Origin of the sequence: Massilia sp. LjRoot122 (genome assembly GCF_964252725.1) — a bacterium.
Classification (GTDB): Bacteria; Pseudomonadota; Gammaproteobacteria; order Burkholderiales; family Burkholderiaceae_D; genus Telluria.
Genome location: NZ_CAXUPB020000001.1, coordinates 1,644,877 through 1,700,655, shown reverse-complemented (window position 1 = coordinate 1,700,655; position 55,779 = coordinate 1,644,877). Strand labels below are relative to the sequence as shown.

Here is a 55,779-nt window from a genome sequence, read left to right as displayed (position 1 = left end):
AGATGCAGTACACCCGCAACGAGATGGACTTCTCGCGCGGCTCCTTCCGCGTGCGCGGCGACACCATCGACATCTTCCCGGCGGAGCACGCCGAGCTCGCGATCCGCGTCGAGATGTTCGACGACGAGATCGAATCGCTGCAGCTGTTCGACCCGCTCACGGGCCGCGTGCGCCAGAAGATCCCGCGCTTCACGGTCTATCCGGGCTCGCACTACGTCACGGCGCGCTCGACCGTCCTGCGCGCGGTGGAATCGATCAAGGCCGAGCTGCGCGACCGCCTCGAATACTTCCGCAACGAGAACAAGCTGATCGAAGAACAACGCCTCGAGCAGCGCACCCGTTTCGACCTCGAGATGCTGGCCGAGATCGGTTTTACGAAGGGCATCGAGAACTACTCGCGCCACCTGTCCGGTTCGATGCCGGGCGAACCGCCGCCGACCCTGATCGACTACCTGCCCAAGGACGCCCTGATGTTCATGGACGAGTCGCACGTGATGATCGGCCAGCTCAATGCGATGTACAACGGCGACCGCTCGCGCAAGGTCAACCTGGTCGACTACGGCTTCCGCCTGCCCTCGGCGCTGGACAACCGGCCGCTGAAGTTCCAGGAGTTCGAAGGCAAGATGCGCCAGACGATCTTCGTCTCGGCCACGCCGGCGGACTACGAAAAGGAAAAGGCCGACAACGTGGTGGAACAGGTGGTGCGCCCCACCGGCCTGGTCGACCCGCTGGTCATCGTCAAGCCGGCGCGCTCGCAGGTCGAAGACCTGATGAGCGAGATCACCGACCGCATCGCCAAGGACGAGCGCGTGCTGGTGACCACGCTGACCAAGCGCATGGCCGAGCAGCTGACCGAATACCTGAGCGACCACGGCATCAAGGTGCGCTACCTGCACAGCGACATCGAGACGGTGGAGCGCGTGGAGATCCTGCGCGACCTGCGCCTGGGCACCTTCGACGTGGTGGTCGGCATCAACCTGCTGCGCGAGGGCCTGGACTTGCCGGAAGTGTCATTGGTGGCGGTGCTGGATGCGGACAAGGAAGGCTTCCTGCGTTCCGAGCGTTCGCTGATCCAGACCATCGGCCGCGCGGCGCGTAACCTGAACGGCGTGGCGATCCTCTATGCCGACCAGATGACCGATTCGATGAAGCGCGCGATCGACGAGACCGAACGCCGCCGCGCCAAGCAGATCGCCTTCAACGAGGCGAACGGCATCACGCCGAAGGGCGTGAACAAGAAGATCAAGGACATGATCGACGGCGTGTACAGCAACGCCGCGCAAAAGGCCATGGTCGAGGGCATCCAGGAAGACGCGGCGACGGCCAAGGTCGAGTCGATGAGCGAGAAGCAGATCAGCAAGGAGATCAAGCGCCTCGAGAAGCTCATGGTGGACCATGCCAAGAACCTCGAGTTCGAGAAGGCGGCCCAGGTGCGAGATCAGCTGCACGTGCTCAAGCAGCAGGCCTTCGGGGCGCCGGGGACGGACAACGTGGTGTCCATCCTGGGCAAGTAAGCTCGGCAAGCCTACGAAACCGGTCCCGCAGTTCCGGGAACGGTTTTTTTTCGCCTTAGTCTTTCTTCGCCGGTGCGAATTCCGGGTAGGTCGCGTCAATGGCCTTGATGATCGCCCTGGACTGGTCTGCATAATTGGCATAGCGCTTGAACAGCTGCTCGGGCGCGATCATCATCTTCACCAGCCGCTTGCCCTTGGGTGAAGTGAACACCCGGAAGTGCTCGTCCAGCTCATCGCCATTCAGCTCGTTGTCCTGGTAGGTACGCAGCTTGTCCTGCCGGTTCAACCAGCCGCCCTCGGAAGAACGAATCTGCGGCAGCGCCATCTGGTACAGATTGAAGATCGTGTCGAGCAGCTGCTGGTCTTCGATGTAAGCCATCTTTCCGCTCGAACGGAAGCCTTCGTAGCGGCTGATGTTTGGCCTGAAATGATAGTTGGCGTCGGACGCCGCCACGACCCTGGCGAAGGTCTTCTCGTCCGGCTTCTGTCCGGCTTCCAGCGCGGCCAGGTAGGTGAAATTGCTGTTGAAGCCGCGGTAGGCCTTGGCGATGTCGTCGACCTGTTCGATGTCGGCGGCCAGGTCGGTCCGCAGTCCGCTCAGGAAGGCGCGCACTTCCTGCTGCTGGTGGTGATGTTCGCTGAGGCCATGCAGCCAGATACTGAGGCTGACGGCAAACACGATCGTGAAGAATTCGATCGCGATTTCGCGCAGCTTGTGGGGAAGTGGGTGCTCCTTGCTGCTCGCCAGGCGAATGATCTTCTGGCCATGCTTGATGACTTCCTGGTCTGCCATCTTCAATACCCTGGTAAATGAGATGGGCGCGACTATAAGCTATTCTTGAGAAAAGAAAAGTGTTTCCAGACGAGTTATGCAGGGCGGTTGAACATGCGGGGATCGAAGCGGTATGACCTCGCAATACTGAGCTTCACATCCGCATACGCAGGATGCTCCGGGTTGATCACCAGGTTGACGCCCTCTCCCACGATGACCGACGGCACCCGCATGTAGAGGTGGTGGCATTTCTGCAGGAAGGCGGTGCCGAATTCGGTCGCGCTGCCGCCATCGTCCAGATCGTCCCAGCCTTCGGGCAGCTCGTCGCGCGCCACGTCCATGCCGAGCTCCGGATCGTCAGGCAGGTCCACCGCGACCAGTACCAGCCCCGGTTCATCGCCCTCGGTATGGACGAATTTCTCGAGCACCGCCAGCTCCACCGTCATGGCCGAATACAGGGCCGCGCAGCCCTCTTCGTGCCAGTGTCCGCCACTCTTGCGCGCGCCCTCGCAGCTGCGGTCGAGGGCCACGTCTTCCTCTGCGATTCTCCAGGTTCTCATGCGGGCTTGTCTCCTGTTGTCCCGGGTCCAGCATACACCGGCTGCGGGCGCGGGCCGCGCACGGATGGGGCAGGAATCAGGCGGCCGGCGCGCGTACTTCGGCCAGGATGCGCAGCAGCTCCGACAGGTCCGCCGGCTTGACCAGGTGGCGGTCGAAGCCGGCCTGGCGCGCGCGTTCGCGGTCTTCGCTCTGGCCGTAGCCGGTGAGCGCGATCAGCATCGCATTCGCGGTATCGGGCGAGGCGCGCAGGCGGCGCGCCAGCTCGTGGCCGTCCATGTCGGGCAGACCGATATCGAGCAGCATGACCTCGGGACGTTCGCGCAGCGCGCGCGCCAGGCCGCCGGTGCCGTCGTATTCGACGCTCACCGCATGGCCGTGGGCTTCCAGCAGCGTGGCCAGCATCTGGGCGGCGTCGGCGTTGTCGTCGACCACCAGCACCCGTACCGGACCGTCGTGTGCCTGCGCCTCGTGCTCCGGTTCCTGCGAGCCTGGCGCGGACTGCAGCAGCGGCAGGCACACCACGAACTCGCTGCCGCGGTTCGGACCTTCGCTGTACGCGGCCACCCGCCCGCCGTGCAGGGCGACGAGACTCTTCACCAGGGCCAGACCGATGCCCAGGCCGCCCTGCGAGCGGTCGGGTGTACGCTCGGCCTGGGTGAACAGGTCGAAGATGTAGGGGAGCACCTGCGGCTCGATGCCCTGCCCGTTGTCGGACACCGCGATCACGGCCTCGCTTTCCTCGCGGGAGACGCGCACCACGATCCTGCCGCCGGCGGGTGTGTACTTGGCCGCGTTGTTCAGGATGTTCGAGATCACCTGCACCAGGCGCGTGCGGTCGCCCGACACATGCAGCGGCTGCGGCGCGTTCTCCAGCTTCAGCTCATGCCGTTTCATGTCCAGCAGCGGCCGCACCTGCTCGACGGCGCCATGGACCACCGCCGCCACATCGACTTCTTCCTTTTCGAGCTCGGCCAGGCCGCGCGTCACGCGCGAGACGTCGAGCAGGTCGTTCACCAGGTTGGTCATGTGTTCGGCCTGGCGCACGATGATCTCGCTGGCGTGGCGCGCGCGCTGCGGGTCGAGCGTGCCGCGCTGCAGCAGCTGGGCGGCGGTGGTAATCGGCGCCAACGGGTTGCGCAGCTCGTGCGCCAGCATCGCCAGGAACTGGTCCTTCTGGCGGTTGGCGGCGCGCAGTTCGTCCTCCACGCGCTTGCGCATGGTGACGTCGCTGCCCTCCACGAAAATGCCGGCCACCTCGCCCTTCGGGCCGCGGATTGGCTGGTACACGAAGTCGACGAAGCGTTCTTCCAGCGGCGCATTGGCGTCGCGCTGGACGCGCACCGGTACCGCGTGGCCGACAAAAGGCTCGCCCGAGTGATACACCTGGTCGAGCAGCTCGAAGAAGCCCTGCCCCGCCACTTCGGGCAGCGCTTCGCGTGCGGGCTTGCCGATCAGCTCGCGGCGTCCGATCAGCTGCAGGTAGGAGTCGTTGGTGATTTCGAAAACATGGTCCGGGCCGCGCAGCACGGCGAGGATGCCGGGCGCCTGTTCGAACAGCGTCATCAGGCGCTGGTTTTCCTCTTCCCGGTAACGCTCGGCCAGCACCTCGCCGGTCATCTCGACGCAGGCGCAATACATGCCCGCCACCGTGCCGTCCTCATCGCGTACCGGCGAATACGAGAAGCGGAACCAGGTGTCCTCGTCGTAGCCGTGGCGGTGCATGCGCAGCGGCATGCGGTCCATGTAGGTGGAATCGCCCTTGAGCGCCCGCACGATCAGCGGATGGAGATCGTCCCAGATCTCGCGCCAGATGTCGTGGAAGCGCCGGCCGAGCGCCATCGGATGCTTCTCGCCCAGCACGGGAACGTAGGAGTCGTTGTACAGGAAGCCGAGTTCCGGCCCCCAGGCCACGAACATCGGGAACTTCGAGTTGAGCATGAGGCCGACCGTGGTGCGCAGGGCCTGCGGCCAGGTACGCGGATGGCCGAGCGGCGAATTCGACCAGTCGTGGGCCCGCATCATGGCCCCCATCTGGCCGCCCCCGCTCAGGAAAGGCAGCCATTCTGACGGGGTCTCGTGTTCCGTTTTCATGCGTTCATGCCTGCGGTCGCGGCCGCCATTATCGTGTTAGCAAAAGTGTGCCAGAAAGGCGACGCTGGCCCCCACACCGCTGCCTTCACAGTGTCTTGACGAATTCACGGATGCCGCCCAGCAGCATCTCGACCGACATGGCGGTCAGGATCAGGCCCATCAGGCGCTCGAAGGCGGTCATGACCTGCGGGCCGAGCTTCTGCTGCAGGCGCTCGGCGCTCAGGAACACGGCCAGCCACACCACGCCGACGGCGGCCAGCGCGGCCACGTGCACCATGGTCTCGGTCAGGCTTCCCGAGCTGAACAGGAGCACCGTTGCCAGGGCCGACGGGCCGGCCAGCGCCGGGATCGCGAGGGGCACGATGAAAGGCTCGCCACCCTCGTTGCGGCCGAGTACGCCGTCGGGATGCGGGAAGATCATGCGGATCGCAATGATGAGCAGGATGACCGCACCGCCGATGCGCAGCGCCACCGGCGACAGGTGCAGCGCCGCCAGGAAGTGCTGGCCGAAGAACATGAAGACGAGAAGCAGAAGGAAGGCGATCGCGCATTCGCGCACCACGATGCGGGCGCGGCGCTGGACCGGCACTTCCTTCAGTGCCGCGACGAACAAGGGGACATTCCCGAACGGGTCGGTGACGAGGATCAGCAGGATGAAAGTCTGGAAGAAGCTCTGGGTCATCGGTTTCTGATTGTTATTGTCGGCAACCGCCGCATCTTAACAGACTGCCATGAAATGGCGACCCCGGCTTTGTATCAGGGCTCCACGGAATGGGTGCGCTTGAGCGTGCGCAGCACGAACGTGGAGCGGCTGTGGCGGATGCCGGGAATCTTGTACAGGCGCTGGCGCAGGAAGCGCTCGTAGCCCTCGGTGCCGGCCACCGCCACCTTGATCAGGTAATCGTAGTCGCCGGTCAGCAGGCTGGCTTCCATTACCTCGGGCAGCTCCGCCAGCGCCTTGCCGAACTGTTCGAAGATCTCGTCGTCGTGGCGCTCGAGCGTGACCTCGATGATGACGGTGTCCGGCAGGCCCAGCGCGCGCTGGGAAAGGATCGCGGCGTATTCCTCGATGAAGCCGGCTTCTTCCAGGGCACGGACCCGGTTCCAGCAAGGCGTGGGCGACAGGTGGACGCTGTCGGCTAGTTTCTGGTTGCTGATGCGGCCGTCCGTGCGCAGGATGCGCAGGATCTTGCGGTCGATTTCGTCGAGTTCGCCATCCTTCATGAAGATTCCCCTATGTTTGACTTAAAACGCAGATGATTCTCCCACAATTTTGGCAAAATAGAAAAACTACAAAAGCACCTTTCGGGACCGCGCCGCTACCATGGAATCACTTTATCGAGACCTTCCCGCGCCGCCCTGAACCTCCGCCACGACCGGAGCTGCATCGCGCGCCGCGGACGCTTCTTCACGAGAGAAGCCGCAGCAAAGCAAAACGGGCAGGAAAGGCTTGCGCCTTCCCTGCCCGTTCGCTCGCCCTTTTCAGGGTCAGCGGATTACTTCTCGAACTTCTTCATCCACGCCGACAGCTGGTGCGGACGCAGGCCGTCGTAGTCCTCGAACGGCTGGTGGATCCACGGGTTGTGCGGCAGGTCTTCCAGGTGGTAGTCCGGCTTGAAGGCCGAGGTGCCCTTGACCCAGATGACGGCCGAACGCACTTCGGTGACTTCCGGATAGTTCGACTGCAGGTGCTCGCGCACCTTCTGCAGGGTCACGCCGGAGTCGGCCAGGTCATCGACCAGCAGGATGCGGCCGGCCAGGGGGCCCTTGGTCATCGTCATGTACTTGGCGATGTCCAGGTTGCCCTGCTTGGTGCCGGCTTCTTCGCGGTAGGAGCTGGTCGACAGGATCGCCAGCGGCACGTCGAAGATGCGCGAGATCACGTCGCCCGGACGCACGCCGCCGCGCGCCAGGCACAGCACCATGTCGAACTTCCAGTTCGATTCATACACTTGCAGCGCGAGGCGCTCGACCAGGCGGTTGTACTCGTCCCAGGAAACCCAGAGGTCCTTGTCGGTCGATGCAGGGGTGTTCATTTCAGGTAATTCCTATTTTTATATGATGTCTTATGCGGCGAACGGGTGACGCAGCACGATGGTTTCTTCGCGGTCCGGACCGGTCGACACCATGTCGATCGGCACGCCAACCAGCTCTTCGATGCGCTTGATGTAGGCGCGGGCGTTGGCCGGCAGCTCTTCCATCGACTTGGCGCCGACGGTCGATTCGGTCCAGCCAGGCATCTCTTCGTAGACCGGCTGGCACAGCGCGGCTTCTTCGGCGCCGACCGGGAAGATGTCGACCTCGCGGCCGTCGATCTTGTAGCCGGTGCACAGCTTGAGCGACTCGATACCGTCCAGCACGTCCAGCTTGGTCAGGCACATGCCCGACACGCCGTTGATCTGCACCGAGCGGCGCAGCAGCGCGGCGTCGAACCAGCCGCAGCGGCGCGCACGGCCGGTCACGGTGCCGAACTCGTGGCCCACGCGCGACAGGTGCTCGCCGACGCCCTGGTCGGTCGGCAGTTCGGCCGGGAACGGGCCCGAACCGACGCGGGTGGTGTAGGCCTTGGTGATGCCCATGATGTAGTGCAGCATGCCCGGGCCGACGCCGGCGCCGGCGGCGGCGTTACCCGCCACGCAGTTCGACGAGGTGACGAACGGGTAGGTGCCGTGGTCGACGTCGAGCAGCGAGCCTTGCGCGCCTTCGAACAGCAGGCTGCCGCCGGCCTTGTGCGCGGCGTACAGGGCCGACGACACGTCGCCGACCATCGGACGCAGGCGCGGTACCAGGGCCATCGCGTCGTCGTAGGTCTGCTGGAAGTCGATCGCTTCGCCGCCCAGGTAGTTCACCAGCACGAAGTTGTGGTACTCGAGGTTCTCTTTGAGCTTCTCGGCGAAACGCTCCGGGTTGAGCATGTCGGCGATGCGGATCGCGCGGCGCGCCACCTTGTCTTCGTAGGCCGGGCCGATGCCCTTGCCGGTGGTGCCGATCTTGTTCTCGCCGCGCTTGGCTTCGCGTGCCTTGTCGATGGCGACGTGGTAAGGCAGGATGACCGGGCAGGCTTCCGAGATCTTCAGGCGCGACACGACTTCGACGCCGGCCGCGGCCAGCTTGTCGATCTCGCGCAGGACGTCCGGCACCGAGACCACGACGCCGTTGCCGATGTAGCAGGCCACGCCTTCGCGCATGATGCCCGACGGGATCAGCTGCAGCGCGGTCTTCTGGCCCTTGATCACGAGCGTGTGGCCCGCGTTATGACCGCCCTGGAAACGGACGACGCCGGCCGCATGGTCGGTCAGCCAGTCGACGATCTTACCCTTGCCTTCATCGCCCCACTGGGTGCCGATGACAACGACGTTCTTTGCCACGTTAGTATTTGACATCACTTAACCTAAGTTTTTGAGAATCCAATTTCCGTTTTCGAGGACGAGCACGCGGTCGCACTCGAACTCGTCCTGAACATTGTCGTGACCCGGCATGCTCTGGATCACGACTTCGCCTGCCTTGCGCAGGTCAGCGATTTTTTCCTTCAGCTCGGGGGCATTGCCCCAGGGCGCGCGGATGGAGTGCTTGCGCTCGGCGGTCGGCAGCAGCCGCGCCAGTTCGCGCAGGTCGAGCGAGAAGCCGGTCGCCGGACGCGCGCGTCCGAAGGCCTCGCCCACATGGTCGTAGCGGCCGCCGCGCGCCACCGCGTTCGGCAGGCCCGGCACGTAGAGCGCGAACATGGCGCCGCTTTCGTACTGGTAGCCGCGCAGGTCGGCCAGGTCGATCGCGACTTCGGCACGGCCAATGGCGCCCGCCGCCAGCGCGGCCAGTTCGGCCAGCGCGCGCGTGACGCCCGGCAGTGCCGGCAACATGTCCTTGGCACGGCCCAGCACCTCGACGTCGCCGTACAGCTGGGTCAGCGCCAGCAGGGCCTTGCGGGTCTCGGGCAGGTAATTGTGCGTGAACTCGTCCAGGCCCGGCGCATCTTTCGCGCGCAGCAGGCAGGTCAGCTGGGCTTCATCGCGCTGCGCGGCCGGGTCCGCGGCCAGCAGGGCGCGCAGGATGCCGACGTGGCACAGGTCGAGGCGGACGTCGGTGAAGCCGGCCAGCGCCACCGAACCGAGGGCCAGCTCCTGGATCTCGGCATCGGCTTCGAGGCCGGCGTGGCCGTAGATCTCGGCGCCGATCTGGATCGGCTCGCGGGTGGCGTGCAGGCCCGAGGGACGGGTATGCAGCACGCTGCCGGCGTAGCACAGGCGGGTGACGGTGTCGCGGTTGAGCAGGTGGGCGTCGATGCGCGCCACCTGGGTGGTCATGTCGGCGCGCAGGCCGAGCAGGCGCCCGGAGATCTGGTCGACCACCTTGAAGGTGCGCAGCTCGGTGTCCTGCCCTGCCCCTGCCAGCAGCGACTCGACGTACTCGAGCAGCGGCGGCATCACCAGTTCGTAACCGTACAGGCGGAAGGTGTCGAGCATCTTGCGGCGCAGATCTTCGATCTTGCGGGCCTCGGACGGCAAGACATCGGCGATATTCTCAGGCAAAAGCCAGTTCGGCATGGGCAGACAGCTAACGGGTTGTTTTTAAGAGCGACAGAAGCGCACAGGCGTGCTGGCGCACGGTGCGAGCGCCGAATCGGTGATTTTACCCGAAAATGGGGAGGCGTAGGCGGGGGATGTTGATCTGACAGCTTCGGCGGCTTGTCAAGGTGCCATGTTGCAACGCTTGTCTATACTGATGAGGCTGGCGGTGTGCAAACAAAATTGGATCCCGGCCTGCGCCGGGATGACGGTTTTTAGGTTAGGTGTGACAGGTAGCGATAACGCATCCCGACCATCAAATTAAAACAACGTCATCCCGGCGAAGGCCGGGATCCAAGTTCGCAGCGCCAAGTTGGCGCCAGCACGAATTACTTGCTGCCCGGCTGCTTGAAGTACTTGAAGAACTCCGAATTCGGATCCACCACCATCACGTCCCCACGGTTCTTGAAGGTCGCGCGGTAGGCTTCCAGCGAACGGTAGAAGCGGGCGAATTCCGGGTTCTTGCCGAAGGCGTCCGCATAGATCGCGGTCGCTTTCGCATCGCCGTCACCCTTGATCTTCTCGGCCTCGCGGAAGGCTTCGGCGATGATCACGGTGCGCTGGCGGTCGGCGTCGGCGCGGATCTGTTCGGATTCGGCGGCGCCGGTCGAACGCAGTTCGTTGGCCACGCGCACGCGCTCGGCCTTCATGCGTTCGTACACCGAGTTGTTGATCTGCTCGATGTAGTCGACGCGCTTCAGGCGCACGTCCACCACGCCGACGCCGATCTCCTTCGCTTCGGCCACGACCTTTTCCTTCACCGCTTCCATCACGCGGCCACGCTCGCCCGAGATCACTTCGCGCACGGTGCGCTTGGTGATTTCGTCGTTCAGGGCCGCCTTGATGATCTGCGACAGGCGGTCGCGCGCACGGCTTTCGTCGCCGCTGAAGCTGACATAGTACAGGCGCGGGTCGGTGATGCGCCACTTCATGAAGGCATCCACCAGGATGTTCTTCTTCTCGGCCGTGATGAAACGGTCGGCGTCGGGCGTGTCGAGGGTCAGGATGCGCTTGTCCAGGTAGATCACGTTCTGGAAGGGCGGCGGCAGCTTGAAGTGCAGGCCCGGTTCGGTGATCACGTCACGCACCTGGCCCAGGGCGAACACGATGGCGAAGCGGCGCTGGTCGACCACGAAGACGGTGGAGGACAGCAGCATCAGGGCAATGAAGCCCGCCACAAATAAAGTTACGAGGCGGTTCATTAACGGCTCTCCCGATCACGTGAGGAATCGCGGCTCCGGCTGTCGCGCTGACGCACCGAATCCATGGCTTGCATGACGTCCGCCGGCGCCGACGACTGCGGTACCGGAATCTGCTGCGGACCCGAACGGCTGCCGACGGCTTCGTTGCCGGCGCCCTGCCCGATCAGCTTGTCCAGTGGCAGGTAGATCATCGGGTTGCCGGTGCGCGAATCGACCATCACCTTGCTGGTGCTGGAGAAGATCTGCTGCATCGTGTCGATGTACATGCGGTCGCGGGTCACGGCCGGGGCCTTCGCATACGCCGCCACCACCTGGTCGAAGCGCGAGGCGTTACCGGTCGCGTTCTCCACCACCATCGAGCGGTAGGCTTCGGCATCCTGCTGGAGGCGGAAGGCCTGGCCGCGCGCCTGCGGGATCACCTGGTTGGCATAGGCTTCGCCTTCGTTCCGGGCGCGGGCACGGTCCTGGCCGGCCTTGACGGCGTCGTCGAAGGCTTCCTGCACCTGCTCCGGCGGCTGCACGCCCTGCATGGTCACATTGGTGACCAGGGCGCCCAGCGCATAGCGGTCGAGGATCTTCTGCATCATCTGGTGCACGTCGACGGCCACCTTCTCGCGGCCCTCGTACAGGACGAAGTCCATCTTGTTGCGGCCGACCACTTCGCGGATCGCGGTCTCGGCGACCTGGCGCACGGTCTCGTCGTTCTCGCGGTTGTTGAACAGCCACTGGACCGGGTCCTTCAGCGTGTACTGGACCGCGAACTGGATGTCGATGATGTTTTCGTCATCGGTCAGCATCAGGGCTTCGGCCGCCTGCTTGTTGCGCACGTTCGCGCGATAGCCGATCTCGGCGGTGCGGATCTGCGAGACGTTGACGGTCTCGTGGGCCTGGATCGGATACGGCCAGCGCCAGTTGAAACCGGCGCCGGTCTTGTGGCTGAGCTTGCCGAAGGTGGTGACGACGCCGACCTGGCCTTCCTGCACGATGAAGGCGCCGCTCGCCAGCCAGATCAGGCCGACGATGACCGCCACCACGCCGGCGGTGACGCTGGCGCCGCGCATGTCGCCGCGGCCGGACGGGCCGTTGCCGCCATCGCCGCTGCCATTGTTGCGGCCGCCGAAAATGCGGTTGAGGCGGGCGTTGAAGTCGCGCCAGAGTTGATCGAGGTCGGGCGGGCCTTCACCCGGCCGGCGGCCCTCCTGGGCCTTGTGGTCACCCTGGGGTTTGTGGCCCCAGCGCGGATCGTTCAGCGACAGTTTGATGCCGCAACGCTTTAGTAAAGAAACGAGCATAGGCTAGTGTGGCCCGAGATGGGTAGAGGTTGTTATATTGTTCTCTGCAGGATTGGCCAGGGAGCCGCCCACCGCCGGTTCTTCCCCATCCCGCCCACTGTCCGCACGCGCCGCCTTGGCCGACTCGACGATGGCTTCGCGCAGCAGGTCCAGACCTGCCCCGCTGTGGGCGCTGATGAAAACGCGGCTGATCTTATCATATTCATCACGCTCGACCCCGGGCTCCAGCCCGGCCGCATCGATCTTGTTCCAGACCAGGATCTGGGGGACGTGATCGGCGCCGATCTCGCGCAGCACCTCGTTGACCTGCTCGATCTGCTCCATGCGCACCGGCGAATTGCCGTCGACCACGTGCAGCAGCAGGTCGGCGTGGATGGTTTCTTCGAGCGTGGCGCGGAAGGCCGCCACCAGCTGGTGCGGCAGTTCGCGCACGAAGCCGACGGTATCGGAAATCACCACGCTGCCCACCTCGTCGCCGAGGTAGAGGCGGCGGCTGGTGGTGTCGAGGGTTGCGAACAGCTGGTTCGCCACATACACCCCGGCCTTGGTGAGCGTGTTGAACAGGGTCGACTTGCCGGCATTGGTATAACCGACGAGCGACACCGAGAAAGTCTGGTTGCGTCCGCGCTGGCGGCGCTGGGTTTCATGCTGCTTGCGCAGCTTGGTCAGCTTGACGCGCAATTGCTTGACGCGCTCGCCGATCAGGCGGCGGTCGGTCTCGAGCTGGGTTTCACCGGGACCGCGCAGGCCGATACCACCCTTCTGGCGCTCCAGGTGGGTCCAGCCGCGGATCAGGCGCGTGGCCAGGTGCTGCAACTGGGCCAGCTCCACCTGCAGCTTGCCCTCGTGGCTCTGGGCGCGCTGGGCGAAGATGTCGAGGATCAGGCTGGTACGGTCGACCACGCGCACCTCGAGGCGGCGCTCCAGGTTGCGCTGCTGCGCCGGAGACAGGGCGTGGTTGAAGATGACGATGTCGATCCGCTCGGCCTTGCAGGCCACGGCGATCTCGTCGGCCTTGCCGCTGCCGACGAAATGGGCGGGATCGGGACTGCTGCGCTTGGCCGTGATCGTGGTGATCGGTTCGGCGCCGGCGGAGCGCGCAAGCAGGGACAGCTCTTCGAGGCTGGCGGTAAAGTCGCCAGCGCCGAAGTCGATGCCGACCAGCGCTGCGCGCATGGAGGTGTTGCCGGGGGCGTCAGCCATCGGCCTTACTCGGCTTCGGAGTCGAGGTTAAGGTTGACGGCGCGAGCCGGGACGACGGTGGAAATGGCATGCTTGTAGACCATCTGGGTCACGGTATTACGAAGCAGGACGACGTACTGGTCGAAAGATTCGATATGGCCTTGCAGCTTGATGCCGTTGACCAGGTAGATGGAGACGGGGACGTGCTCCTTGCGCAATGCGTTCAGGAATGGGTCTTGTAACAGTTGCCCTTTGTTGCTCATAACAGCTCCGTAATGTTGTTGTAGTTTAAAAGTTGTGGCGATTTGCCGATTTTCAAGTGTCTGGGCCACATTCCGCTATGGCGAATGAAAGCCCTGAGCTACTGTAACCTGTTTTGCCACTTTTTGTCGTACTGCTACGGCTAATTCTGCTCCCTGGCAAATGGATTCTTCCCGGACTTGAACTCGATGCGTACCGGGGTACCCACGAGGTTGAAGGTGTCGCGGAAATGCTTCTCCAGATAGCGCTTGTACGGGTCGCTGACGGCTTCCAGCGCATTGCCGTGGATCACGATGATCGGCGGGTTCTGGCCGCCCTGGTGGGCGTAGCGCATCTTCGGACGGGTGCTGCCCTTGCGCTTCGGTTCCTGCTTCTCGATTGCTTCCTGCAGCGCGCGGGTCAGGCGCGGAGTCGACAGGTTGGCGGTAGCCGCGGCGTAGGCGGCGTCCACCGACTTCATCAGCTGGGCAATACCGGTACCTTTCAGCGCCGAGATGAAGTGGGTCTTGGCGAAGGAGAGGAAATCGAGCTTGCGGTCGAGGTCGATCTTGACCTCATCGCGGTCGTCCGACTGCAGGCCGTCCCACTTGTTGACAGCCACCACCAGCGCCCTGCCCGACTCCAGGATGAAGCCGGCGATGTGGGCATCCTGCTCGGAAATGTCTTGCTGGGCATCCAGCAGCAGGACGATCACGTTGGCATCCGAGATCGACTGCATGGTCTTCACGACCGAGAATTTCTCGATGGCCTCGAAGATCTTGCCGCGACGGCGGATACCGGCGGTGTCGATCAGGGTATATTTCTTGCCCTCACGCTCGAACGGCACTTCGATCGAGTCGCGGGTGGTGCCCGGCATGTCGAAGGCGATCACGCGCTGCTCGCCGACCAGGGTATTGATCAGGGTCGACTTGCCCACGTTCGGGCGGCCGACGATGGCGATCTTGATGCCGTGATCGGGGTGTTCCGGCTCGTCTTCCTCGTCGGGACGGTTCTCGAACGCGAAGTCGAGGGCCTCGTTCACCAGGTCGTGCACGCCGTCGCCGTGGGCCGCCGAGATCACATACGGGTCGCCCATGCCGAGTTCATAGAAATCGGCGGTGACCGAGGTGTACTTCATGCCCTCTGACTTGTTGACCACAAGCATGACCTTGCGGCCCGTCTTGCGCAGGTAATCGGTGATGGTCTTGTCGTGCGGGGTCAGGCCCTGGCGGCCGTCGACGATGAACACGACGACGTCGGCTTCCGCCACCGCCTGGCGCGTCTGCAGCGCCATTTCGTGCATGATGCCCTCTTTGGCGACCGGTTCGAAACCGCCGGTGTCGATGACCAGGAAGGGCCGTTCGCCGATCCGGCCTTCGCCATAATGGCGGTCGCGGGTCAGGCCAGGAAGGTCGGCCACCAGCGCGTCCCGCGAGCGGGTCAGGCGGTTGAAGAGGGTCGACTTCCCGACGTTCGGGCGACCAATGAGTGCAATTACCGGCTTCATTGTTTTATTCTATTCGACCGCGATAGCGGTCACAGTTCCATTTTGTGTTTGAAAGATCAGGTGCGAGCCAGCCACCTGTGGGGTGCCGATGATGGCACTGCCGTCCGTAGCGGCACGGGCGAGGAACGAACCGTCCTCGCGCGACAGGAAATGCACGTAGCCCTGGTAGTCGCCCACCGCCACCGTGCGGCCGTAGGAGACCGGGGTCGACAGGCGGCGGAAGGCCAGCTTGTCGTTTTTCCAGGCGTTCGAGCCGGTGTCGCGGTTGAACGCGAACAGCGCGCCCTTGTCGTCCGGTGCGAACACGAAGCGCTGGTCGACGGCGACGCCGACTTCCGACGACAGGTCGCGGGTCCACTTCACCGAACCGGCGGCCGCATCGAAGCAGGCGACCCGGCCCTGGTAGGAGACGGCGCAGACGTCGCCCTCGAACAGTACCGGCGCGCCGCCGATGTCGGTCACGCGCTCGAGTTCGGTGGCGCCGCGCGCGACGCCGACTTCCTGGTCCCAGCGCGGCGCGCCGGTGGCCAGGATGAAGGAGGACAGGCGGCCCGCAGGCTGGGCGATGATGACGTCGTTGCCGTTGATCAGCATGCCCGGCGCGCTGCGCAGGGTCAGTGCCGGCGTCACGCGCTGCACGGTCCACTTGCGTTCGCCGGTCTTGGCGTCCAGGCCGACGATGCGGTTGTCGAGGCTGCGCGCGACGACGATGCCCTGGCCGACCACCGGCGAGGACAGGAGTTCGCTCGACAGCTGCGAGCTCCACAGCTTCTTGCCGTCCATGTCGAAGGCCAGCACGGTGCCCTTGGCGCCGCCGACCACGATCAGATTGCCGTCAGTAGCGACGCCGGCCGACAGTTCGGTGCCGGCCTTGGTGCGCCACAGCTGCTTGCCGGTGGCGGCTTCGACGCGCGCGATGTCGCCCTCGCCGCCGGCCAGCACCACGGTATTGCCGGCCAGCGCAGGCGAGAAGGTATGCGGACCAGCCTTGCCGATGTCGAGCTTCCATGCGGTACGCACGGCCATGGTGGCCTTCAGCTCCACCAGGGGCGCCGGCAGGTCGGTCTTGTCTTTCGAGGCGAAAGGATTGAGCGAGCTGAGTTTATTGACCATGCTGGATGGGCTCATGCTCGAGCAGCCCGTCACCAGGGCCAGTACACCAACACCAACAAGTTTGCTGCTAATACGCATATTCTTTAACCTTGTTTCGGACTGTAAAGGGCGCAAAGCCCGCGCGCACTTTTCACAAGCGCGCGCGGGCCTGTCAATCATGAGTTACGCTGCAGCTGCAGGCGCTTTCGCATCTTTCTTATCCGCCGGCACGCTGCCGCCGATGGCTTCGAGTTTCAGCTGGACCAGCTGGCGGCCCGGGTTATCCTTGTGCATGGCCGCGAACGCGGCCACATAGGCCTGGCGTGCTTCGGCAATCTTGTTCTGCGCCACCAGCACGTCGCCCTTGCGGTCCGACACTTCGGCCGAGAACTGCTCGGGGAACTTGTCGTTCAGCAGCTTGAGCGCGGCGTCGAAGGACTTCTCGTCCAGCAGCACGCCGGCCAGACGCAGCTTCGCGATGGCCTTGTATTCGTCGTTGCCATTGTCCACCACCCATTGCAGCTGGGCCTTGGCGGCCTTCAGGTCATTCGCCTCGAAGGCGGTCTTGGCGGCGCCCAGGGCGGCCATTTGCGCGTAGGTCGTGCCTTCGTACTTCTTCTGGATGTCGCCGGCGATGCGCTGGGCCTTGGCATTGTCGCTCGCGGCGAGCGATGCCTGCAGCTCGTCGTACAGCGCCGAGGCCTCGACGGCCTGGCTGCGCTTGTGCGAATTCCAGAAGTTGTAGGCGGCGTAGGAGCCGAGCGCGATGATCAGCACCGCATAGATGATGTTGCCGTAGCGGGCCCAGAAGGCCTTGAAGTTCGCTATCTGTTCCTGTTCTTCGAGGTCGTATGCCATTGTCTGCTCTGTTGCTCGTTATTGAAATGGGTGGATCGGTACTGTCAGCGCTTACGGACGGTGGTGATGTCCGTGCTCATTGCAATTTTCGTCGTCGCAGTCGTGCTCGCCGCCGCCGACGATCTGGTCGACCACGTAGTCGACCACTTCCTCGAAGCTCACCTTGGCCTGCTGCTGCTCGCCCGCTTCGCCACGCATGGCTTTCACGACGGCCTGGCCGGAGGCGATCTCGTCCTCGCCGATGATCACGGCGAACGAGGCACCGCTGCCGTCGGCCTTCTTCATCTGGCTCTTGAAGCTGCCCGCCCCTGCCGGCGTTGCGCAATGTAACACAACATCCAGGCCGGCATCGCGGAGGCGCTCGCCCAGGATGAAGGCCTGCAGCTGGGCCTCCTCGCCCTGGTGCACCATGTACACGTCGCACTGGCTCGGGGTCTGGGTTTCGCCCAGGCCCTTCATCAGCTCGATGATGCGCTCGATGCCCATCGCGAAGCCGACCGCAGGCGTCGGCTTGCCACCGAACTGCTCGATCAGCGGATCGTAGCGGCCGCCGGCGCAGATGGTGCCCTGCGAACCCAGTTCGTCGGTGACCCACTCGAACACGGTGCGGTTGTAGTAGTCCAGGCCGCGCACCAGGCGCGGGTTGATGGTGTACTGGACCGCATTGCGGTCGAGGATGTTCTTCAGGCCGTTCAGGTGGGCCAGCGACTCTTCGCCCAGGTAGTCGAGCAGCTTGGGCGCGCCGTTGACCATCTCCTGCATGGCCGGGTTCTTGGTGTCCAGGATGCGCAGCGGATTGCTGTGCAGGCGGCGCTTGGCCTCGGCGTCGAGGATGTCCTCGTGCTTCTCGAGATAGGCGATCAGGTCGGCGCGGTGGCGCAGGCGCTCGTCGGCATTGCCGATCGAGTTCAGCTCGAGGCGCACGTTCTGCAGGCCGAGATCGTCCCACAGGCGGCGGCACAGCATGATCAGCTCGGCGTCGATGTCCGGGCCCGAGAAGCCGACGGCTTCGGCGCCGAACTGGAAGAACTGGCGGTAGCGGCCGCGCTGCGGACGCTCGTGGCGGAACATCGGGCCCTTGTACCAGAGGCGTTTCGGGCCGTCGTACACGAGGTTGTGCTCGATGACGGCGCGCACGGCGCCGGCCGTGCCTTCCGGACGCAGGGTCAGCTGGTCGCCGTTCATCGAGTCTTCGAAGGAGTACATCTCCTTCTCGACGATGTCGGTGACGGCGCCGATGGCGCGCGCGAACAGGCTGGTGTCCTCGACGATCGGGGTGACGATCTTCTGGTAGCCGTAGCTTTTCAGGATGGTTTCGGCGGTGTTCTCGAACAGCTCCCACATCGGTGCGTCTTGCGGGAGGATGTCGTTCATGCCTTTGACGGCGACGATTTTTTCTGGTTTGGACATATTGTTACCCTTAAGACCGTCGTACCGGCGAAGGCCGGTACCCAATTTCTGCATGCATCTCGACTGCGCTTGCAAACTTGGGTCCCGGCCTTCGCCGGGACGACGGTGGTGTATTTTATTGTGCCACTGCTTCGCGGCTGTAATTCTTTTTGACGTAATCCAGCACGATGGTCTTGAACTCATCCACGATGCGCTCGCCGCGCAGGGTGGCGAACTTCTGGCCGTCGACGAACACCGGCGCCGCCGGCGATTCGCCCGTACCCGGCAGGCTGATCCCGATGTTGGCATGCTTCGATTCGCCCGGACCGTTCACGATGCAGCCCATCACGGCGACATTCATCGCTTCCACGCCCGGATAGGTCTTCTTCCACTCCGGCATCTGCTCGCGCAGGAAGGTCTGGATATTGTCCGCAAGTTCCTGGAACACGGTCGAGGTGGTGCGGCCGCAGCCCGGGCAGGCGATCACCATCGGGGTGAACTTGCGCAGGCCCATGGTCTGCAGGATCTCCTGGCCGACCACGACTTCACGCGTACGGTCGCCGCCCGGTTCCGGGGTCAGCGAGATGCGGATGGTGTCGCCGATGCCTTCCTGCAGCAGCACCGACAGCGCCGCGGTCGAGGCGACGATGCCCTTGCTGCCCATGCCGGCTTCGGTCAGGCCCAGGTGCAGCGGGTAGTCGCAGCGGCGCGCCAGTTCGCGGTAGACCGCGATCAGGTCCTGCACGCCCGACACCTTGCACGACAGGATGATCTTGTCGCGCGCCAGGCCGACTTCCTCGGCCCGTACGGCGTTCTCGATCGCCGAGGTGATCAGAGCTTCGTACATCACGGCCTGGGCGCTCCATGGGTTCGCACGCGAGGCGTTCTCGTCCATGATGCGGGCCAGCAGCGACTGGTCGAGCGAGCCCCAGTTGACGCCGATGCGCACCGGCTTGTCGTACTTCGCGGCGATCTCGATCATCTGGGCGAACTGGGTGTCGCGCTTGGCGCCCTGCCCCACGTTGCCCGGGTTGATGCGGTACTTCGACAGCGCCTGCGCGCATTCCGGATAGTCGCGCAGCAGCAGGTGGCCGTTGTAGTGGAAGTCGCCGACCAGCGGGGTGTCGATCTCCATGCGGTCGAGCTGCTCGCGGATCGCCGGCACCGCGGCGGCGGCGGCCGGCGTGTCCACGGTGATGCGGACGATCTCGGAACCGGCGCGCGCCAGTTCCTTGACCTGGATCGCAGTGCCGATCACGTCGGCCGTGTCGGTATTCGTCATCGACTGCACCACGACCGGCGCGTCGCCGCCGACCCAGACCTTGCGCTCGCCATGCGAGACCAGGACTTTGCGGCTGGCGCGGCGCGCCAGCGGGCCCGACGGGATCGGTTCGCCAATGCAGGGTTCGTTCACCATCATGTTCCGTTCCATTGCTTACTTCAAAGACACTTGTGCGAATTTCTTGCCCGGCGCCTGCTCCAGGCTGACGGCCGAACCACGCAGGGTGGCCGTCACGCCGCCCGGATTACCGACGGTCAGGGTGACCGGTCCGGCGACGTCGACGGTTTCGGTCGAGCCGGCCTTGACCTCGCGCCAGATCAGAGGCTTGCCGCCGCCGGCCGGACGGACGCCGATCCAGGCGTCTTCACGCACGTTCAGCACCAGCGCATTGGCGCCAGCGGCTGCGGGCGCGGCTGCCGGCGCTGCCGGTACGGCGGTGACGGGCGCTGCCAGCGTCGCCGCCGGTGTAGCCGGTGCAGCAGGCGTCGTGGTCGCCGGTGCGCTGCCCGGCGCGGCGGCTGGCGGGGTCGTTGCCGGCGCAGCCGAACCTTCGCTTGCCGGCGCCGGCACCGAAATCAGCGGCACCGACGGGTTCAGCAGCGGATCCTGGGCGGCCGGTGCGGCGCCATTCGGCGCGGCCGGCGCAAGCACCGGCGTTTCGAGCACCGTGCCGGTATCGGCTTCCTGCGGGCGGCTGCCCGGAATCAGGCCGAAGTGCCAGAGTGCGGCGCCGGCGGCGACCAGGACCAGGGCGCCGGCGATCAGGCCGACCGGCAGCTTGCTGCGCTTGCCGCCGATCGGGAAGCGGCTCTGCGAGAACGAGGTCGGACGCTGTTCGCGGCGCGGAACCGAGGCAGTCGCGCCGGCCAGGGCTTCCGCCGGCATGTTCATCTCGATCTTGGCCACCAGCGGGGCGGGGTCGATCTTCAGCAGCTTGGCGTAGATGCGCACGAAGCCGCGCGTCACGGCCGGGCTCGGGAGCGAGGCATAGTCGCCCGCTTCCAGCGCCACCACCTGGCGCGGCGCCAGCTTCAGCTGGTCGGCCACCTGCTCCACGCTCCAGCCCATCGCCTCGCGCTGGGACTGCAGGGTCTTGCCGGGAAGGCCCGCATCGTTGCCCGGCGTCGCCGGCTGGTCTGCTTGCTCGTTCATTGTGCTGGTCTCACTCTAGATTCACTCATCAAATGCGCCGCGCTCGAACGCCGCGTACTCCGGCGAGCCGGGGAAGCGCCGCCGCAGCTGGGCTGCCAGGCTGGCCTCCTGGCTCCGGTCACCCAGCTTGCGCTGCACGCGCAGCGCCAGCCAGAGCGCGTCGGCCGAGAGCTTGTCGAGTTTCGACGTCTCGATCAGGCGATTGATGAAAAAACCGGCGCGCTGGTAGTCGCGCCGCTCGTAATAGGTCCGCGCCAGGCCCGCATTGCTGGCCTGCAGGTCGGGGTTGTAGCGCACGGCTTCGAGCAGGTAGCGCTCGGCGGCCAGGAAATTCTTGCTGCGGATGCTGCACAGGCCCGCATTCACCAGCGCGCTCACCGGGGTCTGGTAGGCCCGGTTACGCAGCGCCGTATCGAAATAAGGCATGGCCTGGGCCGGCTTGTTCAGCGACTGGCACAGGAAGGAGCCGTAGTTGTTCGACAGGTCCGGGTTGCCCGGGTTCAGGCGCAGCGCGGTCTGGTAATTCTCGTCGGCCAGCGGCAGCTGGCCCATCGCGGTGTAGATCAGGGCGCGCAGGCCATAGGCCTCGGCATTGCCCGGCTCGGCGGCGATCGCCTGCTTGACTTCGTCCAGCGCGATCTCGAGCTTGCCCTGCTGGTAGTAGCCGACCGCCAGCTGCATGCGGATCGAGGCGCGTTTTTCCGCCGCCGTCTGGTCCGACGCAGTCTTCAGTTCGCCGCCGCCATTGCTGGCGCAGCCGGCCAGCAAGGCCAGGGCGAACAGGAGCGCGGCGCCGCCGGCTTGGCTAGCCATCAGGAAGGGATCTCCACGATGCGCCCGAAGTCGGCGCCGAACTTCTTCTGGTACTCGGCCATCTTTTCCATGCGCTGGGCGACCTTGGTGCGGTCCTGCACCTCGCCGGCCAGCTGGCCGCAGGCGGCGTCGATGTCGTCGCCGCGCGTCTTGCGCACGGTGGTGACGATGCCGGCATCCATCAGCACCTGGGCGAAGGCCTTGATGCGCGGGTTCTTCGAGCGCGTCAGGCCCGATTCCGGGAAGGGGTTGAAGGGGATCAGGTTGAACTTGCAGTTCACGCCGACCACCGGGTCGTTCACCAGCGCGATCAGTTCGCGCGCGTGCTCGTCGGAATCGTTGAAGCCGTCGAGCATGCAGTATTCGAAGGTGATGAAGTCGCGCGGGGCGAATTCGAGGTAGCGCTTGCACGCGGCCAGCAGCTCGCGCAGCGGATATTTTTTATTCAGCGGCACCAGGATGTCGCGCAGGGCGTCGTTCGATGCGTGCAGCGACACGGCCAGGGCCACCGGCACGTCCTGCGACAGCTTGTCGATGTTCGGGACCACGCCCGAAGTCGACAGGGTCACGCGGCGGCGCGACAGGCCGTAGGCGTTATCGTCGAGCATCAGTTTGAGCGCGGTCGCGGTCGGCTCGTAGTTGAGCAGCGGCTCGCCCATGCCCATCATGACTACGTTGGTGATCTGGCGCTCGCCCTTCGGGCCCGGCTCGATGCCCTTGGTGCGGCGCAGCTCGAACTCGGCCATCCACAACTGGCCGATGATCTCGGCCACGGTGAGGTTGCGGTTGAAGCCCTGCTTGCCGGTCGAGCAGAAGCGGCAGTTGACGGCGCAGCCGGCCTGGGTGGAGATGCACAGCGTGCCGCGGTTTTCTTCCGGAATGAACACGGTTTCCACGGCATTGCCATTGCCGACGTCGACCAGCCACTTGCGGGTGCCGTCGGACGAGGTATGGTCGCTGATGATGCCCGGCGCACGGATCTCGGCGCGGGTTTTCAGTTTTTCGCGCAGCGATTTCGCCAGGTCGCTCATGCTGTCGAAGTCGGCCGCACCGAACTGGTGGATCCAGCGTTGCAGTTGCTTGGCGCGGAACGGCTTCTCACCCAGCTCGGCGCAGTAGGCGACGAGTTGCGCGGGATCGAAGTCCAGCAGGTTGGTGAGAGTCGTCATGATAAATCCTGTATCTTTCCAAATAACCCCGCTCGCGCCGGCCTTGGGCCGTGGGCGAGCGGTTCTTCATGCAATAAAACCGATTACTTCAGTTCTGGGAAGAAGTAAGCGATTTCAACTTTTGCAGCTTCGACAGCGTCCGAACCGTGCACGGCGTTGGCATCGATCGAATCGGCGAAATCGGCGCGGATGGTGCCTTTCTCTGCCTTCTTCGGATCGGTCGCGCCCATCAGGTCACGGTGCGCCAGGACGGCGTTCTCGCCTTCCAGGGCCTGGATCATGACCGGACCCGACACCATGAAGTTCACCAGGTCGTTGAAGAAGCCGCGCTCCTTGTGAGCAGCGTAGAAGCCTTCAGCCTGTTCGCGGGTCAGCTGGGTCATGCGGGCAGCAACGATCTTCAGGCCGGCGTTTTCGAAACGGGTGTAGATCTGGCCGATCACGTTTTTCGCGACTGCGTCAGGCTTGATGATGCTCAGGGTGCGTTCGATTGCCATGTAAAAACTCCAATAAAAAGAAAGGTTTAAATCGAGAACTTGACTAAAATTCGGGAACTCAATCAACCTTTAATTTTACCATACATCCCTCATATAGCCGATATTGCGGCACTGGCAAGCAAAGTGGTAGAGTTGCAGAGCAAAATCGTCCTGATTTCAGCCCTGCTTAAGGTTTGACTAAGCTTGAACTTGTATGTTTTCAGTGACGCTCATCCACTAACCGGAGGCACAAAATGTTCCCTGATTCGCAACCACGCAGCACGATCGACCTGACCAAAGCCGGTCGGGGCCAGGTTGTGCGCAACAACGTCCTGCGCAACACCTACTGGCTGCTTGCGCTGTCGATGATTCCGACCGTGCTGGGCGCCTTCATCGGCGTGTCGATGGAATTGCCGATGCTCAGCGGCGGCATGGGCTTCATCATCTTCATGGCCATCGCGTTCGGCTTCATGTTCGCGATCGAAAAGACCAAGCACTCGGCGGTCGGCGTGGCCGTACTGCTCGGCTTCACCTTCTTCATGGGCCTGATGCTGACCCCGCTGCTGCGCCACACCCTGGGCTACAGCAACGGCGGCACCCTGATCATGACCGCTTTCGGCGGCACCGCCTGCGTGTTCGCGGTGATGGCCAGCATCGCCACCACCACCAAGCGCGACTTCTCGGGCATGGGCAGCTGGCTGATGGCCGGCGTCATCGTGATCCTGCTGGCCGCGGTGGCCAACATCTTCCTGCAGATGTCGGCGCTGTCGATCGTGATCTCGATGCTGGCAATCGGCATTTTCTCGGCCTTCATCCTGTATGACGTGCAGCGCATCATCAACGGCGGCGAGACCAACTACATCTCGGCGACGCTGGCGATCTACCTGGACGTGTACAACATCTTCACCAGCCTGCTGCACCTGCTGGGCATTGCGGGCGGCGACCGCGACTAAGCGGTTCAAGCTGGAATGAGAAAGCCGACCCTGGAGGTCGGCTTTTTTTCGTCCCTACTCCTGAGCTAACGGGACGCTAAGGAATTGGGTCCCGGCCTTCGCCGGGACGACGGCTCATCGCGCAGTGGCGAGCGCAAACAGTACCACTGCCCTAAAGACCGTCGTTCCGGCGAAGGCCGGAACCCAATTTTGCGTGTTACACCACCTCAGCCGGCACCTCGAACGCCGCCGCCGAAGCCACCGGCTTCTCCCCCAGCTCAAACACCGCAATCGACTCCACGTGCGAGGTATGCGGGAACATATTGCACACCCCCGCCTTCTGGAGCACATAACCCGCCTTGTGCACCAGGATGCCCGCATCGCGTGCCAGCGTCGACGGGCTGCAGGACACGTACACGATCCGCTGCGGCATCAGCTCCTCGTGGGTCTCGCGCAGGTCGGCCAGCGCCAGCGACAGCGCCATCGCGCCGTCGCGCGGCGGGTCGACCAGCATGCGGTCGAATTTGCCGAGCGCGACCAGGTCTTCCTTCGTCACTTCGAACAGGTTGCGGGTCGAGAACGAGGTCTTCGCCGCCAGCCCGTTGGCCTGCGCATTTTCCAGTGCGCGGGTGGTCAGCGCGGTGCTGCCCTCGATACCCACCACTTCGCGCGCCTGGGTCGCCAGCGGCAGGGTGAAGTTGCCCAGGCCGCAGAACAGGTCGGCCACGCGCTCGCCCGGCTGCACCTCGAGCAGGCGCAGCGCCTTCGCCACCAGCACCCGGTTGATCTGGTGGTTCACCTGGGTGAAGTCGGTCGGCTTGAAGGGCATGCGAATGCCGAACTCCGGCAGCGTGTAGTACAGCTCCTTGCCCAGCGGGTAGTAGGGATAGGCGGTGTCCGGGCCCTTCGGCTGCAGCCACCACTGGATGTTCCATTTGTCGGCGAAGGCCTTGGCCAGTTCCTCATCGGCTTTGCTCAAGGGTGCCATGATGCGCAGCACCAGCACCGTGACCTCTTCGCCGATCGCGACTTCGATCTGCGGCAGCTGGTTGTAGATCGACAGCTGGCCGATGAATTCGCGCAGCGGCACGATCAGCTGGGCGACATTGTCGGGCAGGATCTCGCAGTAGGTGATGTCGGCCACGTAGGACGAGGCCCGCTCGTGGAAGCCGACCAGCACCCCGCCCTTCTTGGCCACATGACGCACCGACAGGCGCGCGCGGTAGCGATAGTCCCAGGTCGGGCCGTACAGTGGGCGCATGATGTTCTCGGACTTGACCTTGCCGATGTGCCAGAGGTTGTCCTCGAGGACACGCTGCTTCATCGCCACCTGGGCCGAGGGCTCCAGGTGCTGCATCGAGCAGCCGCCGCAATAGCCGAAGTGCTTGCACTTCGGCTCGACGCGCATCGAGGAGGCGCGCTGCAGCGTGACCATGCGGCCCGACTCCCAGTTCTTCTTCTTGCGCAGGGTTTCAAAGCTGACGCGCTCGCCCGGCAGCGCGCCTTCGACGAAGATCACCTTGCCCTGGCTGCCGTCTTCGTTCTCGAGGTGGCCGACGCCGCGCGCGTCCGCATCCAGGGATTTGATGTCGATGAAAATTTCTTGCATGGTGGCGGAAATAAGAGTGGGCACAGGACTGGCTGTGCGGGGAGTTCGCAAATAAAAAATGGGCGTGCGCGCCCGGCGGGCATGATATCAAGGAAATGGGGTGGGCGCTACAAGGCGCCTGCCGCTCAGCCTACAGCAGCGAATCGCGCACCACGCCGCGCGCCGCCATCGCCCGCTTGAGCTTGACCAGCGCCTCCTGCTGGATCTGGCGCACCCGCTCCCGCGTCACGCCCATCTCTTCGGCCAGGGTCTCCAGCGTGGCCGGATCATCGTTGTCCAGCCCGAAACGCCGCGTCACCACCAGGCGCTGCTTGTCCGGCAGCCGCGCCAGCCAGTCGCGCACCAGGACCGTCATCTCGTGCTGCTCGGCGCGCATGTCGGGGCTGGCTTCGCCGTCGTCGGGCAGCATGTCCATCAGGGTGGAAGTGGGGTCGTTGTCGAGCGGGGCGTCGAGCGAGGCGGCATGTTCGGACAGGGCCAGGATGTCCTGCACCTCTTCCACCGGGCGCCCCACCAGGCTGGCGATGTCCTCGCTCGAGGCTTCCTTGCCGTCGTGTTTCTGGGCTTCGAGGTGGTACTTGGCGCGCAGGACCTGGTTCAGCTCGCGCACCATGTGCACCGGCAAACGCACGGTGCGCGCCTGGTTCATGATGGCCCGTTCGATGCTCTGGCGGATCCACCAGGTGGCGTAGGTGGAAAAGCGGAAACCGCGCTCGGGCTCGAACTTGTCGATCGCGCGCATCAGGCCGATGTTGCCTTCTTCGATCAGGTCGAGCAGCACCACGCCGCGGTTGATGTAGTGCTTGGCGATCGAGACGACCAGGCGCAGGTTATGCTCGATCATCTTCTGGCGCGCCGCGAAGTCGCCCGCCTTGGCCAGCGTGGCGACCTGGACTTCCTCGCCCGCGCTCAGGAGCGGGCGGGTGCCGATCTGGTTGAGGTAGTGCTGGGTGGTATCGGTGGCGAGCTCGGCCTGCAAGACCTTGCGCAGCTCGTCCACCGTCTCGACCAGGGTGTCCGGGCTGCCCGGCAGGGCCTCCGCCGTGTCGACCGCGTCAGCCGCAAGCGCCCCTTCGTGCTCCGGTTCGTCCGGAAACTCGTCTGCGTCCTGCTGATCCAGCGAGTGCGGCGGCTGCGTCATACCATTCCTATGCGTGTGTGAAAATTCGTCCATGGCTGCGTTGCCTCGTCTCGCCGTACTACCGTACTGTCTTCGACTCGGCGCCTTGCCCTGGCCGTTTTTCACACCCGCTATCGACCTTCTAACGACCGGGCAGGAACCTCGACGGGTCGACGGGTTTGCCCTGTTGGCGTATCTCGAAATGCAATTTCACCGAGTCGGCGTCCGAGTCGCCCATTTCCGCGATCATCTGGCCCTTGGCCACGTTGTCGCCTTCCTTGACGACGATCTTGCGGTTGTGCGCGTAAGCCGACAGCAAGCTGTTGTTGTGCTTGACGATGACGAGATTACCATAACCCCGGATGCCACTGCCAGCGTACATCACCTTGCCGGCGCCTGCCGCCACCACCTGCTGACCGGGACGGCCGGCGATGTCGATGCCCTTGTTGCGGCCTTCGTCGAAGGTGGCGACGATACGGCCGTCGGCCGGCCACATCCAGCTCAGCCTGTCGTCGGCGTTCGCGCTCACGGTGCTGCCGGCGGCGATCGCCGGGGCCGGCGCCACAGGCGCAGCTACGGCCGGGCGGACCGGCTCGGTGCGTGCGGGCGCGCTCGGCTGGCTGGCGGCGACGTTGTCGTTGTACGGCTGCTTGTCGGCGCGCGGCTCGGTCTTGCGCGGCGGCGTGGCCGGCGGCGGCACCGGCACCGGCTGGGTCTGCATGTTGGCGGTACGTTCGCCGCGTTCCGGCGCCGACACGCGCAGGGTCTGGCCGACCTTGATGTCGTCCGGGTCGCGCAGGTTGTTCCAGGCGACGAGGTCGCGGTAGTTCTCGCCATGGTCCAGCGCGATGCGCAGCAGGGTGTCGCCGCGGCGCACGGTGTACATGCCTTTCTCGTCCTTCGGTTCTTCGGCGCGGGCGGCCGGAGCCGGACGCGCCTGCGATGCCGTCGGCGTCGCAGTGCGCTCGACGACAGGCGCCTGGCGCGTCAAGGAGTTACAGCCGGCCAGCAGGCCGAGGGCGAGGGTGAGCAGTGCTAATCGGGGTGCTTGGTTCATTGTCTTTCTGTTTTCTGTTCATGTTCTATGGCCGTGCCGGCAAGACCTGGCTCTTCAACGCCGGCCAGGCCGGCGGGGTTGACCCGGCAGTTCGGAACAGGCCGAGCCGACGCGGCGCGCCATGCGGCACGCCGCCGTGACACGCTAGATTGTGCCGGGACGCAGCGGCACGAAGTGGCATGCTTCCAGCGTTTCGCTGGCCCACTCGCTCTTGCCGATACGGGTGATGCGTTGCAGGTGCTGGACCTGGGCGCCAACCGGTGCGACCAGGTGCGCGCCGATGGCCAGTTGTTCGAGCAGGGCTTGCGGTACTTCGAGTCCCGCGGCTGCGAGGATGATGCCATCGAAAGGTGCAACCTGCGGCAAGCCTAACATACCGTCGCCGTATTGCAAACGCAGGTTCGAAATCCTCAGCGGCCGCAGATTGGTCTTGGCCAGCTCGTGCAGCGGCTTGATGCGTTCGATCGAGTAGACCTCGCGCGCGACGAAGGACAGCACCGCGGCCTGGTAGCCGCAGCCGGTGCCGATCTCGAGCACCCTGCCGAGCTGCCCGCCGGAGCGCATTGCCTCAATCATGCGGGCCACGATGTAGGGCTGCGAAATCGTCTGGTTATGCCCGATCGGCAGCGAGGCGTCGATGTACGCCTGTGCCGACAGGGCCGGCTCGATGAACAGGTGGCGCGGCACCGCTTCCATCGCGCCCAGCACGACGCCGTCCTTGACGCCCTGGCGCGCCACGCGCGCCACCATGGCGCGCCGCACCGCTTCCGACGCCATCAGGTCGGAACGCTGCGCGACCGGGGCCGCAGTCTGGTGCGCCTGCGCGTAGCCCGGCGCACGCGGCGACGGCGCCGGGGCCGCGGGCGGCTGGGCGGCGCCCTTGTTCACCGCCGTGTGCGCGGCGTTGCGGGTCGCGGTCTGCGGCGTGGCCACCGTCGCCGTGATGCCCGGCTTGCGCACCGCGCCGCCGGTCACCGACGACAGCGGCAGCGGAAAGGTGCTGCGCTTGTCGCTCATACGATTCCCCGCAGCAGTTCCAGCTGGGCCCGGTGAGTCAGGTCGATCTGCAGCGGCGTGATCGACACGCAGCCCTGCGCGGTGGCATGGAAATCGGTGCCCTCGCCCGCATCGCGGCAGGCGCCCGGCGCGCCGATCCAGAAGATTTCGCGGCCGCGCGGATCCTGCGCGCGCACGACCGGTTCGGCCTGGTGGCGGCGCCCCAGGCGCGAGGGCGTCAGCGGGCCGATCTCTTCGTACGGCAGGTTCGGGATGTTCACGTTGAACAGGAAGGGCAGCTCGAGCTTGTCGAAACGGCGCTCGACGATCTCGCGCGCGACCCTGGCCGCGGCGTCGACGTGGGCCCAGCCCGAATTCACTTGCGAAAAGGCGATCGCGGGGATGCCGAACAAATACGCCTCGGTGGCTGCGGCGACGGTGCCCGAATACAGGGTGTCGTCGCCCATGTTCTGGCCGTTGTTGATGCCGGAGACGACCAGGTCGGGCAGCGCATCCCCCATCGCGGTCAGGGCGATGTGGACGCAGTCGGTCGGCGTGCCATTCACAAAATGGAAACCGTTGGCAGCCTTCTGGACCGACAGCGGACGGTCCAGCGTCAACGAATTCGACGCACCCGAGCGGTTGCTGTCGGGTGCGACCACCACGATGTCCGCGATCGCGGACAAGGCATCGGCCAGCGCGCTGATACCAGGCGCCAGGTAGCCGTCATCGTTACTGATAAGAATTCGCATGTGTGCGATTTTACCTGAAGCAACGCCTCCTTCGTTCGCCGCCGGCGCTATTTTTGTTGCCCGGGAGCGATTTTTTTACGTCATAGACTTGCTATCCTGGCAAGCAGCTTGGTCGCTAAGACAATGCCGGCGGCCGCGCGCCCGCCCTCACCAGCGCCCCCTCCAGGGAGGAAACCAGGTCCTTGTTGAAGGCCAGGGCGGCGTCCTTGTCACCATCCTTCAGGTAGACCTGCTCGATCATCTCGGCCCCGCGCTTGCGTAGCGGAAGTGCCACACTCGGCCATTGCACCGAATGGCGCAGGCTGTCGGCCAGGGCGCGCGCTTCGCGCTTGCTGTCGCTGTCGATCAGGGCTTGTAGCTGCGCCAGCTGGCGCTGCAGGCCGTCGAGGGCGGGATGCCCGTCGGGGTCGCCAAGCCCGTTCGCGTGCAGGTTCCCGATGCCGCGCACGGCCGCCATGTCGCCCTGGGCCGCGAAGATCCCGGCCAGGGCTGCGCGCACCCGCAGCGTCGGCGCGGCCCAGGCGCCGTCATGGCGCTCGCGTGCGCGCAGCACGCCCTCGAACAGCCGCCGTGCATTGCCGAGGTCGCCCATCTCGCCGAGCAGCCGGGCCAGCCGCTCGCCGCAGCGCAGGCTGTCTTCATGTTCGCTGCCCTGCAGCCGGCGGCGGCCGTCGAGCACGCGCTCGAACAGGATCCGTGCGCGGTCGTTCTCGTGCTGCCCGTCCAGGGTAAGGGCCAGCGCTTCGAGGCTGTCGAGCGTGGCCGGATGGGCATTGCCCCACAGGCGCTCGCAGGCGGCGACCACCTGTTCGTGCAGCGCCAGCGCCCGCTCGCCCTCGCCCAGCCGGCCGAGCACGGATGCCAGGGCGGAACGCGCCGCCAGCGTCTCGGGATGGTCGGCGCCCACGCTGCGCGCGCAGGCCTGGGCCAGCAGCTCATAGGCGGGGCGTGCATCCTTCAGGCGGCCGCTGGCAAGCTGCAGGTCGGCCAGGGCCCGCAGGCCGGCGCGCACCGCGGCATGCTCGCCGCCATGCGCGGCGCGGCGCAGTTCCAGGCTTTCGCGCAGCAGCGCGCCGGCTTCATGGAAGCGCCCTTCTTCCTGGCATAGCGCGCCCAATTGCGCCAGCTGTCCGCCCAGGGCTGCAGGGTCCGATTCTTGCGCCCGCGCCTCCGCGAGCCGCATGCGCAGCCGGATCTCGGCCAGCGACTGCCACGGGAACCAGGCCCGCCCGAACCAGGACAGCAGGCAGGCGGCCGGCCGCGCCAGCGCCTGGCGCGCGCTGTCGGGACCGGGAATGGCCACCGCCTCGCACAGCGGCAGCTGGACTTCGTCGAACCAGCTGTCCAGGCGCAGCCAGCCGATGCCATAGGCGCCGCGCAGCAGCGCTTCGAGACGCGGCTGGTAGCCGGCCTGGGCCTGGGCGGCGTCGCCGCGCCGCCAGCGCTGGCCCGGGTCGCTGCGCGCGCCGTCGGCGGCGCAGGCGACCGGATAGACCAGCAAGGGGCGATGCTCGTCCTCATGCGTGCCGCGGTAATCGATGGCGCGCTCCACCACTCCTTCGAGCCCGTCGAGGCTGCCGGGAGCCGGCGTAAACAGGCCCACCAGCCGGTCAGGCAGGAGCGTGGTGCAGGCGCTGACCGCCGCCGAGCGGCCGGCGCCACCGGCCACCAGTACGTGGCCGAAGTGCGCGGCCAGGCGCGCGGCCAGGCGGCGCAGCAGGGCCGGACAGGCATCGAACAGGGCGACCCAGTCGAGGCGCCCGGCGCGCTCGGCATAGCCGTCGTCGAAACGGCCGGCGCGCATCAGGTAGAGCGGGCGGCGCCCATCGGCCAGGCGGATGTAGCGGCGCCAGTCGACGGCGTCGAGGATGGCGTCCGCGATGTCTTCGGCGCCGTCGTCGCGGGCAATGCGGCGGCGCTGCAGTTCCTCGCGCAGCGCGCCCATGTAGTCCACCAGGCCCGGCGGCTCGGGCTCGTCGTCGGGCGGATCGCCCAGGTAGTGGTGGAGCGAAGGCGATGCGAGGTCCCAGTCGATCATCAGCACCGGCACCGCGGACGGGCCGCCGGCCAGTTGCAGCGCCATCGCGGCCAGCAGGCCGTTGCGGGCAGGACCGCCTTCGTAGGAATAAAAGGTGCTCACCTGGCCGGGGCTGTCCAGCGGAAGAAGCATAGAGCTGTGTTCCATACGACTCCTCATTATTTTTTTGGAAAAGTCAGGTTTGGCAGCGCGCGCCATTCTGGTGGGACATCGGGGAGCACGAATTGGTTGCAGTCGTGGCCGGGTGGCGTATGCTTTTTTTGGCACTGGTAGTGCGTGGCGATGCGCTCGACCATCTTGTCGATGTCGGGCAGGAAGTCGGGATTCGACTTGAGGTCGCTAGTCGCCATCGTGAAGTGCGAAAAATCGACGTAGAAAGTGTTCTCGGTAATTTCCGGCGGCAGCGACTCGGGATGCCGCGTCATGATGACCGGAATGATCAGGCGGCTCGGCAAGCTGTACCAGGCGGAGCGCTCGCGCTCGAGCTCGCGCATGGCCGCGTACTCGCGGCGGGTGTAGGCATGCGCCTCGTACTTGGGCGTGTAGATCAGGATCATGCAGACGCTTTCGCACATGGCGCGTGCGATCTTGCGGTCCAGGTCGTCGCCGCCGCCCAGCTGTTCGGTGTCGATAAACAGTTCGTCTTCGTTGTCGAAGTGAGGTTCGAGATAGCAGCGCAGCGCGTCGGCCAGGGCGGTCTTGAACCGTTTCATCAGGTCGTGCCTGCCGTGTGCGTAGCTGAAGAAACAACCGTAACGGATCGCCATGCCACCCCCCATCCTCTCTGGAACCAGTGGTTCACTATTCGACTCTAGCGTCACCGACCCCAGCCATTTTGCGGGCGCACAAGCGGGCTGGCAGACTCGTCTGCATAGTCCGCGAATCGGCATCAGGCATAATTCCGCCGGTCAAATCAAACGCGATCGAAGATGAAGGAGAAAAAATGAAAGCCGTGCGTTGCAAGGATTGGGGCCCGATCGACAGCCTCGTGATCGAGGACCTGCCCGAGCTGGTGCCGGGAGCCGGCGAAGTGCTCGTCGATGTGAAAGCGGCGGGCGTGAATTTTCCTGACGTGTTGACGGTGCAGGGCAAGTACCAGGTGCGGCCCGCCCTGCCCTTCACGCCGGGGAACGAGTTCGCCGGCACGGTGCGCGCCGTGGGTGAAGGCGTCACCGCCTTCGCGCCGGGGCAGCAGGTGATCGGCTTCACCCGCACCGGCGCCTTCGCCGAGCAGGCCCTGGCCCCGGTGGACGCCCTGATGCCGATGCCGACCGGCATGGACTTCGATACCGCCGCCGCGATCACCCTCACCTACGGCACCTCGCACCACGCCGTGGTCGACCGCGCCGCCCTGCAGCCGGGCGAAACCATGCTGGTGCTGGGCGCCGCCGGCGGCGTCGGGCTGGCCGCCATCGAGATCGGCAAGGCGCTCGGCGCGCGCGTCATCGCCGCGGCCTCGAGCGACGAGAAGCTGGCGATCTGCCGCGCACACGGCGCCGATGCGGTGATCAATTACGAGAAGGAAGACCTGCGCGAGGCGATCAAGGCGGCGACCAATGGCCGCGGGCCGGACGTGGTCTACGACCCGGTCGGCGGCCCCTACAGCGAACCGGCACTGCGCTCGATCGCCTGGCGCGGACGGCACCTGGTGGTGGGCTTCGCGGCGGGCGAGATCCCGAAGCTGCCGTGGAACCTGATGCTGCTGAAGGGCGCCTCGGTGGTCGGCGTGTTCTGGGGGGATTTCGTGCGCAAGGAGCCGCAGGCCAACCTGGCGGCGATGCAGCAGATGCTGGGGTGGATGGCGGAAGGGAAGCTCAAGCCGCTGGTGTCGGCGCGGTACAAGCTGGAGGATACGGCCCAGGCTTTGAATGACATGGCGGCGCGGAAGGTCACGGGGAAAGTTGTGATCAACCCCTAATCCGTATCTATGGACTCCACCCATTTTGCAAGAAGAAGATTGAATTACTGCCTTTAGGAAGAGTTTGCTTGTATCTATTCGGCCTGTTTGTGAGCGTGTTCAGTGCTCGGGCCCTGATGTGATACGCGCGTCGGGATCCTCATAGGGTGACGGCCTTGATGGCCACTACGGTTAGCGGATTCACCCGACGCCGGTTCAACCTGTTGGCATCATTTTTTCTTCATCATCGCAAACTTGGCGGTGTTGCTCCTTGCTGCTGCTGAGTTAATCGACAGTATTTTCAAGCCGGCCTGGGCATGTCTTTCGACCAGGCCGGAACATAAGCGCGTCCGTGCGCCATCAATGCCCAGATTACCCTGGCCATCTTGTTGGCCAGTGCAGTTGTGGCTACGTTGAAACTGCGCCGCTCCACCAGTTTTGTCGCCCACTGCAGCAGCTTGTCTGGCTTGCCCTCTGCTGTTCGCAGTGCGCTGCGGGCTCCATGTATGAGCAGGGTGCGCAGGTAGCTGTCGCCTCTGTGGGTAATGCCATATAGACGCTGCTTGCCGCCGCTACTATGCTCGCGTGGCACAAGACCCAGATTCGCCGCAAAATCCCGAGCGCTCTTGTAGTGGTGAGGATCGGCGATGGTTGCCTGCACTGCCGTTGCCGTCAACGGCCCTACACCCGGCACTTCCATCAGCTTCTTCGCCAGCTCCGATTTCGCAGCCTGATTCAGGCGGCGGTCGTATGCCTGGAGCCTCTCATCCTTATCGTCCAGTTGGGACTTAAGCTCCCGAAAGGTCTCTAAGGCCATGCCAGACAAACCATTGTCTGGATCGTTCAGCCATGCTCTCAGTCCGTCACGGAATCTTTCTACACGCTTAGGAAACACCTGGCCGTATTCGCCCGCGAATGCCCGGATCCGGTTAATCGTCGCTACACGTTCCGTCATCAAGGCGCTTCGGGCGCGGTGTAGCATCTGCAAATCTTGCTGCGCAGCCGTATTGATCGGAACATATTTAGTCGCTCCACGCGAGCGTGCCTCGGCAATCGCAGCAGCATCATTCATGTCGTTCTTGTTACCGGTGACATATGCCCTGACGTGCTGGGCCGAAATTAGCCTGGCATCGTGCCCCATCTCGACGAACTTGCGTGCCCAGTAGTGCGAACCGGCGCATGATTCGATACCAATCATCGCAGGTGCCACCTGTGCAATAAATGGAAGAACCTGAGCTCGCGAGAGCTTACGCTTGAATACCGGCTTGCCGTTTCCGTCGAGCCCGACAGCAAAGAACACGTCCTTCGCAATATCCAAACCAACCACTTTTGCGCTAGCATTCATGGTGACTCCCCCTCCTGTTTTAGCTTGCCAGCCCAATCTGGCACGCTTGGCACAATGATGCCGATATCGGGAGGGTGGAGTCCATCACATTAGGGTGGGCGGCTCTGCCGCCCGCGCGTTCAAATCACGTATCCCGGCTTGCTCCGTGGCTTGACACTTTTCGTTGAACGCGCGGGCAGGAAACCTGCCCACCCTACGACAAACCACAACCGTCGAAATCAGGCGTTCAGGTCTGCCGCATCCGCCATCGTCCCCGGCTTGAAGAACTCGATCACCTCGGTCTGCACGCGCGTACGCTTGAACGGCGGCAGGCTTTGCCAGATGCGCCTTCCATACGGCTTGGTGATGATGCGCGGATCGCAGATCATCAGCACGCCGCGGTCGTCCACGTCGCGGATCAGGCGCCCTGCTCCCTGCTTCAGCGTGATGATCGCTTCCGGCAGCTGGTGGTGCATGAAGCCGTTCAGCCCCTGCTTTTCCATCACCTCGATGCGCGCCGCCAGCACCGGGTCGTCCGGCGGGGCGAAGGGCAGCTTGTCGATGATGACCAGCGAGAGCGCGTCGCCGCGTACGTCCACGCCTTCCCAGAAGCTCTGGCTGCCCACCAGCACGGCGTTGCCGGCGTTGCGGAAGGAATCGAGCAGCTCGGTGCGTCCCCGTTCGCCCTGCACGAACAGCGGGAAATCCAGTCCGCGCTCGGCGAACTCGGCGCGCAGGCGCTCGGCCACCTTGTTGACCGCGCGGATCGTCGTGCACAGGAAGAAGGTGCGGCCGCCGGCCGCTTCGATCACCGGCAGCGCGGTGTCGACGCAGGCGTCGGTGAAGTGCATCGAGTTCGGTTCCGGCAGCCCGGTCGGCACGTACAGGATGCCCTGCTCGCCGTAGTTGAAGGGGCTGGGCCAGGTCATGGCCGGCTCGCCGGTCAGGCCCATCTGGTCGGAGAAATGCTTGAAGTCGTTCTTCACCGCCAGCGTCGCCGAGGTAAAGATCCAGCTGCGCGGCGTGCCTTCGCGCTGGCCGGAGAAGATCGGGGCGATCGACAGCGGCGTCTTGTGCAGCTGCAGCGAGGAGTTGAAGGCCTCGACCCACAGCACGGCGGCGTCGTCGCCCTCCACGACCTTGCCCTTTTTGTTATCCGGCTTCCAGGCCTCGAAGGAGGCGCTGAGCTCGTGCGCGCGGACGCGGCAGGCCTCGATCGTCTCGGCGCGCGCGGAATGTTCTTCCAGCACGGTGATCATGCCGGACAGCTCTTCCTTGAGTTTTTCCAGCGCCGGGAAGAAGGCCGATGTCGGCAGGATCTGCGGCAGCGACAGGCGGGTGCCGCCTTCCGGGAAAGTCAGGCGCAGGTCGCGCGCGGCCTTTTCGACAACAGTGACCACCTTGGCCCAGTCCGGGCCACGGGCGTGCGCCAGGCCTTCGGCCAGCACGTCGCGGCACAGCTCCAGCACTTGCGAGGTCGAGACCGACTGGCCGAAGAACAGGGTGGCCGTGTCCGGCAGCTGGTGCGCCTCGTCGAAGATGATGGTGTTGGCCGAGGGCAGCAGTTCGGCGACGCCGGTATCCTTCAGGGCCACGTCGGCGAAGAACAGGTGGTGGTTGACCACCACCACGTCCGCCTGTTGCGCTTCGCGGCGCGCCTTCATGACGAAGCAGTCCTGGTAGTACTGGCACTCGGCGCCCATGCAGGTATCGCGGGTCGAGGTGACCAGGTTCCAGACCGTCGCGGTTTCCGGCACCTTGGCCAGTTCGGCCTTGTCGCCCGAGTTGGTCATCTTGATGAAGCGCGAGATCTCGCGCAGGTGGCCGACGTCGTCGCGCGAGGTCAGGCGCCCGTTGTTCAGGGTGCGTTCCAGGTGGAAGTGGCAGACGTAGTTCGAGCGCCCCTTGAGCAGGGCCACCGACACCGGCGCGCGCAAGGCGGCGCGGATGGTCGGGATGTCGCGCAGGAACAGCTGGTCCTGCAGGTTCTTGGTCCCGGTCGAGATGATGGTCTTGCCGCCCCACAGCAGCGCGGGAACGAGGTAGGCGAAGGTCTTGCCCGTGCCGGTGCCGGCCTCGGCCATCAGCACCTTCTGGTCGGCGATCGCCGCGGCGATGGCCTTGGCCATTTCCGTTTGAGACTGGCGCGGCTTGTAGGTGCCGACATTGGGCGCAAGCGGGCCTCCCGCCCCGAACAGGCGGTCGAGCTCTTCGTCGTATTTACCCAGCGTGCGGGTACTCGCCGGAAGCACGTCGCCCTGCGGCGACGACTCCGCCGGCTCGGCAGTGACGCCTGGAACAGGGAGATGGTCGGTCAAAATACTTATTTCTAAAAAGCCTACGCCGGAATATCGGGCACCAGTTGCATCTTCAGCAGCGTAATATGATCCTTGAGCTGCAGCTTACGCTTTTTCAAACGGCGCAGCTGGAGCTGGTCGGCATGGCCGTCCGCGGCCAGCATCGAAATGACGGCATCGAGGTCGCGATGCTCCACGTCGAGTTCGATGATGCGGCGCTGGATGTCCTGGACGTCGGTCATGGTTGCTGTTCCAAACAGTTCTGTAGAAAGCGTTTGCGGGGCGTGATGCTGGAGACGGCGGCGGGCGCCGCCTGATGGCGGCCGCTTGTGTTCGGCTTGCAACACCACGGCATCTCGGTGCATAGTTTAATCTACGCTGAGGTTGCCGCCAACAAAGATTGGCACAGGCGCTACGGAAATAAAGGTTTATGACAACATACAAGATCGAAGCCGGGACCGGCCAGCACATCGGGAACCGCCCCATGCAGAACGACCGCGTCGCCCTCTTGAGCGGCGCCCGCGCGCCCGGCTACGTGCTGGCGCTGCTGTCGGACGGCATCGCCGGACCCGGCGGGTCGGACCAGGTGCTGCATACGGCGCGCCAGGTCTTCGACGAATTCAAGCCGGGCGACCGCCCCAGCCCCGAGCGGCTCGGCCAGCTGCTGCGGGACATCGTCACCGAGACCCACATGGTCATCAAGATGAACGCCATGATGGCTGGGGCAAGCGAGCAGGCGGAGGTGCATGCGAGCTTCGTCGGGCTGGTCCTCGGCCCGCATGGCGAGGCCGTATGGGGCCACGTGGGCGACTCGCGGCTCTACCACTTCAAGGACGGCAAGTGCCTGGCGCGCACTAACGATGCGGCCTATGTGCAGCACCTCATGTCCAGCGACCGCCTGCCCGAGGAAGCGGCAAAGAACCACCGCAAGTCGAAACTGCTGCTCAATGTGATGGGCAACAGCCGCAAGGAACCGTTCGTGACCATCGGCAGCCATGACGGGCTGGCGCCGGGAGATGTGTTCCTGCTGGCCTCGGACGGCTTGTGGCACTTCTTCACCGACGCCGAACTGGCGGCGGCAACCGCCAGGGCCACCCCGCGCCAGGCCTCGGAGATGCTGATCAACAAGGCAGGAGAACGCTCGCAAGGCAAGGGCGGCAACTGCTCGATGGCGATCGTGAAACTGGTGAAGCCGGCCCAGGACGGCCTGGCGGGGAAGCTGGCGCGGACGGTCTGACCACGCCGAAGGCTGCGTGAGCAGCCTTACTTCGTTACCGCCGGCACCGCCGCCTTCGCCTGCTCTTCCTCCGCCTTGCGCGCCGCCGCTTTCGCCTCACGCTCCGCGACGCGCTGGGCGACCTCTTTCTGCTTCTGCTCCGACCTGCGCTTGCGCGCTTCGAACTCACGCGCGTTCGCGGCCGCCTTCGCCGCCTCTTCCGGCGCGCGGGCGGCTTCTTCCGCGGCCTTGGCATTGCGGCGCGCCATGCGCGAAGCGGCCGGGGACGGCTTCGGCGGCGGCAGGGCCGTGGTCTCGCGCGGGGCCGGCGGCGGTTCGGCCGCCAGGCGGGCTTCCTCGGCCTTGTACTCGGCTTCCGCAGCGGCGATCTCGCGGTCGCGCTCCTCGACCTTCACGCGGCGCTTGAAGCGCTCGGCTTCGATCTCGATGTTGCGCTGGGCGCTCAGGGCCACGCGGCGGCGTTCCTTGGCTTCGTCCAGGCAGTGATTCACGAAGAATTTGTCGTAGCACACTGCTTCGCGCTCGGCATAGCGCGCCTCGATGGCGGCGCGCTCGGCGGCGACCGCCGCCAGCCGGGCATCGGCCTGCGCCACCGAGGTGGTCGGGTCGACCGTCGCCACCGCGGGCCCCGGCTCGACGCTGGCGCAGGCCGACAAGGCTGCCGCAAGCGCGGCTGCCGCAAAGATGCGCACTACTGGATGACTCGTCATGGTGTCCTTTCGATCAGGCGATGGCGTCGGCCGCGCCGCGGCGCTCGGCGAGCATGTACTCGCGCGACTGCATTTCAATGATACGCGAGACGGTCCGGTGGAATTCGTTCGCCAGCATACCCTGGGTGTACAGCTCTTCCGGCTCGACCGCGGCCGACATGATCAGCTTGACCTTGTGGTCGTAGAACACGTCGACCAGCCAGGTGAAGCGGCGCGCTTCCGACGACTGTCCGGCCGACATGGCGGGAATGCCCGACAAAATCACGGTGTGGAAGCGCGACGCCAGTTCCAGGTAGTCGTTCTGCGAACGCGGCCCGCCGCACAGGGTGGCGAAGTCGAACCAGATCACGCCGCCGGCGCGGCGCAAGGCGCGGATCTCGCGGTTCTCGATGTGGACGATCGGGTTCTCGTCGGCGGTGTCGGCCACCTTGGCGTAGGCCTCGCGCAGCTGGTGGTCGGACTTGGCGTCGAGCGGCGTGTAATAGGCCTCGACCTGCTCGAGCGCGCGCTTGCGGTAGTCGTTGCCGGCATCCACGTTGAGGACGTCGAGCTTTTCCTTGAGCAGCGCGATGGTCGGCAGCATGCGGTCGCGGTGCAGGCCGTCCGGGTACAAGGTGGACGGCTCGTAGTTCGAGGTCATCACGAAGCTCACGCCGTTGTCGAACAAGGCCTTGAGCAGGTTGTACAGGATCATCGCGTCGGCGATATCGGAGACGTGGAATTCGTCGAAGCAGATCAGGCGATACTTCCTGGCGATGCGCTTGGCGACTTCGTCGAGCGGGTCGGCGACGCCTTTCAGTTCATCCAATTGGCCGTGCACGGCGCGCATGAATTCGTGGAAGTGCAGGCGCGTCTTGCGCACCACCGGCACCACCGAATAGAAGGAGTCCATCAGGAAGGACTTGCCGCGCCCCACCCCGCCCCACATGTAGACGCCCTTCGGCACGTCCGGGCGGTTGATGAGGCGCTTGAAAGCGGACGACCGCTGGGCCTTGTACTGGACCCAGTCGTCGTACGCCTGCTGCAGGCGGTCGACCGCGGCCTGCTGGGCCGGATCGGACTTGAAGCCGCGCTCGGTCAGCGCGTGCTGGTAATACTCTTGGACGTTCATATTGATGCTCTTACGTGGCACGGGCGAATGTAGCGCCGCGTGCATGAGGCCGTTAACGTAGGGTGGGCGGGTTCCCCGCCCACGCGGTCAACGCACGGTTGCACGCCACGGAGCGGGCCACGACACGTGGTTTGAACGCGTGGGCGGGAGACCCGCCCACCCTACGAATGCGACTCTGTGCTTAGAAGTTCAGCGAACGCTTGTCCACCGCCAGCGCCGCTTCCTTCACGGCTTCCGACAGCGAGGGGTGTGCGTGGCAGATGCGGGCGATGTCTTCCGACGAGGCCTTGAACTCCATCGCCACGACGGCTTCCGAGATCAGCTCCGAGGCGACCGGGCCGACGATGTGCACGCCCAGGATTTCATCGGTGACTGCATCGGCCAGGAACTTGACCATGCCCGAGGTATCGCCCAGCGCGCGCGCACGGCCGTTGGCCATGAACGGGAAGGTGCCGGCCTTGTAGGACACGCCTTCGGCCTTCAGCTGCTGCTCGGTCTTGCCGACCCAGGCGATTTCCGGCGAGGTGTAGATGACCCAGGGGATGGTGTTGAAGTTGACGTGGCCATGCTGGCCGGCGATGCGCTCGGCAACCGCGACGCCCTCTTCTTCCGCCTTGTGCGCCAGCATCGGGCCGCGCACGACGTCGCCCACCGCCCACACGCCCGGCAGGCTGGTGCGGCACTCGTCGTCCACGACCACGAAGCCGCGCTCGTCCAGCTGCAGGCCCACGGTCTCGATGCCGAGGCCGTGGGTGTTCGGCACGCGGCCGATCGAGATGATCAGGCGATCGAAGGTGGCGGTCTGCTCGGCGCCGGTCGAATCCGCGTATTCCACGGTGACGCTGTTGTCGCCCTTGGTGATCTTGCCGATCTTGCAGCCCAGGTTGATCTTCAGGCCCTGCTTGGTGAACAGCTTGTGCGCTTCCTTGGCGATCTGCTCGTCGACCGCGCCCAGGAAGGTCGGCAGACCTTCCAGCACGGTGACGTCGGCACCGACGCGGCGCCACACCGAACCCATTTCCAGGCCGATGACGCCGGCGCCGATCACGCCGAGCTTACCCGGCACGGCCTCGATCGCCAGTGCGCCGGCGTTCGACAGGATCAGCTTCTCGTCGAATTCCGCGCCCGGCAGCTGGCGTGCGTTCGAACCGGTCGCGACGACCACGTTCTTGGCAGTGATGGTGTCGGTGGTCGGACCCGTCACGTTGATGGTGTATCCGCCCTCAGCCTTGCCGGCGAAGGCGCCGCGGCCGTGGAAGAAAGTGACCTTGTTCTTCTTGAACAGGAACAGGATGCCGTCGTTGTTCTGCTTGACGATGGTGTCCTTGCGCTTGAGCATGGTCGGCAGGTCGAGCTCCAGGCCGCCGACCTTGATGCCGTGGTCGGCAAAGGCGTGGCCGGCGTGCTCGAAGTGTTCCGACGACTGCAGCAGGGCCTTCGACGGGATGCAGCCGACGTTGGTGCAGGTGCCGCCCGGGGCCGGCTTGCCGGCCGCGTTGCTCCACTCGTCGATGCAGGCGGTCTTGAAGCCCAGCTGCGCTGCACGGATGGCAGCGATGTAGCCGCCAGGACCGCCGCCGATCACGACGACGTCGAATTGTTTCTCGTTACTCATGAATAGCTTCCTTATTTATTCTTCTGGGACAAAGATCCACATCAGCAGATACACCACGGCGCCGAGGCCCGAGGTCACCACGGTCAGGAGCGCGAAGATCAGGCGCCAGACCCAGGCATCCATGCCGAAGGTGACGCCGAGGCCGGAACAGACGCCGGCCAGCCAGCGGTCGCCGCGCAAACGGCGCAGGCTGCGCAATCTCGTTTCGAAGTCGCTGCCCTGCCGGGTGAAGCCGCCGGTGCCGGCGCCGCTACCGTCCTTCTCCAGATTGATCCGCTCGCCCGCCAGGACCTTCGCCTTGGCCTGCTCGAACTCGGCGTCGCTCAGCGCGCCGGCCTGGTGCAACTCGTGCAAACGTCGGATTTCATCGGAGATCATGGCAGTCCTCACTCGTTTTCGCGGGCATGCCCGCGCTGCTGTGTCAGCGGACATGCCTTGATAGACATGTCCGCACTGCACTACATGCCGCCGATTACAGGTCGAGCAGCAGGCGGGCCGGATCTTCCAGCGCGTCCTTCATGGCCACCAGGCCCAGCACGGCTTCGCGGCCGTCGATGATGCGGTGGTCGTACGACATTGCCAGGTAGTTCATCGGACGGATCACGATCTGGCCGTTTTCCACCACGGCGCGGTCCTTGGTCGCGTGCACGCCCAGGATCGCCGACTGCGGCGGGTTGATGATCGGGGTCGACAGCATCGAACCGAACACGCCGCCGTTCGAGATCGAGAAGGTACCGCCCGACAGGTCTTCCAGGGTCAGCTTGCCGTCCTTGGCTTTCTGGCCGAATTCACCGATCTTCTTCTCGATCTCGGCGATCGACATCTGGTCGGCGTTGCGCAGGATCGGCACCACCAGGCCGCGCGGCGAACCGACGGCGATACCGATGTCGAAGTAGCCGTGGTAGACGATGTCGTTACCGTCGACCGAGGCGTTCAGGATCGGGTACTTCTTCAGTGCGGCGACGGCGGCCTTGACGAAGAAGGACATGAAGCCCAGCTTGACGCCGTGCTCTTTCTCGAACTTGTCCTTGTACTTGTTGCGCAGTTCCATGACCGGCGCCATGTTCACCTCGTTGAAGGTGGTCAGGATGGCGTTGGTCTGCTGCGACTGCAGCAGGCGCTCGGCGATACGGGCGCGCAGGCGGCTCATCGGCACGCGCTCTTCCGGACGGTCGCCCAGGTTGGCGACCGGCGCGGCGATTTGCTGCAGGGCCGGCTTCGCGGCTGCAGGAGCCGGTGCGGCTGCGGCGGCTGGCTTGTTGGCGACTGCGGCCAGGGCGTCGCCCTTGGTCACGCGGCCGTCGCGGCCGGTGCCGGTGGCATCCGCGGCGCTCATGTTGTTGTCAGCCAGGATCTTGGCGGCGGCCGGCATGGCGACGTCGCCCTTCGAGCCGGTGGTGGCTGCAGCTGGTGCGGCTTCGATCGGTGCGTTCGGGGCTGCCGAAGGGACGGCCTTCACTGGGATCGGGCTGGTCTGTGCCGAGGCTTCGGTATCGATGATGGCGATGACTTCGCCTGCCACCACGGTCGCGCCGTCGGCCTTCAGCAGCTGGACGATCACGCCTTGGCTCGGGGCCGGCAGTTCCAGGACCACCTTGTCGGTCTCGATGTCGATCATGTTCTCGTCGCGCGAGACTTGCTCGCCGACTTTCTTGTGCCAGGACAGCAGGGTTGCTTCAGCGACCGATTCCGACAGGACGGGGACCTTGACTTCGATTTGTGCCATTTTGATGTAGCTCCGTTTATGTATTCTGTATGCAAACGCCCCAGGCCGAAGCCCGGGGCAGTGTTTTTCTTATTTGGTGAGGATGAAACCCTTGAGCTTGGAGAACGCGGTTTCCAGCAGTTCCTTCTGCTGCGCCACGTGCTTGTCGGCATAGCCGACCGCCGGGGAAGCAGACGCCGCGCGGCCGGCGTACGCCAGGCGCTGGCCATCTTCCATGCTTTCGAAGATGTTGTGCTGGATCTGGAACCACGGACCCTGGTTCTGCGGCTCGTCCTGCACCCACACCACTTCGGTCGCGTTCGGGAACTTCTTGAGTTCGGCCGCGAACGACTTGTGCGGGAACGGATACATCTGTTCGATACGGATGATCGCGACATCGTTGGCGCCACGGGTCTTGCGGGCGCCGGCCAGGTCGTAGTAGACCTTGCCCGAGCAGACCTGCACACGCTTGACCTTCGATGCGTCGATCTTCTCGTCCACTTCGCCGATGACGGTCTGGAAACCGCCCTTGGCCAGTTCGGTCAGCGCCGAGCCGGCGTCCTTGTTACGCAGCAGCGACTTCGGCGTGAAGATCACCAGCGGCTTGCGGAACTGGCGCACCATCTGGCGGCGCAGCAGGTGGAAGATCTGGGCAGCCGTGGTCGGCTGCACCACTTGCATGTTGTTGTCGGCGCACAGCTGCAGGAAGCGCTCGATACGTGCCGACGAGTGCTCCGGACCCTGGCCTTCATAGCCGTGCGGCAGCATCATGACGAGACCCGAGGCACGGCCCCACTTCACTTCGCCCGAGGCGATGAACTGGTCGATGACGACCTGGGCACCGTTGACGAAGTCGCCGAACTGGGCTTCCCAGATGGTCAGGGTGTTCGGTTCGGCGGTCGAGTAGCCGTACTCGAAGCCGAGCACCGCTTCTTCCGACAGCACCGAGTCGATCACGGTGAAGTTGGCCTGGTTGTCCGAGACATTGGCCAGCGGCAGGTAGATGCCCTGGTCCCAGCGCTCGCGGTTCTGGTCGTGCAGCACGGCGTGGCGGTGCACGAAGGTGCCGCGGCCAGCATCCTGGCCCGACAGGCGGATCGCATAACCCGAGGACAGCAGCGAAGCGAAGGCCAGGTGCTCGCCCATGCCCCAGTCGAGGTTCATCTCGCCGCGGCCCATGGTGGCGCGGTCGTTCAGGACCTTCTCGACCAGCGAGTGCGGCTTGAAGTTTTCCGGCACCTTGGTGATGCGTTCGGCCAGGCGCTTCAGCTCGGTCATCGGCACCGAGGTGTCGCAGGCGTCGGTCCACTTCTTGTTCAGGAACGGCGCCCAGTCGACGGCGTACTTGTTCTTGAAGTTGGTCAGCACCGGGTCGACCGTGTGCTTGCCGGCGTCCATCGCGTTGCGGTACTCGGCAACCAGGGTGTCGCCGCCGTCCGCCGGGATGGTGCCCTGGGCAGCCAGCTTCTCCGCGTACAGCTTGCGGGTGCCCGGGTGCTTGGCGATCTTCTTGTACATCAGCGGCTGGGTGAGCGCAGGGGTGTCCTGCTCGTTGTGGCCCAGCTTGCGGTAGCAGACGATGTCCACGACCACGTCCTTGCCGAACTCGGTGCGGTAGTCCATCGCGATCTGCGAGGCCATCACGACCGCTTCCGGATCATCCGCGTTCACGTGCAGCACCGGTGCTTCGATCATCTTGACGACGTCCGAGCAGTAGATGGTCGAACGGGCGTCGCGCGGGTCCGAGGTGGTGAAGCCGATCTGGTTGTTGATGACGATGTGGACGGTACCGCCGGTGCCGTAGCCGCGGGTCTGGGCCAGGTTCAGGGTTTCCATGACCACGCCCTGGCCGGCGAAAGCGGCGTCGCCGTGCACCAGGATCGGCAGCACTTCCTTGCCCTTGCGGTCGCCGCGGCGTTCCATGCGCGCCTTGACCGAACCTTCGACGACCGGGTTGACGATCTCGAGGTGGGACGGGTTGAAGGCCAGCGACAGGTGGACCGGGCCGCCCGGGGTCGAGATGTCGCTCGAGAAGCCCTGGTGGTATTTGACGTCGCCCGCAGGCAGGTCGTCGGCGTGCTTGCCTTCGAATTCTTCGAACAGGTCGGCCGGGCTCTTGCCCAGGGTGTTGACCAGCACGTTCAGGCGGCCGCGGTGGGCCATGCCGATGACGATTTCCTGCACGCCTTTTTCACCGGCGCGCTGGATGACTTCGTCGATCGAGGCGATGAAGGACTCGCCGCCTTCCAGCGAGAAACGCTTGGCGCCGACGTACTTGGTGTGGAGGTAGCGTTCCAGGCCTTCGGCCGCGGTCAGGCGCTCGAGGATGTGCTTTTTCTTTTCGGCGTTGAAGACCGGGGTCGAGCGGATCGACTCCAGGCGTTCCTGCAGCCAGCGCTTTTCGGTCGGATCGCTGATGTACATGAACTCAGCGCCGATCGAACGGCAGTAGGTGTCACGCAACCAGTTCAGGATGTCGCGCAGGGGCGCGGTTTCCTTGCCGAAGTAGGTATTGCTGATGTTGAAGACGGTGTCGAGGTCCGCTTCGGTGAAGCCGTAGAAGGCCGGATCGAGTTCCGGCAGCGGCGGACGTTCCTGGCGCTGCAGCGGGTCGAGGTTGGCCCAGCGCGAACCGAGGTAGCGGTAGGCGGCGATCAGCTGGGTGACGGCCACGCGCTTGCGGCCCATTTCCGGGTCGGTGCTGGCGCTGACGGTGCGGATCGGGCCCTGCTTCGCGCGTTCGGCGAACGAGGCGACGACCGACGAGTGCACCACGTCGGGGCGGTTGGAACCGTCCACGGCTGGTACGTGCTGCATCTGGTCGAAATAGGCGCGCCAGTTTTCCGGGACCGATCCCGGATTGTTCAGGTACGCTTCGTATAACTCTTCCACGTAGGGCGCATTACCGCCGAACAGGTACGAGTTCGCATTCTGTTGCTGCATCATTCTTGCTCACCTTTCTTCGCGCTTCGCGAGTATGGGGCGGGTTAGTCTAACCTTCCGCGACACGGCCTGACCGGTTAGCGGATCGCACTTACTTCTCAAGTTGTGGGGGAAGGACGAAAATCTGGTACTGCAAATACATGCCTCAAGGCAAGTATTCTGCCTTTTAACGCACGATATTGTAACGCATGCGCTAGCGCAAAGCGGCCCCTGCGGCCAACAATTATTTATTTCTATTTGTAAAGCACCATCACCGTTGACCACGTAAATGATAATCGTTATCATTTAAGGATGAGCTCAACTGGACCGACCACTTCCGCGCCTTCCGCTACGGCACCCACAGCCCTGCCGGGCGCACGCCGCGCCGTGTATCTGAAACAGCTGCACAAGTGGCACTGGATCAGTTCGGCAATTTGCCTGATGGCGATGCTGCTGTTCAGCTTTACCGGATTCACCCTGAACCATGCGGCCCACATCGAAGCCAAGCCGGAAGTGACGCGCCTGAAAGCCAGCTTGCCGGAGCCGCTGCGCGTTCAGCTCGAACGCTACGCCGCCAGCCACGCCGACGCCGAAGTGCCGCTGCCGAGCGAGATCGCGGACTGGGCCAACGCTTCCTTCCCGGTCGACGTGCGCGGCAAGCGCGCCGAGTGGAGCGAGGAAGACGCCTACATCGCCCTGCCCCGCCCCGGTGGCGACGCCTGGCTGCGCATCGCGGCGGACGGCGCGGCCGAATACGAGTCGACCTCGCGCGGCTGGATCTCCTGGCTGAACGACATGCACAAGGGCCGCAACACCGGCACCGTGTGGAGCTGGTTCATCGACATCTTCGCGATCGCCTGCGTGATTTTTTGCCTCACCGGCTTCCTGATCCTGAAATACCACGCGGCCAACCGGCCCTCGACCTGGCCGGTGATCGGCTTCGGCATCGTGCTGCCGGCCGTGATCGCACTCCTGTTCGTGCATTGATTCATAAGCTTTACTTCTAATCACTCTAGTATATATAAGGCGATCCAATGAAACTGTCCCACTCGCTCGCTCTGACCCTGCCGCTGGCCTCCGGCTGGGCCGTGGCCGCCGACCTGTCCGTGAAGTTCGAACTGCCGCAGTTGCAGGTGGCGGAATACCACAAGCCCTACGTCGCGATCTGGATCGAGAAAGGCGACGGGGCGGTCGCGTCCAACCTGGCCCTGCTGTACGACGTCAAGAAGAAGGACAAGGCCGGCGAGAAGTGGATCAAGGACCTGCGCACCTGGTGGCGCAAGGGCGGCAAGGACATCAGCCTGCCGGTGGACGGCCTGAGCGGCGCCACCAAGGCGGCCGGCACCCACAGCATGGACTTCAAGGGCGCGACGGACAAGCTGCCGGCCGGCGACTACAAGCTGGTGGTGGAAGCAGCGCGCGAAGCGGGCGGCCGCGAACTGGTGCGCGTGCCCTTCACGCTGCCGGCCAAGGGCAAGCTGGCGGCGAATGCCACCGGCAAGGAAGAACTCGGCGCCGTATCGATCGCACTCAAATAAGACACCCGGAGACCACGATGAACCACCTCGTCAAGAAGACCGTCCTGACCCTGGCCCTGGCCGGCGTCTCCCTCGCCGCCAGCGCCCACCGCGGCTGGATGCTGCCCAGCACCACCTTCGTCGAGAAGGAAGAAGCCTGGGTCACCATCGACGGCGCCATCTCGGAAGGCCTGTTCGAATTCGACCACGTGCCGCTGCGTATGGAGAACGTCAGCGTGACCGATCCGGACGGCGCCACCCAGGCCGCCACCGGCGCGGTGCTGGGCAAGCTGCGCAGCACGCTCGACCTGCGCCTGCCGAAGGACGGCACCTACCGCATCGCCATGGTCAACAACAACGTCATGGGCAGCTACAAGCTGAATGGCGAAGTAAAACGCTTCCGCGGCACCGAGCAGAGCGTCGCGAAGGAGATCCCGGCCGGCGCCCTCGAGGTGCAGAAGTCGACCACCCACACCCGCATGGAAACCTTCGTCACGGCCAACAAGCTGTCCACCGGCGCCCTGAAGCCGAGCGGCGAAGGCCTGGAACTGGTGCCGGTCACCCACCCGAACGACCTGCGTGCCGGCGAGACCGCGAAGTTCCGCTTCCAGCTCGACGGCAAGCCGCTCGCCAACTTCCCGTTCAGCCTGGTGCCGGCCGGCGTCAAGTTCCGCGGCACCATCAACGAGATCCGCCTGAACACCGATGCCAAGGGCGAAGCCAGCTTCACCCTGCCGGCGCCGAACCGCTACTGGCTGAGCGCCAAGTACCCGGTCGAGCAGCCGAAGGGCCCGGGCGAGCCGGGTTCGCGCCGCTACGCCTATTCGGCCACCTTCGAGATCCTGCCGGAGTAAGCAGTGCGCGCCGTCCTGGTCCCGCTCGACATCGACCTGGCCCTGCCTCCTGGCGGCAGCGTGCTGCGCAAGGCCGCGGGCCGTTCGATGGGTACGACCTGGTCGGCCCAGATGCTGGTGCCGCCCGGGCTCGACGCGGACCTCGGGACGGCGCTGCAGCGCGAACTGAACGAGATCGTCGCGCAGATGAGCCATTGGGAGGAAGCCTCGCTGCTGTCGCGCTATAACCGCGCGCCGGGCGGCAGCTGGCATGTGCTGCCGCCGCAGTTCTTCGATGTGGCGGCGTTCGCGCTGCAGGTCCATGAAGACACGGCCGGCGCCTACGACGCGGCCGCCGGCGCCCTGGTCAATCTGTGGGGCTTCGGGCCGGACGGCCGCCACGACGGGGCCGGCTTCCGTGCACCATCCGCCATGGACGTGGCCGGCGTACTGGCGCGGCGGGCCGGCGCCACGCCGCAGCTCGACCGCGGCGGCCGGCGCCTGCTGCAGCCGGGCGGCGCCATCCTCGATTTCTCCTCGATCGCCAAGGGCTACGGCGTCGACCGGCTCGGCCTCTGCCTGGAGCGCTTCGGGGTGCGCCACTACCTGGTCGAAGTCGGCGGCGAACTGCGCGGCGCCGGCATGAAGCCGGACGGCGAGCCCTGGTGGGTCGAGATCGAAGGCGTGCCGGATGCGGTTTCCAGCGCGCAGACCGTGGTGGCCCTGCATGGTCTTTCAATCGCCACCTCGGGCGACTACCGCAGTTATTTCGACGACGGCCAGCGCCGCGTCTCGCACACGCTCGATCCGCGCAGCGGCCACCCGATCGCCAACGGCATCGCCTCGTGCACGGTGGTGGCGACCACCTGCATGGTCGCCGACGCGCTGTCCACAGCCTTGACCGTGATGGGCCTCGATGCCGGGCTCGCGTTCGCCGACGCGCGCGGCATCGCGGCACGCTACCTGGTGCGGCGCGCGGGCGCGCTGGCCGAATATGCTTCCGCCGCCTGGCGCGACCTGCTGCAATGATCACCATCGACCCGATGCGCCTGGGCGGCGCGCTCGCCCTCTCCAGCGGCTACCTCGCGATGTGCTTCGCGATCTGGCGTGCCCGCGCCGCGCGCAACAGCGTCCCGGCTGCCGACGCCGACTGGCTGGTGGTGTACGCCAGCCAGACCGGCAGTGCCGAATACCTGGCCGGCCAGACCGCCGCTACCCTGACCACGGGCGGCCTGTCCGCACGCGCGGTCTGCATGTCGCACCTCGAAGCGGGTGCGCTGTCGAAATCCGGCCGCATCCTGTTCATCGCCAGCACCTACGGCGAAGGCGACGCCCCCGATAGCGGCGCACGCTTCGCCGGCGAAACCATGGATAGCGCGCCAGACCTGTCGCACCTGCATTACGCCGTGCTGGCGCTGGGCGACAGCAGCTACACGAACTACTGCGGCTTCGGCCGCGCGCTGGATGGCTGGCTCGCGGCGCACGGGGCCACCCCGCTGTTCGAGCGCATCGACGTCGACCGCGGCAAGGCCTCCGCGCTGGCCGAATGGCAGCACCACATCGGCCGCCTGGCCGGCACCGCCGACGCGCCGGATTGGGAAGCACCAAGCTACGGCGACTGGCGCATCGCCAGCCGCGCGCTGGCGAATCCGGGCAGCGCCGGTGCGCCGCTCTACCGCATCGCACTGGTCCCGCTCGACGGCGCGCTGCCGGTCTGGGAAGCGGGCGACCTGGCCCAGCTCAGCGCGCCCGCCGATCCGGAGCATCCGCGCGAATACTCGATCGCCTCCCTGCCTGCCGAAGGGCGGCTGGAACTGATGGTGCGGCTGCAGCGGCGCGAAGACGGCAGCCTGGGCGCGGCCTCGGGCTGGCTGTGCGAAACGGCTCTTGATACCGACGTGATCAGGCTGCGCCTGCGCGCCCACCAGCGCTTCCGCCTGAACGGCAATGCCGCGCGTCCGCTCATCGCGATCGGCAACGGCAGTGGACTGGCGGGCCTGCGGGCGCTGCTCAAGTCGCGCATCGACGCCGGCCATGGCGACAACTGGCTGCTGTTCGGCGAACGCAATGCGGCGCACGACTACCTGTGCCGCGAAGAGCTGCAGCGATGGCTGGCCGCGGGCAGCCTGGCCAGGCTTGACCTCGCCTTCTCGCGTGACCAGTCGACGGCGCGCTACGTGCAGCATCTGGTGCGCGAACACGCGCAGACGCTGCGCAACTGGGTCGACAAGGGCGCGGCCATCTATGTGTGCGGGAGCCTGCAGGGAATGGCCGGCGGCGTGCACGAGGCCTTGACGGAAGTGCTGGGTAGGGAGACGCTCGACGCGCTCACGGCCGCGGGACGCTACCGCCGCGACGTCTACTAAGCAATGTGGCCGGCGTAGCCGGCCACATTGCGGAGAACGACCTGACGCTTACTTCTTGTCGTTCTTGTGGCTCTGCGAGCCTGCCTTGGCGTGCTGCTCCGGCGTGCCGCCGCGGGTACCGCCGCTGCTTGCCTGATTGCCGCCCTGGCCACCGCTCTGCTGGCCGCCGCCGCCACCGCTTTGCTGGCTGCCGCCGCCACCGCCACCGCCGTGGCTCATCGAGCCTGCCTTGCGGGCTTCTTCCGAGGTGAATTCATGGGCATTGCCCGATGCGTGTGCGGCACGGCCGCCTTCCGAAGCGATTTCACGCTGCTTCTGCGGATCCATCGAAGCGAAACCGCGGTTGCTGGTATCGCTCTGGTTGTTGCCGCCCTGGTTGCCGCCCTTGTTGCCGCCTTGGTTATTCGATGCCATAGTTGCCTCCTGTTCATCGTTTAGCACCAGCCGGAAGTGGCTGAGACAGGTTCATCCTAACGATGCCTGACGCGTCGGACCACCCAAAAAAGGCAGTGCCCTTGTAGGACTACACCTTGCCCGGCCTGGCGTCTTCTCTGTCAGACTTGGAGAAAGGAATGTGGTGTTTTTGCCAGCTCTAGAATAGGATGACCGTTCGTTCCCGAATTCAAGAATGAATCACCTCTACCCTGTAGTCCAACGCTGACTCGACATTGTGAGCTTCTCCATCGGCCACCGGCTGTTCCTCTCCGTCTTGCTGGCCATCCTCGCGGTGGCGGCGAGCGCCGTTTACCTGCTGCGCCAGAACGTCCTGGCCAGCTTCGGCGACTACGCCGTCGGCATCGAACTCGACCGCCTCGACGAATTGTCCGGCGCCCTCGCCGCGCGCTACCGGACCCGGGGCGGCTGGCAGTTCCTGCCCGCCGGCGACGAGCGGCGCGGCTGGATCGCGGCCGAACTGGCCCGGCTGCAGGACCTGCGGCAGCGCCGCGCGGACGCGCCGCCGCCGGCACCCGCGCCGCCTGCCGAGCCGGTGGCGCTTGTTCCACCGGCGCCGCTGGATGGGGCTGTACCCCCGGCCCCGCCGGCACCCCCGGCACCGCCCGCGCCGCCGATGATCCCCCTGCCGCCTCCGCGCCTGGACGCACCGCGCGCCGACGGCATCACCCATGACCTGCACCAGCGCGTCACCCTGCTCGACGCGGACGGCCGCTACCTGGCCGGGCGCATTCCCGGTGCGCTGCCGCAGGCGCGCCGTCCCATTGCGGTGAACGGCCGCACGGTCGGCTACCTCGGCGTGGCGCGCAGCCCGCGGCCGAGCGATGCGATGGCGCTCGCCTTCCTCGAGCAGCTGCGCGGCAGCCTGTGGCTGATCGTCGCCGCGGCGGTGGCGCTGAGCGCGCTCGCCGCCGTGCTGCTGGCGCGCCACTTCCGCCAGCCGATCCGGCAGCTCGCGGCGGGTGCCGGCGCCCTTGCCGGCGGCCGCTACGAAGTGCGCCTGCCGGCTGCGCGCAGCGACGAGCTGGGCGAGCTGGCGCGCCATTTCAACGCGCTGGCGCAGCAGCTGGAAAGCGCGGAGGGTGCGCGCCGCCAGTGGGTGGCCGATACCTCGCACGAGCTGCGCACCCCGCTGGCCGTGCTGCGCGCCCAGCTCGAGGCGGTGCAGGACGGCGTGCGCAGCGCCACGCCCGACACCCTGGACGCCATGCTGCGCCAGGTACTGGCGCTGAACAAGCTGATCGACGAACTGTATGCGCTGGCGCGCGCCGACGTCGGTGCGCTCGACTGCAAGCCCGTGCCGCTCGACCTGTGGGCCTTCGCCACCACGCATGCGCAGGGCTTCGCCGCCCGCCTGCAGGCGGCCGGGCTGGCGCTCGACACGGGTCCTGCGCCCGCGCGCAGCCTGGTGTTGGCCGACCCCGACCGCCTGCGCCAGGTGCTCGACAACCTGTTCGAGAACAGCCTGCGCTATACCGCGGCGGGCGGCCGCATCTCCCTCCATGCCCGTGACGAAGCGACGCAGCTGCGGCTCGTCATCGACGACAGCGCGCCCGGCGTGCCCGGCGAAGCACTGGGCCGCCTGGCCGAACGCTTCTACCGCGTGGACGCCTCGCGCAGCCGTGCCCACGGCGGCGCCGGGCTGGGCCTGGCGCTGTGCCGGCGCCTGCTCGAAGCCCAGGGCGGCAGCCTGAGCTTCGCCCACTCGCCGCTGGGCGGCCTGCGCGTGACCCTGTCGCTGCCGCTGGCCGGAGACGCCGCATGAGCCAGACCATCATGATCGTCGAGGACGAGCCGGAACTGGCCGCCCTGGTGGCCGACTACGCGCGCGCCGCCGGCTTTGCGCCGCAGGTGTATGGCGACGGCAATGCGGCCCTGGCAGCGATCCGCGCCGAGCCGCCGGCGCTGGTGGTGCTCGACCTGATGCTGCCCGGCCTCGACGGCCTGTCGCTGTGCCGCGCGCTGCGCGAGTTCAGCGATGTACCGGTGATCATGGTGACCGCGCGGGTCGAGGAAATCGACCGCCTGCTCGGCCTGGAAGCGGGCGCCGACGACTACCTGTGCAAGCCCTTCAGCCCGCGCGAACTGATGGCGCGCATCAAGGCCATCTTGCGCCGCTCGGGCGGCACCCAGCCTGCGCGCGTGCTCGGCATCGATGAAGCCGCGCGCCGCATCACGCTCCACGGGCAGGCGCTCGACCTGACGCCCAGCGAGTTCGCGATCCTGGCCGCGCTGGCGCGCCGTCCCGGCCATGTATTCTCGCGCGCCCAGCTGCTCGACGCCGCCCGCGCCGACAGCCTGGACGCCACCGACCGCGCCATCGACAGCCACATCAAGAACCTGCGGCGCAAGCTCGACGCCGCCGCGCCGGGCCTGGAAGCGATCCGCTCGATCTACGGGCTCGGCTACCGCTGCGACCTGTAAGCGCACTCCATCTTTTCTCCACATTTGGCATGCAGGATCTACCCATGGCCCGCCGCACGGCGCGGGCCGCAGCCAAAGGAGACCAGAATGCGCATCAAGAACACGACCCTATGCCTCACCGCACTTGCCCTGCTGGCCAGCATCGCCGGCGGCGCCCAGGCCGAGGTGCGCGTCCACTACAAGTGCGAGTCGACCGTGAAGGGCAAATGCCCGCCGCCCCCGGCCCCGCCCCAGCCGCCGGCGCCGCCGCGCGCCCCGGCCCCGCCGCCGCCGCTCGCCTCGTACGACGGCGTCGTCCCGCCTGCGCCCCCGGCGCCACCCGAACTGCCTGACTTGCCCGCACCGCCGGCGCCGCCGGAACCGCCGCCGCTCCCCGAGGTGCCGGCCGCGGCCCATGCGGCCTGCGCCGGCAAGGCCCCCGGCACCCGCATCACCTACGTGCTGCGCAAGGGCGAGACCATGACCGGGGTATGCCTGCGCGAAGACGGCAAGAACGTGTTCGACCTGCGCGAGTACCGCCTCGAAGACTGACGAGTACCCAGGCTCGACTTGGCGGTCTAGATCAATTATTCTAGACCCATGAGCACTCCAGATCTTCCCGCCAAGCCGACCCCGTCCGAACTGGAAATGCTGCGCCTGCTGTGGCAGCTCGGCCCCGCCACGGCGCGCCAGGTGCACGAGGCGGCGGTCGAGACGCGGCCCGACATGGCCTATGCCAACGTGCTGCGCCTGCTGCAGGTGATGCACGCGAAAGGCCTGCTCACCCGCGACGAAAGCGCGCGTGCCCACGTGTACGCGCCGGCCCAGCCCCAGGACAGCCACCAGGCCGGCCTCATCAAGGACCTCATCCACAAAGCCTTTTCAGGTTCCGGCAAGGAACTGGTACTGGCCGCCCTGCGCGGCCACGTCAGCAAGAAAGAGCGCGAGGAGATCCAGCAGATCCTGAACCGGAAGGATTGAGCATGCCGCAGCCACGTCCGGTCGCGCCGGTCCAGCCCGAGCTGGAAGACTGCTGCCGCAGCGGCTGCACGCCCTGCGTGTTCGACCTCTACGAAGAAGCACTCGAGCGCTACGAACGCGAACTCGCGGCCTGGGAAGCCGCCAGCAAGACGACACCGCCGCCCGCCTCCTGAGCAGCGCCGCCGCGCACGCTTGAAAATCACCAGCTTGTCATTTTGATTAGAATGAACCCATCGGTTTGTTCACGGAGGGGATATGTTCGACATGAATCTTCCCTGGTGGGAATTTGTTGTACGCGGGCTGGCCGTCTACATCCTGCTGCTGATCATGGTGCGTCTGTCCGGCCACCGGACGGTGGGACAATTCACGCCCTTCGACCTGCTGGTCGTCATGCTGCTGTCGGAAGCGGTATCGAACTCGCTGAACGGCGGCGACGAATCCTTGGTCGGCGGCCTGATCGCGGCGGCAACCCTGGTCGCCATCAACTCCCTGGTCGCCTTCAGCAGTGCGCGCAGCGCCGGCTTCGAAAAGCTGGTGGACGGCAGTGCCGTGCTGATCGGCCGCGACGGCCAGTTCTTCGACAAGGTCGTGCGCAAGTGCCGCCTGTCCGAGAGCGACCTCGATGAGGCCCTGCGCACCCACGATTGCCCGCGCGCGGAAATGAAATGTGCTTTCCTGGAGGCCGACGGCGAGATCAGCATCCTGCGCAATCCCCAATAGCACAGCGCAGGCGTGCCGGACATGCCTGCC

Annotated in this window: 53 protein-coding genes (1 of these 53 only partly in view); 15 read left to right on the top strand and 38 right to left on the bottom strand. The window is 65.5% G+C overall.

Annotated features, from left to right (window positions below; all coding sequences use genetic code 11):
* Positions 1-1,514, top strand: the 3' portion of a protein-coding gene (gene uvrB, locus ACSQ25_RS07465; protein WP_436105076.1) for an excinuclease ABC subunit UvrB. 583 nt of this gene lie to the left of the window's left edge; the window shows 1,514 of its 2,097 coding nt (coding positions 584-2,097); its start codon lies off the left edge, out of view; its stop codon occupies positions 1,512-1,514.
* Positions 1,515-1,569: 55 nt separating this feature from the next.
* Here the strand turns inward: uvrB and ACSQ25_RS07460 are convergent, their stop codons facing one another.
* The 21 genes from ACSQ25_RS07460 to ndk all read right to left on the bottom strand — a co-directional run bounded on the left by ACSQ25_RS07460 (position 1,570) and on the right by ndk (position 23,175).
* A complete protein-coding gene (locus ACSQ25_RS07460) occupies positions 1,570-2,307 on the bottom strand; it encodes a DUF6090 family protein (protein WP_436105075.1) in 738 nt (245 codons plus the stop codon).
* 74 nt (positions 2,308-2,381) lie between these two features.
* Entirely contained in the window at positions 2,382-2,846 is a 465-nt protein-coding gene (locus ACSQ25_RS07455; RefSeq protein ID WP_436105074.1) for an RES family NAD+ phosphorylase, read from the bottom strand.
* Between the two features lie 76 nt (positions 2,847-2,922).
* Positions 2,923-4,938 carry a hybrid sensor histidine kinase/response regulator gene (locus ACSQ25_RS07450; protein WP_436105073.1) on the bottom strand — a complete coding sequence of 672 codons (2,016 nt, stop codon included), beginning with the start codon at positions 4,936-4,938 and terminating at the stop codon, positions 2,923-2,925.
* An 85-nt stretch (positions 4,939-5,023) separates the two neighbouring features.
* On the bottom strand, positions 5,024-5,620 hold the full coding sequence (locus ACSQ25_RS07445; RefSeq protein ID WP_436105072.1) for a MarC family protein: 597 nt from the start codon (positions 5,618-5,620) through the stop codon (positions 5,024-5,026).
* A 74-nt stretch (positions 5,621-5,694) separates the two neighbouring features.
* Positions 5,695-6,162: an Lrp/AsnC family transcriptional regulator gene (locus tag ACSQ25_RS07440; RefSeq protein ID WP_436105071.1), complete on the bottom strand. Its 468-nt coding sequence runs from the start codon at positions 6,160-6,162 to the stop codon at positions 5,695-5,697.
* A gap of 272 nt (positions 6,163-6,434) precedes the next feature.
* Complete coding sequence (locus tag ACSQ25_RS07435) at positions 6,435-6,974, bottom strand: phosphoribosyltransferase (protein WP_436105070.1); 540 nt, start codon at positions 6,972-6,974, stop codon at positions 6,435-6,437.
* Positions 6,975-7,004: 30 nt separating this feature from the next.
* Entirely contained in the window at positions 7,005-8,321 is a 1,317-nt protein-coding gene (locus tag ACSQ25_RS07430) for an adenylosuccinate synthase (protein WP_436105069.1), read from the bottom strand.
* Positions 8,322-8,324: 3 nt separating this feature from the next.
* Positions 8,325-9,479 carry an ATP phosphoribosyltransferase regulatory subunit gene (locus ACSQ25_RS07425; RefSeq protein WP_436105068.1) on the bottom strand — a complete coding sequence of 385 codons (1,155 nt, stop codon included), beginning with the start codon at positions 9,477-9,479 and terminating at the stop codon, positions 8,325-8,327.
* A gap of 350 nt (positions 9,480-9,829) precedes the next feature.
* On the bottom strand, positions 9,830-10,702 hold the full coding sequence (gene hflC, locus ACSQ25_RS07420) for a protease modulator HflC (RefSeq protein WP_436105067.1): 873 nt from the start codon (positions 10,700-10,702) through the stop codon (positions 9,830-9,832).
* Entirely contained in the window at positions 10,702-11,994 is a 1,293-nt protein-coding gene (hflK, locus tag ACSQ25_RS07415; protein ID WP_436105066.1) for an FtsH protease activity modulator HflK, read from the bottom strand. Before hflK ends, hflC begins: the two co-directional genes overlap by 1 nt.
* A 3-nt stretch (positions 11,995-11,997) precedes the next feature.
* Positions 11,998-13,170: a GTPase HflX gene (gene hflX, locus ACSQ25_RS07410; protein WP_436108036.1), complete on the bottom strand. Its 1,173-nt coding sequence runs from the start codon at positions 13,168-13,170 to the stop codon at positions 11,998-12,000.
* Positions 13,171-13,202: 32 nt separating this feature from the next.
* Positions 13,203-13,439 carry an RNA chaperone Hfq gene (hfq, locus tag ACSQ25_RS07405; RefSeq protein ID WP_026354376.1) on the bottom strand — a complete coding sequence of 79 codons (237 nt, stop codon included), beginning with the start codon at positions 13,437-13,439 and terminating at the stop codon, positions 13,203-13,205.
* 140 nt (positions 13,440-13,579) lie between these two features.
* On the bottom strand, positions 13,580-14,923 hold the full coding sequence (gene der / locus ACSQ25_RS07400) for a ribosome biogenesis GTPase Der (RefSeq protein ID WP_436105065.1): 1,344 nt from the start codon (positions 14,921-14,923) through the stop codon (positions 13,580-13,582).
* 9 nt (positions 14,924-14,932) lie between these two features.
* A complete protein-coding gene (gene bamB / locus ACSQ25_RS07395; protein ID WP_436105064.1) occupies positions 14,933-16,114 on the bottom strand; it encodes an outer membrane protein assembly factor BamB in 1,182 nt (393 codons plus the stop codon).
* A gap of 84 nt (positions 16,115-16,198) precedes the next feature.
* On the bottom strand, positions 16,199-16,873 hold the full coding sequence (locus tag ACSQ25_RS07390; RefSeq protein WP_436105063.1) for a YfgM family protein: 675 nt from the start codon (positions 16,871-16,873) through the stop codon (positions 16,199-16,201).
* Between the two features lie 51 nt (positions 16,874-16,924).
* A complete protein-coding gene (gene hisS, locus ACSQ25_RS07385) occupies positions 16,925-18,283 on the bottom strand; it encodes a histidine--tRNA ligase (RefSeq protein WP_436105062.1) in 1,359 nt (452 codons plus the stop codon).
* Between the two features lie 115 nt (positions 18,284-18,398).
* On the bottom strand, positions 18,399-19,694 hold the full coding sequence (gene ispG, locus ACSQ25_RS07380; protein ID WP_436105061.1) for a flavodoxin-dependent (E)-4-hydroxy-3-methylbut-2-enyl-diphosphate synthase: 1,296 nt from the start codon (positions 19,692-19,694) through the stop codon (positions 18,399-18,401).
* A gap of 3 nt (positions 19,695-19,697) precedes the next feature.
* Positions 19,698-20,696: a helix-turn-helix domain-containing protein gene (locus tag ACSQ25_RS07375; protein ID WP_436105060.1), complete on the bottom strand. Its 999-nt coding sequence runs from the start codon at positions 20,694-20,696 to the stop codon at positions 19,698-19,700.
* A 21-nt stretch (positions 20,697-20,717) separates the two neighbouring features.
* Positions 20,718-21,509, bottom strand: a complete 792-nt coding sequence (gene pilW / locus ACSQ25_RS07370; RefSeq protein WP_436105059.1) for a type IV pilus biogenesis/stability protein PilW — start codon at positions 21,507-21,509, stop codon at positions 20,718-20,720.
* Positions 21,509-22,678 (bottom strand): 23S rRNA (adenine(2503)-C(2))-methyltransferase RlmN, encoded by a 1,170-nt coding sequence (gene rlmN / locus ACSQ25_RS07365; RefSeq protein ID WP_436105058.1) that lies wholly within the window; start codon positions 22,676-22,678, stop codon positions 21,509-21,511. The genes pilW and rlmN overlap by 1 nt, the downstream gene beginning before the upstream one ends.
* 83 nt (positions 22,679-22,761) lie before the next feature.
* Positions 22,762-23,175: a nucleoside-diphosphate kinase gene (gene ndk / locus ACSQ25_RS07360; protein ID WP_436105057.1), complete on the bottom strand. Its 414-nt coding sequence runs from the start codon at positions 23,173-23,175 to the stop codon at positions 22,762-22,764.
* Between the two features lie 233 nt (positions 23,176-23,408).
* Between ndk and ACSQ25_RS07355 the strand changes: the two genes are divergently transcribed.
* Complete coding sequence (locus tag ACSQ25_RS07355; protein WP_436105056.1) at positions 23,409-24,107, top strand: Bax inhibitor-1/YccA family protein; 699 nt, start codon at positions 23,409-23,411, stop codon at positions 24,105-24,107.
* 196 nt (positions 24,108-24,303) lie between these two features.
* Here ACSQ25_RS07355 and rlmD read toward each other — a convergent pair whose 3' ends face one another.
* From rlmD to ACSQ25_RS07320, 7 genes are all read right to left on the bottom strand, one after another.
* Entirely contained in the window at positions 24,304-25,695 is a 1,392-nt protein-coding gene (gene rlmD, locus ACSQ25_RS07350; RefSeq protein WP_436105055.1) for a 23S rRNA (uracil(1939)-C(5))-methyltransferase RlmD, read from the bottom strand.
* Positions 25,696-25,825: 130 nt separating this feature from the next.
* On the bottom strand, positions 25,826-26,869 hold the full coding sequence (rpoS, locus tag ACSQ25_RS07345) for an RNA polymerase sigma factor RpoS (protein WP_436105054.1): 1,044 nt from the start codon (positions 26,867-26,869) through the stop codon (positions 25,826-25,828).
* Positions 26,870-26,957: 88 nt separating this feature from the next.
* Complete coding sequence (locus ACSQ25_RS07340) at positions 26,958-27,872, bottom strand: peptidoglycan DD-metalloendopeptidase family protein (protein ID WP_436105053.1); 915 nt, start codon at positions 27,870-27,872, stop codon at positions 26,958-26,960.
* Between the two features lie 144 nt (positions 27,873-28,016).
* On the bottom strand, positions 28,017-28,889 hold the full coding sequence (locus ACSQ25_RS07335; protein WP_436105052.1) for a protein-L-isoaspartate(D-aspartate) O-methyltransferase: 873 nt from the start codon (positions 28,887-28,889) through the stop codon (positions 28,017-28,019).
* Positions 28,886-29,620: a 5'/3'-nucleotidase SurE gene (gene surE, locus ACSQ25_RS07330; protein WP_436105051.1), complete on the bottom strand. Its 735-nt coding sequence runs from the start codon at positions 29,618-29,620 to the stop codon at positions 28,886-28,888. Before surE ends, ACSQ25_RS07335 begins: the two co-directional genes overlap by 4 nt.
* A gap of 115 nt (positions 29,621-29,735) precedes the next feature.
* Positions 29,736-31,805 carry a tetratricopeptide repeat protein gene (locus ACSQ25_RS07325; RefSeq protein WP_436105050.1) on the bottom strand — a complete coding sequence of 690 codons (2,070 nt, stop codon included), beginning with the start codon at positions 31,803-31,805 and terminating at the stop codon, positions 29,736-29,738.
* An 11-nt stretch (positions 31,806-31,816) separates the two neighbouring features.
* Positions 31,817-32,425 carry a toll/interleukin-1 receptor domain-containing protein gene (locus ACSQ25_RS07320; protein ID WP_436105049.1) on the bottom strand — a complete coding sequence of 203 codons (609 nt, stop codon included), beginning with the start codon at positions 32,423-32,425 and terminating at the stop codon, positions 31,817-31,819.
* Between the two features lie 176 nt (positions 32,426-32,601).
* On the opposite strand from ACSQ25_RS07320, the gene ACSQ25_RS07315 reads away from it, so the two are divergent.
* The gene (locus ACSQ25_RS07315) at positions 32,602-33,576 is read left to right on the top strand and encodes an NADPH:quinone oxidoreductase family protein (RefSeq protein WP_436105048.1); all 975 of its coding nucleotides are present in this window, start codon (positions 32,602-32,604) and stop codon (positions 33,574-33,576) included.
* Between the two features lie 280 nt (positions 33,577-33,856).
* Here the strand turns inward: ACSQ25_RS07315 and ACSQ25_RS07310 are convergent, their stop codons facing one another.
* The 3 genes from ACSQ25_RS07310 to ACSQ25_RS07300 form a co-directional block, all read right to left on the bottom strand.
* On the bottom strand, positions 33,857-34,900 hold the full coding sequence (locus tag ACSQ25_RS07310; RefSeq protein WP_436105047.1) for an IS110 family transposase: 1,044 nt from the start codon (positions 34,898-34,900) through the stop codon (positions 33,857-33,859).
* Positions 34,901-35,118: 218 nt separating this feature from the next.
* Positions 35,119-37,131, bottom strand: coding sequence for an ATP-dependent DNA helicase (locus tag ACSQ25_RS07305; protein ID WP_436108035.1), 2,013 nt, complete (start codon positions 37,129-37,131; stop codon positions 35,119-35,121).
* A gap of 86 nt (positions 37,132-37,217) precedes the next feature.
* Positions 37,218-37,418 carry a YdcH family protein gene (locus ACSQ25_RS07300; RefSeq protein ID WP_027867157.1) on the bottom strand — a complete coding sequence of 67 codons (201 nt, stop codon included), beginning with the start codon at positions 37,416-37,418 and terminating at the stop codon, positions 37,218-37,220.
* Between the two features lie 188 nt (positions 37,419-37,606).
* Here ACSQ25_RS07300 and ACSQ25_RS07295 point away from each other — a divergent pair, with 188 nt between their 5' ends.
* Entirely contained in the window at positions 37,607-38,413 is an 807-nt protein-coding gene (locus tag ACSQ25_RS07295) for a PP2C family protein-serine/threonine phosphatase (protein ID WP_436105046.1), read from the top strand.
* A 26-nt stretch (positions 38,414-38,439) separates the two neighbouring features.
* Here ACSQ25_RS07295 and ACSQ25_RS07290 read toward each other — a convergent pair whose 3' ends face one another.
* From ACSQ25_RS07290 to ACSQ25_RS07265, 6 genes are all read right to left on the bottom strand, one after another.
* Positions 38,440-39,123 carry a hypothetical protein gene (locus ACSQ25_RS07290; RefSeq protein ID WP_436105045.1) on the bottom strand — a complete coding sequence of 228 codons (684 nt, stop codon included), beginning with the start codon at positions 39,121-39,123 and terminating at the stop codon, positions 38,440-38,442.
* 13 nt (positions 39,124-39,136) lie between these two features.
* Entirely contained in the window at positions 39,137-40,234 is a 1,098-nt protein-coding gene (zapE, locus tag ACSQ25_RS07285) for a cell division protein ZapE (RefSeq protein WP_436105044.1), read from the bottom strand.
* Between the two features lie 181 nt (positions 40,235-40,415).
* Positions 40,416-41,849 (bottom strand): dihydrolipoyl dehydrogenase, encoded by a 1,434-nt coding sequence (gene lpdA, locus ACSQ25_RS07280; protein ID WP_436105043.1) that lies wholly within the window; start codon positions 41,847-41,849, stop codon positions 40,416-40,418.
* Between the two features lie 15 nt (positions 41,850-41,864).
* Entirely contained in the window at positions 41,865-42,227 is a 363-nt protein-coding gene (locus tag ACSQ25_RS07275) for a PspC domain-containing protein (protein WP_436105042.1), read from the bottom strand.
* Positions 42,228-42,321: 94 nt separating this feature from the next.
* Positions 42,322-43,575, bottom strand: a complete 1,254-nt coding sequence (gene odhB / locus ACSQ25_RS07270) for a 2-oxoglutarate dehydrogenase complex dihydrolipoyllysine-residue succinyltransferase (protein WP_436105041.1) — start codon at positions 43,573-43,575, stop codon at positions 42,322-42,324.
* 69 nt (positions 43,576-43,644) lie between these two features.
* Positions 43,645-46,500: a 2-oxoglutarate dehydrogenase E1 component gene (locus ACSQ25_RS07265; RefSeq protein ID WP_436105040.1), complete on the bottom strand. Its 2,856-nt coding sequence runs from the start codon at positions 46,498-46,500 to the stop codon at positions 43,645-43,647.
* Positions 46,501-46,788: 288 nt separating this feature from the next.
* Between ACSQ25_RS07265 and ACSQ25_RS07260 the strand changes: the two genes are divergently transcribed.
* The 5 genes from ACSQ25_RS07260 to ACSQ25_RS07240 are packed head-to-tail and all read left to right on the top strand — an operon-like array spanning position 46,789 to position 51,192.
* On the top strand, positions 46,789-47,463 hold the full coding sequence (locus ACSQ25_RS07260) for a PepSY-associated TM helix domain-containing protein (protein WP_436105039.1): 675 nt from the start codon (positions 46,789-46,791) through the stop codon (positions 47,461-47,463).
* Between the two features lie 47 nt (positions 47,464-47,510).
* The gene (locus tag ACSQ25_RS07255; RefSeq protein WP_436105038.1) at positions 47,511-48,014 is read left to right on the top strand and encodes a DUF2271 domain-containing protein; all 504 of its coding nucleotides are present in this window, start codon (positions 47,511-47,513) and stop codon (positions 48,012-48,014) included.
* Between the two features lie 17 nt (positions 48,015-48,031).
* Entirely contained in the window at positions 48,032-48,847 is an 816-nt protein-coding gene (locus ACSQ25_RS07250) for a DUF4198 domain-containing protein (protein WP_436105037.1), read from the top strand.
* Between the two features lie 3 nt (positions 48,848-48,850).
* Positions 48,851-49,855 carry an FAD:protein FMN transferase gene (locus ACSQ25_RS07245; RefSeq protein WP_436105036.1) on the top strand — a complete coding sequence of 335 codons (1,005 nt, stop codon included), beginning with the start codon at positions 48,851-48,853 and terminating at the stop codon, positions 49,853-49,855.
* On the top strand, positions 49,852-51,192 hold the full coding sequence (locus ACSQ25_RS07240) for a sulfite reductase subunit alpha (protein WP_436105035.1): 1,341 nt from the start codon (positions 49,852-49,854) through the stop codon (positions 51,190-51,192). The genes ACSQ25_RS07245 and ACSQ25_RS07240 overlap by 4 nt, the downstream gene beginning before the upstream one ends.
* Positions 51,193-51,240: 48 nt before the next feature.
* Here the strand turns inward: ACSQ25_RS07240 and ACSQ25_RS07235 are convergent, their stop codons facing one another.
* Positions 51,241-51,606: a KGG domain-containing protein gene (locus tag ACSQ25_RS07235; protein WP_436105034.1), complete on the bottom strand. Its 366-nt coding sequence runs from the start codon at positions 51,604-51,606 to the stop codon at positions 51,241-51,243.
* Positions 51,607-51,862: 256 nt separating this feature from the next.
* On the opposite strand from ACSQ25_RS07235, the gene ACSQ25_RS07230 reads away from it, so the two are divergent.
* The 6 genes from ACSQ25_RS07230 (at position 51,863) to ACSQ25_RS07205 (ending at position 55,749) form a co-directional block, all read left to right on the top strand.
* The gene (locus tag ACSQ25_RS07230) at positions 51,863-53,410 is read left to right on the top strand and encodes an ATP-binding protein (protein WP_436105033.1); all 1,548 of its coding nucleotides are present in this window, start codon (positions 51,863-51,865) and stop codon (positions 53,408-53,410) included.
* Positions 53,407-54,069 (top strand): response regulator, encoded by a 663-nt coding sequence (locus ACSQ25_RS07225; RefSeq protein ID WP_436105032.1) that lies wholly within the window; start codon positions 53,407-53,409, stop codon positions 54,067-54,069. The genes ACSQ25_RS07230 and ACSQ25_RS07225 overlap by 4 nt, the downstream gene beginning before the upstream one ends.
* Before the next feature lie 87 nt (positions 54,070-54,156).
* Positions 54,157-54,600 carry a hypothetical protein gene (locus ACSQ25_RS07220; RefSeq protein ID WP_436105031.1) on the top strand — a complete coding sequence of 148 codons (444 nt, stop codon included), beginning with the start codon at positions 54,157-54,159 and terminating at the stop codon, positions 54,598-54,600.
* A gap of 48 nt (positions 54,601-54,648) precedes the next feature.
* Positions 54,649-55,029, top strand: coding sequence for a BlaI/MecI/CopY family transcriptional regulator (locus ACSQ25_RS07215; RefSeq protein ID WP_436105030.1), 381 nt, complete (start codon positions 54,649-54,651; stop codon positions 55,027-55,029).
* Positions 55,030-55,031: 2 nt separating this feature from the next.
* Entirely contained in the window at positions 55,032-55,202 is a 171-nt protein-coding gene (locus ACSQ25_RS07210) for an oxidoreductase-like domain-containing protein (protein WP_436105029.1), read from the top strand.
* A gap of 82 nt (positions 55,203-55,284) precedes the next feature.
* Positions 55,285-55,749 (top strand): DUF421 domain-containing protein, encoded by a 465-nt coding sequence (locus ACSQ25_RS07205; RefSeq protein WP_436105028.1) that lies wholly within the window; start codon positions 55,285-55,287, stop codon positions 55,747-55,749.
* The last annotated feature ends 30 nt before the right edge of the window (positions 55,750-55,779 follow it).

What these genes read in the sequence shown, in the direction of transcription:
- ACSQ25_RS07295 (WP_436105046.1), top strand. Translation starts at nt 37,607, where the DNA reads ATGACAACATACAAGATCGAAGCCGGGACCGGCCAGCACATCGGGAAC.
- ACSQ25_RS07340 (WP_436105053.1), bottom strand. Translation starts at nt 27,872, where the DNA reads ATGAACCAAGCACCCCGATTAGCACTGCTCACCCTCGCCCTCGGCCTG.
- lpdA (WP_436105043.1), bottom strand. Translation starts at nt 41,849, where the DNA reads ATGAGTAACGAGAAACAATTCGACGTCGTCGTGATCGGCGGCGGTCCT.
- ACSQ25_RS07310 (WP_436105047.1), bottom strand. Translation starts at nt 34,900, where the DNA reads ATGAATGCTAGCGCAAAAGTGGTTGGTTTGGATATTGCGAAGGACGTG.
- ispG (WP_436105061.1), bottom strand. Translation starts at nt 19,694, where the DNA reads ATGGAACGGAACATGATGGTGAACGAACCCTGCATTGGCGAACCGATC.
- ACSQ25_RS07220 (WP_436105031.1), top strand. Translation starts at nt 54,157, where the DNA reads ATGCGCATCAAGAACACGACCCTATGCCTCACCGCACTTGCCCTGCTG.
- hflX (WP_436108036.1), bottom strand. Translation starts at nt 13,170, where the DNA reads ATGCGCGCAGCGCTGGTCGGCATCGACTTCGGCGCTGGCGACTTTACC.
- zapE (WP_436105044.1), bottom strand. Translation starts at nt 40,234, where the DNA reads ATGAACGTCCAAGAGTATTACCAGCACGCGCTGACCGAGCGCGGCTTC.
- rpoS (WP_436105054.1), bottom strand. Translation starts at nt 26,869, where the DNA reads ATGGACGAATTTTCACACACGCATAGGAATGGTATGACGCAGCCGCCG.
- pilW (WP_436105059.1), bottom strand. Translation starts at nt 21,509, where the DNA reads ATGGCTAGCCAAGCCGGCGGCGCCGCGCTCCTGTTCGCCCTGGCCTTG.
- ACSQ25_RS07325 (WP_436105050.1), bottom strand. Translation starts at nt 31,805, where the DNA reads ATGGAACACAGCTCTATGCTTCTTCCGCTGGACAGCCCCGGCCAGGTG.
- hfq (WP_026354376.1), bottom strand. Translation starts at nt 13,439, where the DNA reads ATGAGCAACAAAGGGCAACTGTTACAAGACCCATTCCTGAACGCATTG.
- ACSQ25_RS07455 (WP_436105074.1), bottom strand. Translation starts at nt 2,846, where the DNA reads ATGAGAACCTGGAGAATCGCAGAGGAAGACGTGGCCCTCGACCGCAGC.
- rlmD (WP_436105055.1), bottom strand. Translation starts at nt 25,695, where the DNA reads ATGCAAGAAATTTTCATCGACATCAAATCCCTGGATGCGGACGCGCGC.
- ndk (WP_436105057.1), bottom strand. Translation starts at nt 23,175, where the DNA reads ATGGCAATCGAACGCACCCTGAGCATCATCAAGCCTGACGCAGTCGCG.
- ACSQ25_RS07265 (WP_436105040.1), bottom strand. Translation starts at nt 46,500, where the DNA reads ATGATGCAGCAACAGAATGCGAACTCGTACCTGTTCGGCGGTAATGCG.
- ACSQ25_RS07320 (WP_436105049.1), bottom strand. Translation starts at nt 32,425, where the DNA reads ATGGCGATCCGTTACGGTTGTTTCTTCAGCTACGCACACGGCAGGCAC.
- ACSQ25_RS07260 (WP_436105039.1), top strand. Translation starts at nt 46,789, where the DNA reads ATGAGCTCAACTGGACCGACCACTTCCGCGCCTTCCGCTACGGCACCC.
- rlmN (WP_436105058.1), bottom strand. Translation starts at nt 22,678, where the DNA reads ATGACGACTCTCACCAACCTGCTGGACTTCGATCCCGCGCAACTCGTC.
- ACSQ25_RS07300 (WP_027867157.1), bottom strand. Translation starts at nt 37,418, where the DNA reads ATGACCGACGTCCAGGACATCCAGCGCCGCATCATCGAACTCGACGTG.
- bamB (WP_436105064.1), bottom strand. Translation starts at nt 16,114, where the DNA reads ATGCGTATTAGCAGCAAACTTGTTGGTGTTGGTGTACTGGCCCTGGTG.
- ACSQ25_RS07335 (WP_436105052.1), bottom strand. Translation starts at nt 28,889, where the DNA reads ATGAGCGACAAGCGCAGCACCTTTCCGCTGCCGCTGTCGTCGGTGACC.
- ACSQ25_RS07450 (WP_436105073.1), bottom strand. Translation starts at nt 4,938, where the DNA reads ATGAAAACGGAACACGAGACCCCGTCAGAATGGCTGCCTTTCCTGAGC.
- ACSQ25_RS07255 (WP_436105038.1), top strand. Translation starts at nt 47,511, where the DNA reads ATGAAACTGTCCCACTCGCTCGCTCTGACCCTGCCGCTGGCCTCCGGC.
- ACSQ25_RS07355 (WP_436105056.1), top strand. Translation starts at nt 23,409, where the DNA reads ATGTTCCCTGATTCGCAACCACGCAGCACGATCGACCTGACCAAAGCC.
- ACSQ25_RS07250 (WP_436105037.1), top strand. Translation starts at nt 48,032, where the DNA reads ATGAACCACCTCGTCAAGAAGACCGTCCTGACCCTGGCCCTGGCCGGC.
- ACSQ25_RS07460 (WP_436105075.1), bottom strand. Translation starts at nt 2,307, where the DNA reads ATGGCAGACCAGGAAGTCATCAAGCATGGCCAGAAGATCATTCGCCTG.
- ACSQ25_RS07375 (WP_436105060.1), bottom strand. Translation starts at nt 20,696, where the DNA reads ATGAACGAGCAAGCAGACCAGCCGGCGACGCCGGGCAACGATGCGGGC.
- ACSQ25_RS07210 (WP_436105029.1), top strand. Translation starts at nt 55,032, where the DNA reads ATGCCGCAGCCACGTCCGGTCGCGCCGGTCCAGCCCGAGCTGGAAGAC.
- hflC (WP_436105067.1), bottom strand. Translation starts at nt 10,702, where the DNA reads ATGAACCGCCTCGTAACTTTATTTGTGGCGGGCTTCATTGCCCTGATG.
- ACSQ25_RS07390 (WP_436105063.1), bottom strand. Translation starts at nt 16,873, where the DNA reads ATGGCATACGACCTCGAAGAACAGGAACAGATAGCGAACTTCAAGGCC.
- ACSQ25_RS07315 (WP_436105048.1), top strand. Translation starts at nt 32,602, where the DNA reads ATGAAAGCCGTGCGTTGCAAGGATTGGGGCCCGATCGACAGCCTCGTG.
- der (WP_436105065.1), bottom strand. Translation starts at nt 14,923, where the DNA reads ATGAAGCCGGTAATTGCACTCATTGGTCGCCCGAACGTCGGGAAGTCG.
- hisS (WP_436105062.1), bottom strand. Translation starts at nt 18,283, where the DNA reads ATGTCCAAACCAGAAAAAATCGTCGCCGTCAAAGGCATGAACGACATC.
- odhB (WP_436105041.1), bottom strand. Translation starts at nt 43,575, where the DNA reads ATGGCACAAATCGAAGTCAAGGTCCCCGTCCTGTCGGAATCGGTCGCT.
- ACSQ25_RS07445 (WP_436105072.1), bottom strand. Translation starts at nt 5,620, where the DNA reads ATGACCCAGAGCTTCTTCCAGACTTTCATCCTGCTGATCCTCGTCACC.
- hflK (WP_436105066.1), bottom strand. Translation starts at nt 11,994, where the DNA reads ATGCTCGTTTCTTTACTAAAGCGTTGCGGCATCAAACTGTCGCTGAAC.
- surE (WP_436105051.1), bottom strand. Translation starts at nt 29,620, where the DNA reads ATGCGAATTCTTATCAGTAACGATGACGGCTACCTGGCGCCTGGTATC.
- ACSQ25_RS07440 (WP_436105071.1), bottom strand. Translation starts at nt 6,162, where the DNA reads ATGAAGGATGGCGAACTCGACGAAATCGACCGCAAGATCCTGCGCATC.
- ACSQ25_RS07225 (WP_436105032.1), top strand. Translation starts at nt 53,407, where the DNA reads ATGAGCCAGACCATCATGATCGTCGAGGACGAGCCGGAACTGGCCGCC.
- ACSQ25_RS07430 (WP_436105069.1), bottom strand. Translation starts at nt 8,321, where the DNA reads ATGTCAAATACTAACGTGGCAAAGAACGTCGTTGTCATCGGCACCCAG.
- ACSQ25_RS07235 (WP_436105034.1), bottom strand. Translation starts at nt 51,606, where the DNA reads ATGGCATCGAATAACCAAGGCGGCAACAAGGGCGGCAACCAGGGCGGC.
- ACSQ25_RS07205 (WP_436105028.1), top strand. Translation starts at nt 55,285, where the DNA reads ATGTTCGACATGAATCTTCCCTGGTGGGAATTTGTTGTACGCGGGCTG.
- ACSQ25_RS07215 (WP_436105030.1), top strand. Translation starts at nt 54,649, where the DNA reads ATGAGCACTCCAGATCTTCCCGCCAAGCCGACCCCGTCCGAACTGGAA.
- ACSQ25_RS07425 (WP_436105068.1), bottom strand. Translation starts at nt 9,479, where the DNA reads ATGCCGAACTGGCTTTTGCCTGAGAATATCGCCGATGTCTTGCCGTCC.
- ACSQ25_RS07435 (WP_436105070.1), bottom strand. Translation starts at nt 6,974, where the DNA reads ATGAACACCCCTGCATCGACCGACAAGGACCTCTGGGTTTCCTGGGAC.
- ACSQ25_RS07290 (WP_436105045.1), bottom strand. Translation starts at nt 39,123, where the DNA reads ATGACGAGTCATCCAGTAGTGCGCATCTTTGCGGCAGCCGCGCTTGCG.
- ACSQ25_RS07275 (WP_436105042.1), bottom strand. Translation starts at nt 42,227, where the DNA reads ATGATCTCCGATGAAATCCGACGTTTGCACGAGTTGCACCAGGCCGGC.
- ACSQ25_RS07240 (WP_436105035.1), top strand. Translation starts at nt 49,852, where the DNA reads ATGATCACCATCGACCCGATGCGCCTGGGCGGCGCGCTCGCCCTCTCC.